This is a genomic window from Mesorhizobium sp. CCNWLY176 (assembly GCF_037153935.1).
Lineage (GTDB): Bacteria > Pseudomonadota > Alphaproteobacteria > Rhizobiales > Rhizobiaceae > Mesorhizobium_M > Mesorhizobium_M zhangyense.
In genome coordinates, this window is record NZ_JBBBDZ010000008.1 from 167,335 (window position 1) to 221,487 (window position 54,153).

Annotated in this window: 62 protein-coding genes (1 of these 62 only partly in view); 27 read left to right on the top strand and 35 right to left on the bottom strand. The window is 60.4% G+C overall.

Annotated features, from left to right (window positions below):
- Both WBQ96_RS15490 and WBQ96_RS15495 read right to left on the bottom strand, forming a co-directional pair.
- Positions 1-1,098: the start of a penicillin-binding protein 1A gene (locus tag WBQ96_RS15490; protein WP_336551432.1), read on the bottom strand. 1,359 nt of this gene lie to the left of the window's left edge; only the first 1,098 of its 2,457 coding nucleotides appear in the window; the start codon lies at positions 1,096-1,098; its stop codon lies beyond the left edge, outside the window.
- 220 nt (positions 1,099-1,318) lie between these two features.
- Complete coding sequence (locus WBQ96_RS15495; protein WP_165113607.1) at positions 1,319-2,551, bottom strand: N-acetylmuramoyl-L-alanine amidase; 1,233 nt, start codon at positions 2,549-2,551, stop codon at positions 1,319-1,321.
- A gap of 656 nt (positions 2,552-3,207) precedes the next feature.
- Between WBQ96_RS15495 and WBQ96_RS15500 the strand changes: the two genes are divergently transcribed.
- On the top strand, positions 3,208-6,102 hold the full coding sequence (locus WBQ96_RS15500; protein WP_336551435.1) for an Rne/Rng family ribonuclease: 2,895 nt from the start codon (positions 3,208-3,210) through the stop codon (positions 6,100-6,102).
- A gap of 83 nt (positions 6,103-6,185) precedes the next feature.
- Here the strand turns inward: WBQ96_RS15500 and WBQ96_RS15505 are convergent, their stop codons facing one another.
- Both WBQ96_RS15505 and WBQ96_RS15510 read right to left on the bottom strand, forming a co-directional pair.
- Positions 6,186-7,115, bottom strand: coding sequence for a glutaminase (locus WBQ96_RS15505; protein WP_336551437.1), 930 nt, complete (start codon positions 7,113-7,115; stop codon positions 6,186-6,188).
- A gap of 10 nt (positions 7,116-7,125) precedes the next feature.
- Positions 7,126-8,274, bottom strand: coding sequence for a pyridoxal phosphate-dependent aminotransferase (locus tag WBQ96_RS15510; RefSeq protein WP_336551439.1), 1,149 nt, complete (start codon positions 8,272-8,274; stop codon positions 7,126-7,128).
- A 134-nt stretch (positions 8,275-8,408) separates the two neighbouring features.
- On the opposite strand from WBQ96_RS15510, the gene WBQ96_RS15515 reads away from it, so the two are divergent.
- The 6 genes from WBQ96_RS15515 (at position 8,409) to aat (ending at position 13,907) form a co-directional block, all read left to right on the top strand.
- Entirely contained in the window at positions 8,409-9,803 is a 1,395-nt protein-coding gene (locus tag WBQ96_RS15515; RefSeq protein ID WP_165114411.1) for a M48 family metalloprotease, read from the top strand.
- A 146-nt stretch (positions 9,804-9,949) separates the two neighbouring features.
- Entirely contained in the window at positions 9,950-10,771 is an 822-nt protein-coding gene (locus WBQ96_RS15520; protein WP_336551441.1) for a DsbA family protein, read from the top strand.
- A 134-nt stretch (positions 10,772-10,905) separates the two neighbouring features.
- Entirely contained in the window at positions 10,906-11,340 is a 435-nt protein-coding gene (gene aroQ, locus WBQ96_RS15525) for a type II 3-dehydroquinate dehydratase (RefSeq protein ID WP_336551443.1), read from the top strand.
- A gap of 29 nt (positions 11,341-11,369) precedes the next feature.
- On the top strand, positions 11,370-11,831 hold the full coding sequence (gene accB / locus WBQ96_RS15530) for an acetyl-CoA carboxylase biotin carboxyl carrier protein (protein WP_336551445.1): 462 nt from the start codon (positions 11,370-11,372) through the stop codon (positions 11,829-11,831).
- A 7-nt stretch (positions 11,832-11,838) separates the two neighbouring features.
- On the top strand, positions 11,839-13,182 hold the full coding sequence (gene accC, locus WBQ96_RS15535; RefSeq protein ID WP_336551447.1) for an acetyl-CoA carboxylase biotin carboxylase subunit: 1,344 nt from the start codon (positions 11,839-11,841) through the stop codon (positions 13,180-13,182).
- Between the two features lie 107 nt (positions 13,183-13,289).
- On the top strand, positions 13,290-13,907 hold the full coding sequence (gene aat / locus WBQ96_RS15540; RefSeq protein ID WP_336551449.1) for a leucyl/phenylalanyl-tRNA--protein transferase: 618 nt from the start codon (positions 13,290-13,292) through the stop codon (positions 13,905-13,907).
- Between the two features lie 18 nt (positions 13,908-13,925).
- On the opposite strand, the gene WBQ96_RS15545 is transcribed toward aat, so the two are convergent.
- Together WBQ96_RS15545 and WBQ96_RS15550 are read right to left on the bottom strand one after the other, a co-directional pair.
- Positions 13,926-14,363, bottom strand: a complete 438-nt coding sequence (locus WBQ96_RS15545) for a DUF2155 domain-containing protein (protein ID WP_442920841.1) — start codon at positions 14,361-14,363, stop codon at positions 13,926-13,928.
- A gap of 250 nt (positions 14,364-14,613) precedes the next feature.
- Complete coding sequence (locus WBQ96_RS15550; protein WP_336551453.1) at positions 14,614-15,012, bottom strand: NADH:ubiquinone oxidoreductase subunit NDUFA12; 399 nt, start codon at positions 15,010-15,012, stop codon at positions 14,614-14,616.
- Between the two features lie 168 nt (positions 15,013-15,180).
- On the opposite strand from WBQ96_RS15550, the gene WBQ96_RS15555 reads away from it, so the two are divergent.
- Positions 15,181-15,663, top strand: a complete 483-nt coding sequence (locus WBQ96_RS15555) for a hypothetical protein (RefSeq protein ID WP_336551455.1) — start codon at positions 15,181-15,183, stop codon at positions 15,661-15,663.
- Here the strand turns inward: WBQ96_RS15555 and WBQ96_RS15560 are convergent.
- The 3 genes from WBQ96_RS15560 to gatB are packed head-to-tail and all read right to left on the bottom strand — an operon-like array spanning position 15,647 to position 18,115.
- Complete coding sequence (locus WBQ96_RS15560; RefSeq protein ID WP_336551457.1) at positions 15,647-16,114, bottom strand: GNAT family N-acetyltransferase; 468 nt, start codon at positions 16,112-16,114, stop codon at positions 15,647-15,649. The two genes, WBQ96_RS15555 and WBQ96_RS15560, sit on opposite strands and share 17 nt — an antisense overlap.
- 4 nt (positions 16,115-16,118) lie before the next feature.
- Complete coding sequence (locus WBQ96_RS15565) at positions 16,119-16,610, bottom strand: GNAT family N-acetyltransferase (protein ID WP_336551459.1); 492 nt, start codon at positions 16,608-16,610, stop codon at positions 16,119-16,121.
- Between the two features lie 2 nt (positions 16,611-16,612).
- Positions 16,613-18,115, bottom strand: a complete 1,503-nt coding sequence (gene gatB, locus WBQ96_RS15570; RefSeq protein WP_336551461.1) for an Asp-tRNA(Asn)/Glu-tRNA(Gln) amidotransferase subunit GatB — start codon at positions 18,113-18,115, stop codon at positions 16,613-16,615.
- A gap of 331 nt (positions 18,116-18,446) precedes the next feature.
- Here gatB and WBQ96_RS15575 point away from each other — a divergent pair, with 331 nt between their 5' ends.
- Positions 18,447-18,704 carry a YjhX family toxin gene (locus WBQ96_RS15575; RefSeq protein WP_165113578.1) on the top strand — a complete coding sequence of 86 codons (258 nt, stop codon included), beginning with the start codon at positions 18,447-18,449 and terminating at the stop codon, positions 18,702-18,704.
- A gap of 53 nt (positions 18,705-18,757) precedes the next feature.
- Here the strand turns inward: WBQ96_RS15575 and WBQ96_RS15580 are convergent, their stop codons facing one another.
- A complete protein-coding gene (locus WBQ96_RS15580) occupies positions 18,758-19,189 on the bottom strand; it encodes a CBS domain-containing protein (protein ID WP_165113576.1) in 432 nt (143 codons plus the stop codon).
- A gap of 136 nt (positions 19,190-19,325) precedes the next feature.
- Positions 19,326-20,060 (bottom strand): rhomboid family intramembrane serine protease, encoded by a 735-nt coding sequence (locus WBQ96_RS15585; RefSeq protein ID WP_336551465.1) that lies wholly within the window; start codon positions 20,058-20,060, stop codon positions 19,326-19,328.
- A 359-nt stretch (positions 20,061-20,419) separates the two neighbouring features.
- Here WBQ96_RS15585 and WBQ96_RS15590 point away from each other — a divergent pair, with 359 nt between their 5' ends.
- The 3 genes from WBQ96_RS15590 (at position 20,420) to WBQ96_RS15600 (ending at position 22,651) form a co-directional block, all read left to right on the top strand.
- Positions 20,420-21,058, top strand: a complete 639-nt coding sequence (locus WBQ96_RS15590; RefSeq protein WP_091913527.1) for a PAS domain-containing protein — start codon at positions 20,420-20,422, stop codon at positions 21,056-21,058.
- 114 nt (positions 21,059-21,172) lie between these two features.
- Positions 21,173-21,793: a PilZ domain-containing protein gene (locus WBQ96_RS15595; RefSeq protein ID WP_091913526.1), complete on the top strand. Its 621-nt coding sequence runs from the start codon at positions 21,173-21,175 to the stop codon at positions 21,791-21,793.
- Between the two features lie 339 nt (positions 21,794-22,132).
- Entirely contained in the window at positions 22,133-22,651 is a 519-nt protein-coding gene (locus WBQ96_RS15600; protein ID WP_336551586.1) for a transglutaminase-like cysteine peptidase, read from the top strand.
- Positions 22,652-22,836: 185 nt separating this feature from the next.
- On the opposite strand, the gene WBQ96_RS15605 is transcribed toward WBQ96_RS15600, so the two are convergent.
- A complete protein-coding gene (locus tag WBQ96_RS15605) occupies positions 22,837-23,364 on the bottom strand; it encodes a gamma carbonic anhydrase family protein (protein ID WP_165113566.1) in 528 nt (175 codons plus the stop codon).
- 157 nt (positions 23,365-23,521) lie between these two features.
- Between WBQ96_RS15605 and WBQ96_RS15610 the strand changes: the two genes are divergently transcribed.
- On the top strand, positions 23,522-24,256 hold the full coding sequence (locus WBQ96_RS15610; protein WP_336551469.1) for a hypothetical protein: 735 nt from the start codon (positions 23,522-23,524) through the stop codon (positions 24,254-24,256).
- 78 nt (positions 24,257-24,334) lie between these two features.
- Here the strand turns inward: WBQ96_RS15610 and WBQ96_RS15615 are convergent, their stop codons facing one another.
- Positions 24,335-24,538, bottom strand: a complete 204-nt coding sequence (locus tag WBQ96_RS15615; RefSeq protein ID WP_091913521.1) for a DUF3126 family protein — start codon at positions 24,536-24,538, stop codon at positions 24,335-24,337.
- Between the two features lie 174 nt (positions 24,539-24,712).
- Complete coding sequence (cysE, locus tag WBQ96_RS15620) at positions 24,713-25,561, bottom strand: serine O-acetyltransferase (RefSeq protein ID WP_165113562.1); 849 nt, start codon at positions 25,559-25,561, stop codon at positions 24,713-24,715.
- Between the two features lie 423 nt (positions 25,562-25,984).
- On the opposite strand from cysE, the gene WBQ96_RS15625 reads away from it, so the two are divergent.
- A complete protein-coding gene (locus tag WBQ96_RS15625; protein ID WP_165113560.1) occupies positions 25,985-26,359 on the top strand; it encodes an SPW repeat domain-containing protein in 375 nt (124 codons plus the stop codon).
- A gap of 99 nt (positions 26,360-26,458) precedes the next feature.
- Here the strand turns inward: WBQ96_RS15625 and WBQ96_RS15630 are convergent, their stop codons facing one another.
- Genes WBQ96_RS15630 through WBQ96_RS15640 form a run of 3 tightly spaced genes read right to left on the bottom strand, consistent with a single transcriptional unit; the run spans position 26,459 to position 28,404 of the window.
- Positions 26,459-27,229 (bottom strand): alpha/beta fold hydrolase, encoded by a 771-nt coding sequence (locus WBQ96_RS15630; RefSeq protein ID WP_165113558.1) that lies wholly within the window; start codon positions 27,227-27,229, stop codon positions 26,459-26,461.
- A gap of 26 nt (positions 27,230-27,255) precedes the next feature.
- A complete protein-coding gene (locus tag WBQ96_RS15635; RefSeq protein WP_165113556.1) occupies positions 27,256-27,774 on the bottom strand; it encodes a DUF192 domain-containing protein in 519 nt (172 codons plus the stop codon).
- A 36-nt stretch (positions 27,775-27,810) separates the two neighbouring features.
- On the bottom strand, positions 27,811-28,404 hold the full coding sequence (locus tag WBQ96_RS15640; RefSeq protein WP_119817716.1) for a cold-shock protein: 594 nt from the start codon (positions 28,402-28,404) through the stop codon (positions 27,811-27,813).
- 217 nt (positions 28,405-28,621) lie between these two features.
- Between WBQ96_RS15640 and WBQ96_RS15645 the strand changes: the two genes are divergently transcribed.
- Together WBQ96_RS15645 and WBQ96_RS15650 are read left to right on the top strand one after the other, a co-directional pair.
- Positions 28,622-29,062 carry a VOC family protein gene (locus WBQ96_RS15645; protein ID WP_165113554.1) on the top strand — a complete coding sequence of 147 codons (441 nt, stop codon included), beginning with the start codon at positions 28,622-28,624 and terminating at the stop codon, positions 29,060-29,062.
- A gap of 112 nt (positions 29,063-29,174) precedes the next feature.
- A complete protein-coding gene (locus WBQ96_RS15650; RefSeq protein ID WP_091913511.1) occupies positions 29,175-30,707 on the top strand; it encodes an acyl-CoA carboxylase subunit beta in 1,533 nt (510 codons plus the stop codon).
- Between the two features lie 39 nt (positions 30,708-30,746).
- Here WBQ96_RS15650 and WBQ96_RS15655 read toward each other — a convergent pair whose 3' ends face one another.
- Positions 30,747-30,926, bottom strand: coding sequence for a hypothetical protein (locus WBQ96_RS15655; protein WP_091913509.1), 180 nt, complete (start codon positions 30,924-30,926; stop codon positions 30,747-30,749).
- Positions 30,927-31,210: 284 nt separating this feature from the next.
- Here WBQ96_RS15655 and WBQ96_RS15660 point away from each other — a divergent pair, with 284 nt between their 5' ends.
- The 4 genes from WBQ96_RS15660 to WBQ96_RS15675 all read left to right on the top strand — a co-directional run bounded on the left by WBQ96_RS15660 (position 31,211) and on the right by WBQ96_RS15675 (position 34,667).
- Entirely contained in the window at positions 31,211-32,077 is an 867-nt protein-coding gene (locus tag WBQ96_RS15660) for a protein-L-isoaspartate O-methyltransferase family protein (RefSeq protein WP_336551479.1), read from the top strand.
- A 192-nt stretch (positions 32,078-32,269) separates the two neighbouring features.
- Positions 32,270-33,043, top strand: coding sequence for an amino acid ABC transporter substrate-binding protein (locus tag WBQ96_RS15665; RefSeq protein WP_336551481.1), 774 nt, complete (start codon positions 32,270-32,272; stop codon positions 33,041-33,043).
- 179 nt (positions 33,044-33,222) lie between these two features.
- The gene (locus WBQ96_RS15670) at positions 33,223-33,903 is read left to right on the top strand and encodes an amino acid ABC transporter permease (protein ID WP_336551482.1); all 681 of its coding nucleotides are present in this window, start codon (positions 33,223-33,225) and stop codon (positions 33,901-33,903) included.
- On the top strand, positions 33,900-34,667 hold the full coding sequence (locus WBQ96_RS15675; RefSeq protein WP_165113546.1) for an amino acid ABC transporter ATP-binding protein: 768 nt from the start codon (positions 33,900-33,902) through the stop codon (positions 34,665-34,667). The genes WBQ96_RS15670 and WBQ96_RS15675 overlap by 4 nt, the downstream gene beginning before the upstream one ends.
- A gap of 47 nt (positions 34,668-34,714) precedes the next feature.
- Here WBQ96_RS15675 and WBQ96_RS15680 read toward each other — a convergent pair whose 3' ends face one another.
- The 4 genes from WBQ96_RS15680 to WBQ96_RS15695 form a co-directional block, all read right to left on the bottom strand.
- Complete coding sequence (locus WBQ96_RS15680; protein ID WP_165113544.1) at positions 34,715-34,963, bottom strand: ParB N-terminal domain-containing protein; 249 nt, start codon at positions 34,961-34,963, stop codon at positions 34,715-34,717.
- A gap of 485 nt (positions 34,964-35,448) precedes the next feature.
- Positions 35,449-37,020 carry a GMC family oxidoreductase gene (locus WBQ96_RS15685; RefSeq protein WP_336551486.1) on the bottom strand — a complete coding sequence of 524 codons (1,572 nt, stop codon included), beginning with the start codon at positions 37,018-37,020 and terminating at the stop codon, positions 35,449-35,451.
- Positions 37,021-37,068: 48 nt separating this feature from the next.
- Complete coding sequence (locus tag WBQ96_RS15690) at positions 37,069-37,602, bottom strand: twin-arginine translocation signal domain-containing protein (protein ID WP_336551488.1); 534 nt, start codon at positions 37,600-37,602, stop codon at positions 37,069-37,071.
- Between the two features lie 84 nt (positions 37,603-37,686).
- Complete coding sequence (locus WBQ96_RS15695; RefSeq protein ID WP_336551490.1) at positions 37,687-38,082, bottom strand: VOC family protein; 396 nt, start codon at positions 38,080-38,082, stop codon at positions 37,687-37,689.
- A 216-nt stretch (positions 38,083-38,298) separates the two neighbouring features.
- Here WBQ96_RS15695 and WBQ96_RS15700 point away from each other — a divergent pair, with 216 nt between their 5' ends.
- Positions 38,299-38,604 carry a ribbon-helix-helix domain-containing protein gene (locus WBQ96_RS15700; RefSeq protein ID WP_091913494.1) on the top strand — a complete coding sequence of 102 codons (306 nt, stop codon included), beginning with the start codon at positions 38,299-38,301 and terminating at the stop codon, positions 38,602-38,604.
- Between the two features lie 10 nt (positions 38,605-38,614).
- On the opposite strand, the gene WBQ96_RS15705 is transcribed toward WBQ96_RS15700, so the two are convergent.
- On the bottom strand, positions 38,615-38,908 hold the full coding sequence (locus tag WBQ96_RS15705) for a Dabb family protein (protein ID WP_336551493.1): 294 nt from the start codon (positions 38,906-38,908) through the stop codon (positions 38,615-38,617).
- Positions 38,909-39,012: 104 nt separating this feature from the next.
- Positions 39,013-39,180, bottom strand: a complete 168-nt coding sequence (locus WBQ96_RS15710) for a hypothetical protein (protein ID WP_336551494.1) — start codon at positions 39,178-39,180, stop codon at positions 39,013-39,015.
- A 36-nt stretch (positions 39,181-39,216) separates the two neighbouring features.
- Here WBQ96_RS15710 and WBQ96_RS15715 point away from each other — a divergent pair, with 36 nt between their 5' ends.
- The 4 genes from WBQ96_RS15715 (at position 39,217) to WBQ96_RS15730 (ending at position 41,887) form a co-directional block, all read left to right on the top strand.
- Positions 39,217-39,450: a DUF1365 family protein gene (locus tag WBQ96_RS15715; RefSeq protein WP_337035903.1), complete on the top strand. Its 234-nt coding sequence runs from the start codon at positions 39,217-39,219 to the stop codon at positions 39,448-39,450.
- Positions 39,451-39,522: 72 nt separating this feature from the next.
- Positions 39,523-40,770 carry a cyclopropane-fatty-acyl-phospholipid synthase family protein gene (locus WBQ96_RS15720; protein WP_336551496.1) on the top strand — a complete coding sequence of 416 codons (1,248 nt, stop codon included), beginning with the start codon at positions 39,523-39,525 and terminating at the stop codon, positions 40,768-40,770.
- 367 nt (positions 40,771-41,137) lie between these two features.
- Positions 41,138-41,371, top strand: a complete 234-nt coding sequence (locus WBQ96_RS15725) for a hypothetical protein (protein ID WP_336551499.1) — start codon at positions 41,138-41,140, stop codon at positions 41,369-41,371.
- Between the two features lie 201 nt (positions 41,372-41,572).
- On the top strand, positions 41,573-41,887 hold the full coding sequence (locus WBQ96_RS15730) for a hypothetical protein (RefSeq protein ID WP_336551501.1): 315 nt from the start codon (positions 41,573-41,575) through the stop codon (positions 41,885-41,887).
- 140 nt (positions 41,888-42,027) lie between these two features.
- On the opposite strand, the gene WBQ96_RS15735 is transcribed toward WBQ96_RS15730, so the two are convergent.
- The 3 genes from WBQ96_RS15735 to WBQ96_RS15745 form a co-directional block, all read right to left on the bottom strand.
- Positions 42,028-44,007 (bottom strand): bifunctional 2',3'-cyclic-nucleotide 2'-phosphodiesterase/3'-nucleotidase, encoded by a 1,980-nt coding sequence (locus WBQ96_RS15735; protein ID WP_336551503.1) that lies wholly within the window; start codon positions 44,005-44,007, stop codon positions 42,028-42,030.
- 125 nt (positions 44,008-44,132) lie between these two features.
- Positions 44,133-45,416 carry an NAD(P)/FAD-dependent oxidoreductase gene (locus tag WBQ96_RS15740; RefSeq protein ID WP_336551505.1) on the bottom strand — a complete coding sequence of 428 codons (1,284 nt, stop codon included), beginning with the start codon at positions 45,414-45,416 and terminating at the stop codon, positions 44,133-44,135.
- Between the two features lie 234 nt (positions 45,417-45,650).
- Positions 45,651-46,124, bottom strand: coding sequence for an Lrp/AsnC family transcriptional regulator (locus tag WBQ96_RS15745; protein ID WP_091913484.1), 474 nt, complete (start codon positions 46,122-46,124; stop codon positions 45,651-45,653).
- A 154-nt stretch (positions 46,125-46,278) separates the two neighbouring features.
- Between WBQ96_RS15745 and ald the strand changes: the two genes are divergently transcribed.
- Positions 46,279-47,394, top strand: a complete 1,116-nt coding sequence (gene ald / locus WBQ96_RS15750; protein WP_336551509.1) for an alanine dehydrogenase — start codon at positions 46,279-46,281, stop codon at positions 47,392-47,394.
- Positions 47,395-47,518: 124 nt separating this feature from the next.
- Here the strand turns inward: ald and WBQ96_RS15755 are convergent, their stop codons facing one another.
- The 6 genes from WBQ96_RS15755 to sseA all read right to left on the bottom strand — a co-directional run bounded on the left by WBQ96_RS15755 (position 47,519) and on the right by sseA (position 51,435).
- On the bottom strand, positions 47,519-47,818 hold the full coding sequence (locus WBQ96_RS15755; protein WP_336551511.1) for a hypothetical protein: 300 nt from the start codon (positions 47,816-47,818) through the stop codon (positions 47,519-47,521).
- A gap of 342 nt (positions 47,819-48,160) precedes the next feature.
- Positions 48,161-48,487, bottom strand: a complete 327-nt coding sequence (locus WBQ96_RS15760) for a hypothetical protein (RefSeq protein WP_165113516.1) — start codon at positions 48,485-48,487, stop codon at positions 48,161-48,163.
- A 228-nt stretch (positions 48,488-48,715) separates the two neighbouring features.
- A complete protein-coding gene (locus WBQ96_RS15765; RefSeq protein ID WP_336551513.1) occupies positions 48,716-49,198 on the bottom strand; it encodes a DUF1203 domain-containing protein in 483 nt (160 codons plus the stop codon).
- 157 nt (positions 49,199-49,355) lie between these two features.
- Entirely contained in the window at positions 49,356-49,913 is a 558-nt protein-coding gene (locus tag WBQ96_RS15770) for an OmpA family protein (RefSeq protein ID WP_336551515.1), read from the bottom strand.
- A gap of 107 nt (positions 49,914-50,020) precedes the next feature.
- Positions 50,021-50,581, bottom strand: coding sequence for a GNAT family N-acetyltransferase (locus WBQ96_RS15775; RefSeq protein WP_336551517.1), 561 nt, complete (start codon positions 50,579-50,581; stop codon positions 50,021-50,023).
- 2 nt (positions 50,582-50,583) lie between these two features.
- Positions 50,584-51,435 carry a 3-mercaptopyruvate sulfurtransferase gene (gene sseA / locus WBQ96_RS15780; protein ID WP_336551519.1) on the bottom strand — a complete coding sequence of 284 codons (852 nt, stop codon included), beginning with the start codon at positions 51,433-51,435 and terminating at the stop codon, positions 50,584-50,586.
- 260 nt (positions 51,436-51,695) lie between these two features.
- Here sseA and WBQ96_RS15785 point away from each other — a divergent pair, with 260 nt between their 5' ends.
- Complete coding sequence (locus WBQ96_RS15785) at positions 51,696-52,016, top strand: antibiotic biosynthesis monooxygenase family protein (RefSeq protein WP_336551521.1); 321 nt, start codon at positions 51,696-51,698, stop codon at positions 52,014-52,016.
- Between the two features lie 33 nt (positions 52,017-52,049).
- Here WBQ96_RS15785 and WBQ96_RS15790 read toward each other — a convergent pair whose 3' ends face one another.
- Both WBQ96_RS15790 and WBQ96_RS15795 read right to left on the bottom strand, forming a co-directional pair.
- Positions 52,050-52,793 carry an alanyl-tRNA editing protein gene (locus WBQ96_RS15790; RefSeq protein WP_336551523.1) on the bottom strand — a complete coding sequence of 248 codons (744 nt, stop codon included), beginning with the start codon at positions 52,791-52,793 and terminating at the stop codon, positions 52,050-52,052.
- Positions 52,793-53,827: a cysteine synthase A gene (locus tag WBQ96_RS15795; protein ID WP_336551525.1), complete on the bottom strand. Its 1,035-nt coding sequence runs from the start codon at positions 53,825-53,827 to the stop codon at positions 52,793-52,795. Before WBQ96_RS15795 ends, WBQ96_RS15790 begins: the two co-directional genes overlap by 1 nt.
- Positions 53,828-54,153: the final 326 nt, after the last annotated feature.

A 54,153-nucleotide genomic window follows, 5' to 3' on the forward strand; every position in this document is an offset into this window, starting at 1 on the left:
GACGGTCAGGCCGGAAGCGGAACTATCGAGCACGACGGCCAGCTGCCATTCGGGCACGTCGTCGAGGCCCTTGACCTCGCTGAGAGCCTTGCCCCAGTCCCCGTCGATGGAGATGTTCTTGACGGGTCCACGGTAGCCGCGCAGCGTGTCGTATTTCAGAAGCCCGTGCTGCATCGCCTTGCGGGCAAGGCGCTGCAGCTTCGGATCAAGCGTGGTGCGAACCGAAAGGCCGCCCTCATAGAGAGCATTCTCGCCGTAGCGCGAAATGATTTCGCGGCGCACTTCCTCGGTGAAATACTCGCCGGCAAAAACGTAGTTGCCATTGCGGCGCGGCGTAACACCCAGCGGCTCGGCCTTGGCCTTGGTGCCTTCTTCGCGCGAGACGTAACCGTTGTCGACCATCTGGTCGATCACCCAGTTGCGGCGCTCGATCGCTCGGTCGGTGTAGCGGAACGGATGATAGTTGGACGGCCCCTTGGGCAGCGCGGCGAGATAGGCGGCTTCGGCCACCGTCAGTTCATTGACCGACTTGTTGAAATAGGTCAGTGCCGCACCGGCGACGCCATAGGCGCCGAGGCCGAAGAAGATCTCGTTGACGTAGAGCTCGAGAATACGATCCTTCGAGTATGCCTGCTCGATGCGGAAGGCCAAGATCATCTCGCGGATCTTGCGATCGTAGGTCTGGTTGGAGGTCAGCAGGAAGTTCTTCGCCACCTGCTGCGTGATCGTCGAAGCGCCAACCGGCCGGCGACCCGAGCCCATATTGCGCAGATTGGTGATGACCGCGCGGCCGAGGCCGGTCAGGTCGACGCCGGGATGGTTGTAGAAATTCTTGTCTTCGGCCGACAGGAACGCGGCCTTCACGCGGTCCGGCACAGCCTGGATCGGCAGATACAGCCGGCGCTCGCGCGCGAACTCGCCCATCAATGCACCGTCCGAAGCGTGGATGCGGGTGGTCACCGGCGGTTCGTATTTCGCCAGAACCTCGTAATCCGGCAAATCCTTGGTGATATGGCCAAGATAGACCGCCACGCCTGCCGCCATGAGGAGCGCAAACGCTGTGCCGATGCCGAAAAAATAGCCGATGAGACGAATCATGCCCGCTCCAGTCCGTGGGTCGGGAGTTCCTCTGCCAAAAGAGCGCCCCTCGCAAGACGCTCGAGAAACCCCGATCCTTTGCGGCCAAGCAATGTCGCGCCGATGTGGGCAAAATGCGGCAGCTTGGCCAAGCCCTTCGGATTACGCATCATTTAACCGCAAACTGTTGTGCTTACGCAACGCCAAAAAAACAGAACGACCGGCGCAATCACTTCGCGCGTCAGCCGCCCGCCGCCGTTTTCGCAGCTGCGAATGACGCAACCGCATTGGAGATGCTTTCCGCCGCTTTGCCACGCCAATCGGGATTACGCAACTGTTCCTCGTCCTTCGGGTTCGAAAGATAGCCCAGTTCCACCAGCACCGACGGCACATCAGGCGCCTTCAAAACCCGGAAACCGGCAAACCGGTGAGGATTGTTGATGAGGCCGACCGAGTTCGCCAGTTCGCCGACCAGTGACTTGGCGAACTTCATCGAGAAGCCATGCGTCTCGCGTTTGATGAGCTCGATCAGGATATCGGCGACTTCCTGATTCTCGTCCTTGATCTCGATGCCCGCAAGCTGGTCGGACAGGTTTTCGCGATCGGCAAGCGCCTGCGACTCGGCGTCGGAAGCCTTGTCCGACACCGTATAGACGGTCGCCCCGCGAATGCCCTTCAAGCGTATCGTGTCGGCGTGGATCGAGATGAAGATGTCTGCCTCGTGCTGGCGCGCGATCCGCACCCGCTCGTCCAGCCGCAGGAACTCGTCCTTGTCGCGGGTCATATAGATATCGTATTTGCCGCTTTCGGCGAGCTTGGCGCGCAGTTCCAGCGCAAAGGCCAGTGTGATCGACTTTTCCTGCGTGCCGCTCACACCCTCGGCGCCGCTGTCGATTCCGCCATGTCCGGGATCGATCACGACAGTAAATTTCTTGGCGGTCCGGGCAGCCGCCTGGCCGATACGGTCGGCCTTGGCCGTCGTCTCCGTCGAACCTGTCGTCTGCGACTGGATGGCAAGCGCTTCTTCGAACTGGCGATCGGAGGCTGCAGTGATATCAGCGACCAGCCTGTAGCCGGCCGAATCCTCGTTTTGCAGCACGTCGAGCTTTTCGACGGTGAATGGCCCTTTCGCCGTGAGGATCAGGCGAGATGTGCCCTCCTCCAGCTTTCCGAAGCGGACATTCTGTATCAGCCCACGCGCCTTCAACTCTTTTGAGTCGAGCTTGAACTTGGTTTCAGGCAGATCGATCACCAGGCGATGCGGCCCCCGCAGCAAAAACCACTTGGGCTCGGGCTCCTGGTCGAAATTCATGACGATGCGCATATGCACGGCGTCGCCGGCCATCTTGTAGTCATGCGCCTCGAGCGGCGCCGCAGAAACGGGAGAGGACAGGAATACAAACAGGCCCAAAACGAGAAAAAGGAACGAACTTCCGATGCGGACGACGTTCCGTCTCATCCCGGCAAGGCCCATTTCCGCCACCCTATGCACTCTTCCAAGATCACCGTTCAGACATCCGGCGCAGACGCGATAAGCCCGCGCGCTGATTAACGATTGGTATCGGCATAAGGTTAACCAAGCCTTTTTGATATTGTCTTTGTGCTGTCCCCGTAAGTTCTCAACGGCTTTTTGCCGGCATCTGAATCGGGGTTGCTTTGAACCCCGCCAAATCATAAAAGCGGTACTGGACCATCGCAATGCCTGGAACCGTTACTGCGCAGCTTCCATATTCGGTCAAGCGACGAAACAACGGCTCAAATCGCGGCGGCGATTAGAGGGCGTTAGGTGGTCGCGACGGATTTCTTCAGGGTGCTTCCGCTGACTTGGAACCCTTGAGGTGAGGAAAACGGCCGGAAAGACATTCCGTGCCGGCTCATAGGAGCAAAACAGCTGGTCCGGATTTTCCGGGCTTTGGTTCAAAAGGTTCCGCAAGGCTACGATGGCTTCAAGCGCAATCATGGCAAGTTCCGCATCTTACCGCGCCATTCCGGCTGCGGGCGGCTTGTCTATGGCGCTTCGGCAGCGGCCAGCGGACGTTAAAATGCCCGGCATGCGCTTTTCACCGCATGGTCTGCAGCGGATCTCGCTGCGGCTGACACGGTTGGCGGCTGCCGGCAGGAAACAAGATAATGCCCAACAAGATGCTTATAGACGCCTCCCACCCGGAGGAAACAAGGGTTGTCGTAGTACGCGGTAGCCGCATTGAAGAATTTGACTTTGAATCCCAGGACAAGAAGCAGCTCAAAGGAAACATCTATCTCGCCCGCGTAACGCGCGTCGAACCTTCCCTTCAGGCGGCCTTTGTCGAATACGGCGGAAACCGGCACGGTTTCCTCGCCTTCAGCGAAATTCACCCCGACTACTACCAGATCCCGGTTGCGGACCGTCAGGCGCTGTTGCGTGCCGAGGCGGAAGACGCCGAGGATGAGGACGACGAAGACGGCGAAGACCGCTCCGACCGCAATCGCGGCCGCAACAAGCGTCGGCGCGGCGGCAAGAACCGTCCTCGCAGCGGTGACGAACAGCGCGCCGGTTCCGAATCGGGTGACGAAGGTGCAGCCTCGGACGCCGAGAGCGATTCCGATGAGCATGCGGTCTTTGTCGAAGCCTTTGAAAGCGACGAGAGCGAAACCGCCGTTTCCGAGCAAGATGCTTCGCCGGAAATAGCCCACAGCGGCGATGAAGGCAGTGCAGAAGAGTCCGACGACGAAACCCCTTCGAATGACAAGGGACCGTCGATGGCAGCAGCCATTGATGGAGATGTCGTCTCCGAACCGGTCGACGAAGCAATTGCTTCCACGAATTCCGATGGCGATGAGGCTCCTTCCGAGAACGTCCGCGGACGCGTCGAGGAAGTCTCCGGTTCGCATGACGACGACCATGGCGTCGAATCGGTCGGTGCGGAGGACGCGCTTGAAGAAGTGCGCAATCGCCGCAAGCCGATGCGCAAGCACTACAAGATCCAGGAAGTCATCAAGCGCCGGCAGATCCTGCTGGTGCAGGTGGTCAAGGAAGAGCGCGGCAACAAGGGCGCGGCTCTGACGACCTATCTGTCGCTCGCCGGTCGCTATTCCGTGTTGATGCCCAACACGGCGCGCGGCGGCGGCATTTCGCGCAAGATCACCAATGCGCAGGACCGCAAGCGCCTCAAGGAAGTCGTCCAGGACCTCGAAGTGCCGCAGGGCATGGGCGTTATCCTGCGTACGGCCGGCGAGAGCCGCACCAAGGCCGAGATCAAGCGCGACTACGAATATCTGATGCGGATGTGGGAAACCGTCCGCAACACGACGCTCCAATCGACCGCGCCCGCCCTCGTCTACGAGGAAGGCAGCCTGATCAAGCGTTCGGTGCGCGATCTCTACAACAAGGATATCGACGAGGTTCTCGTCGCCGGCGAGGATGGCTACCGCGAGGCCAAGGACTTCATGCGCATGCTGATGCCCAGCCATGCCAAGGTCGTCCAGCCTTATCGCGACACCACGCCGATCTTTGCCCGCAACGGCATCGAAGCCCAGCTCGACCGCATGGTGCAGCCGCAGGTGACGCTGAAGTCCGGCGGCTACATCATCATCAACCAGACCGAGGCGCTGGTCGCCATCGACGTCAACTCCGGGCGCTCCACCAAGGAACATTCGATCGAGGACACGGCGCTTCAGACCAACCTTGAAGCCGCCGAGGAAGTCGCCCGCCAGCTTCGCCTGCGCGACCTGGCCGGCCTGATCGTCATCGACTTCATCGACATGGAGGAGAACCGCAACAACCGTGCGGTTGAAAAGCGCCTCAAGGACCATCTGAAGAACGACCGTGCCCGCATCCAGGTCGGACGCATCTCGCATTTCGGCCTGATGGAGATGTCGCGCCAGCGCATCCGCGCCAGCGTGCTCGAATCGACGATGAAGCCCTGCCCGCATTGCGGCGGAACCGGACATGTCCGCTCCGATTCGTCGGTGGCATTGCTGGTCGTGCGCGCGATCGAGGAATTCCTGCTCAAGGACTCGCGCCACCACATCACCGTGCGCACCCCGGTGGCGACTGCCTTCTATGTGCTGAACCACAAGCGCAGCACGCTGGTGGAACTCGAGCATAAGTTCGGCGTCACCATCACGCTCGAGCCCGACGACACCGTCGGCGCGCAGCATCATGTGATCACGCGCGGCGCGGTTGCCGAGAAGCCGCTCGTCTCGCCGAATGCGATCCCTGCCCCGACCTATATCGAGCCGGAAGAGATCGAAGACGAAATCGTCGAAGAGGAAGAAGTCGAGGAAATCGCAGTTACCGAGGCACAGCCTGCTCGCACCGAGCGGGCCGAGGACGGCGACCAGCGCGACCGCAAGCGCCGCAAGCGCCGGCGTCGGCGTGGCGGCAAGGATCGCGACCGCGAACATGCGGCCCCGGCAGAAGGAGCAACCGTGTCCGACACGTCGGTTCAGGCTGACGCTGGTGACGACGACGAAAGCGAAGACGCCGATGCGGCAGCAACCGCTGCCAGCGAAGCCGAAGAGGCCGATCGCAAGAAGCGCCGGCGCGGCAAGCGCGGCGGCAGGCGCAATCGCGAGAAGGATGGCGAGGGCGAACAGTCTGCCGAATCCGGCGAGGCTTCCGAAGACGAGGCAGGCGTCGAAGTCGCGGCCATTGAAGTGGTAAGCGAAACCGTCGCGGTCGAGGCTGCTCCAGCCGACGAAGCTCCGGCCGAGGAAAAGCCGAAAAAGGCTCGTCGCACCGCAAAGCCAAAGAAGGCAAAGGCGGAAGAGGCTGCTGTCGAAGCGGTCGCCGAAGTGGTCGAGGAAGCTCCGGCCCCTACCGGGAAGAAGCCTGCCAAGCCGCGCGCGCCGCGCCGCAAGAAGGAGGCCGAGCCTGCGCCGGCGGCCGAAGCTGCCGAGCCGGTCGCGGAAGCTCCGGCACCGGCACCGGCACCAAAACCCGCTCCTGCAAAAGCGGCGGAGCCTGTGGTGGAATCCTCGCAGCCGGAAACCGACGACAAGCCCAAGAAGGGCGGCTGGTGGCAGCGCAAGAGCTTCTTCTAAGCCATCGCCAGATAGCTGAATAAAAAATCCCGCGTGACCGGAAGGTGACGCGGGATTTTTCTTGGCCGGAAAGCGCCAGATGATCAGGGTGCGAAGATCGACCAGTTCATGATTTTCGCCAGCTTTTCCAATGCGATGGAACCAAGCTTTGAATTGCCGTTCTCATTGAGCCCAGGCGACCACACCGCCATCGAAGCGACCCCCGGCACGATCCCCAATATGCCGCCGCCGACACCGCTCTTGCCGGGAATGCCGACGCGGAACGCAAAGTCGCCAGAGCCGTCATAATGGCCGCAGGTCAGCATCAGCGCCAGGATGCGGCGCGCACGCTCGGCCGACACGACCGAGTGCCCCGTCGCCGGGTTCAGCCCGCCATGCGAGAGAAAGCGGCCGGCCAATGCCAGTTGCCGGGCGCTCATGGCGATGGCGCAATGATGGAAATAGACGCCGAGCGCCATTTCCGGCTCGTGGCTTAGATTGCCGAAAGAGCGCATGTAGTTGGCCAGCGCAAAATTGCGAAAGCCCGTCGCCCGCTCGGACGCTGCCACATCCCGGTCGATGATAATGGTGTCGTCATCGGTCAGGAATTGGATGAAACGCAGGATTTCGCCAATCGCCTCGCGCGGCTGATGATCTGCCAGCAGCACGTCGGTCACCACGATCGCGCCGGCATTGATGAACGGGTTGCGCGGAATGCCGAGTTCCCGCTCGAGCTGGACGATCGAGTTAAACGGATTTCCCGACGGCTCGCGCCCGACCCGCCGCCACAGCGCGTCGCCGACCTTGCCCAGCGCCAGCGTCAGCGTGAAAATCTTGGAGATGCTCTGGATCGAAAAGGCTTCGTCAGCGTCCCCAGCGGTCACCACGCGCCCGTCCGTCAGCGCCACGGCAATGCCGAATCGCTTCGGATCGATCTTGCCGAGTTGCGGGATATAGGTCGCCACCTCGCCCCGGTCGCCGCGCTCGGCCATTTCGGCTGCGAGCGCAGGCAGCACCTCTTCCAGATCCGCCATGTTTGCCCCTCTATTTCAGCCAGCGCTCGATGCGCGCCACCGCCTCGACCATATCGTCATGGCTGCCGGCATAGGACAAGCGCATGAAGCGGTGGCCTGCAAGCGGATCGAAGTCGCGTCCGGGAGTGGCAGCCACATGCGCCTCGGCCAGCATGCGCCGCGCAAAATCCATGCTGTCATTGGTCAGCCGCGAAACATCGCAGAAGGCATAGAAAGCGCCATCCATGGGTGCCGCCAGCGCAAAGCCGATTTCCGGCAGCCGACGCATCAGGAGATCGCGATTCCAGGCATAGCGCGCCTTCACGGCCTCCAGTTCAGCCGTCGCTTTGAGCGCCTCGGTAGCCGCGATCTGCGAAAGTTCGGGCGCGGAGATGTAGAGGCTCTGCTGGATGCGCTCGATCGGCCGCACCAGTTTCTCGGGCAACACCATCCAGCCGATCCGCCAACCGGTCATGCAGTAGTATTTGGAGAATGAGTTGATGACGGTCACGTCGTTGCTGTGAACAAGCGCAGTCGTATCCGGCCCGGAATAGGCAAGCCGGTGATAGATTTCGTCGGAAATCACTGAAATGCCGAGGTTTTCCGCCATTGTCACAAATGCGGCAAGTTCGTCCGGCGGCACGACGGCTCCGGTCGGATTGGCCGGGCTGGCAAACAGCACGCCCTTGAGCGGCTTTTCGCGATGCGCGCTCTCCAGATGAGCCGCATTCAGGTAGGCCGCCCCCTCGAGTTCGATTTCGACCACATCGAGGCCGAGCGCCTTCATGATGTTGCGATAGGCCGGATAGCCGGGAGCGGCAATCGCCACGCGGTCGCCGGGATCGAACATCGCCAGGAAAGCCAGATTGAAAGCCGCCGACGAGCCGGTCGTAACGGCGATGCGCGCCGGCGGTACGTCGATACCGTAGTGTTCGCCATAATGCGCCGCGATTGCCTTGCGCAACGTCGCGGTGCCAAGCGCATCTGTGTAACCAATGCGCCCGTCCTGCAGCGCCCGCGCCGCCGCTTCGCGCACCAGCGTCGGCGCCGGATCGGATGGCTGGCCGACAGCCATGGAGATGACCGGCACGCCAAGCGCCTTCAGCCGATTGGCCTCGGCCAAAACGTCCATGGCGTGAAACGGCTCGACATCGCCGCGTCGGGAAAGCGAAACAACCATTCTTTCATCCACTTACGTCGCCGCTTTGAAAGCTGCGCCGCACAAATGCCCTATTGCTATGGGGATCACAAGTTCATCCATTTTGTGTCCGAGCTTTTCATCGAGCTTTCGCTCGTTTACCAGTAGGCATCATGATGCAGGCAAATATTCTTTCGGCATTCGCTTCGAAAACGGCGCGCTCGTTCCTTGCGGCTTCATTGGCCGTAGCCGTTTCGACGACAACGACAGTCACCGCATTCGCGCAGGCCAATCTTCCGATCGTGCGCGACGCCGAAATCGAAGCGCTGGTGCGCGATTATGCGCGGCCGATCTTCCGGGCTGCCGGCATTTCGAAGTCCGGCATCGACATCATCCTCATCAACGACAAGCGCTTCAACGCCTTTGTTGCCGGCCGCCGCATGTTCATCAACACCGGCGCGCTGATGCAATCGGAGACGCCTAACGAGATCATCGGCGTCATCGCGCATGAAGCCGGGCACATCGCCGGCGGCCACCAGGAGCGGCTGCGCGAACAGCTTGCCCGCGCCCAGACTATGGCAATCGTCGCCGGCCTCCTCGGCGCAGGCGCGATCGTGGCGGGTGCGGCGACCAAGTCGGGTGAGTTGGCCCAGGCCGGTGGCGGTATCGCCATGGGCGGCGGCGAGATGGCACGGCGCGGCCTGCTCAGCTACCAGCGCACCGAGGAAAACACCGCCGACCGCTCAGCGGTCACCTATCTCGAAGCGACCAACCAGTCGACCAAGGGCATGCTGACGACTTTCGAGCGTTTCCAGAGTGCGCTCTCGCTGTCCGGCGCGCGCGTCGATCCTTATCAGATCAGCCATCCGATGCCGCAGGACCGCATCGCAAACCTTGAAGAACTGGCGCGCAAAAGCCCCTATTTCGACAAGAAGGACTCGCCCACGCTGCAACTGCGCCACGACATGATGCGTGCCAAGATCGCAGCCTTCACCGACGGCCAGGGCGCGACCTCGCGCATGTTCCGCAAGGACCCGAAAGGCCTCGCCGCCCAGTATGGCGATACGCTGAACACGTTTCTCTATGGCAATCTTGGATCGGCCTCGTCCAAAGTCGAGTCGCTGATCAAGCAGCAGCCGAAGAATCCTTATTTCCAGGAACTGCGCGGCGACATCCTGATGAAATCCAATCAGCCTGCCAAGGCTGCCGAAGCCTATGCAAAAGCCGTTCAGCTCGACCCGGTGAAGTCCGGCATCCTGCCGATCTCCTATGGCCAGGCACTGATCGCGGTCGGCACGCCGGATTCGTTGAAAAAGGCGATTGTCCAGATTCGCAACGGCCTCGATCGCGACCGCGAGAACGCTGTCGGCTATCGCTATCTGGCGCAGGCCTATGGCCAGTTGGGCGAAATCCCCGAGGCGGAGCTTGCAACGGCGGAAGGCAATTTCTACGGCGGCAAGTATCAGGACGCCAAGATTTTCGCCGCCCGCGCGCAGACGAAATTCAAGCCCGGAACGCCGGGTTGGGTGCGAGCGCAGGACATCATAAACTTCCGCACTCCGAAAAAGTGAATGACCGCCGGTTGGGCTTTCTGCACCGGCATGCAACAATTTTTACACAACGCGCGGCTACTTTGCCTCTTCAGCGTCAAACTCCTGCTATGGAGTGCGGAAAAGAGCGGGCATGCGCAGATTCTCTGGCAAGGACGAGTAACGAGATGAACAAGGCAATTCTGTTTGGCACCACCGGCACGGCAATCGCGCTGGCGATGCTGGCTTTCGGCTTCATGGCGGGACGGCCAGAGACAGCGACTGCCCAGACGCTCGCACAGGCAACAAGCTCGACTGCGCCAAATGCTGCGAATCTCGACCGCGCTGAAATCGAGACCATCGTCCGGGATTATCTCTTGAAGAACCCGGAAGTCCTGCTGGAGGCTCAGCAGGCGCTGGAAGACAAGCAGCAGGAGGCGCAGCGCGTCGCCAGCCTCAACATCATCAAGGACGCCAAGGCCGACATCTTCAATTCGGCCCATGACGGCGTCGTCGGCAACCCGGACGGCAAGGTTACGATCGTCGAGTTCTATGATTACAATTGCGGCTACTGCAAGCGCGCCCAGGCCGACATGCAGGCGCTGACGGAGACCGACCCGGACCTGCGCTTCGTGCTCAAGGAATTCCCGATCCTCGGCCCGGATTCACAAAAGGCACATGTCGTCTCGCAGGCATTCCTGAAGCTTGCGCCGGAAAAATTCGAAGAGTTCCACAACCAGCTCCTCGGTGGACAGGGTCGTGCGGGCGAGGAAAGTGCGGTCAAGATCGCGCTGGCGCTCGGCATCGACGAGGCAAAGCTGCGCGAAGAGATGAAGAACCCCGCCATCATGGAGAACTTCTCCAAGACCTACGATCTCGCCAACAAGCTCGCCATCACCGGCACCCCGTCATACGTGGTCGGCAACGAGGTGGTGTTCGGCGCGCTCGGCAAGGATGTGCTGGCCGAGAAGATCAAGGCGGCCAAGACCGCATCGTCGGCCGCCAATTAGGAAACCCCGCACGGACACGCCGGCCTGTGGACAGCGAAAGAACCCACTTGCGCTCTTTTCGCGGCGGCCTAAGCCCATTATAGAGGGTGCGGCGCGCCGGTCGGCGATCGGCGCGGAATAAGGGATATTGCATATTGAATACGGTTTTCGTTCTGAACGGCCCCAATCTCAACATGCTCGGCAAGCGCGAGCCGGGCATATATGGCGGCAAGACCCTTGCCGACATCGAGGTCGATTGCCGCAAGAGCGCCGAAACACTCGGCCTTGCCATCGAGTTTCGGCAATCGAACCATGAGGGCAACCTCGTCGACTGGATCCACGAAGCCGCAGACAAGGCCGTCGGCGTGATCCTCAACGCAGGCGCCTATACGCATACCTCCATTGCCATTCACGACGCGATTCGCGCGACTGCGCCGCTGCCTCTCGTGGAAGTGCATCTCTCCAATATTCACGCGCGCGAGCCGTTCCGGCACGTCTCCATGGTCGCTCCGGTGGCGGTCGGGATGATCTGCGGTTTCGGCCCGCTTGGCTACACAATGGCGCTGCAGGCGCTCGCCGCCCGCCTCTAGGCGGCCGGACCAGAAGAAAAGGCTCGAACATGTCGATAAAGAAGCCCGGTGTTGACCAACAGATGATCCGCGATCTCGCCGGCATCCTGAACGACACCAACCTGACCGAGATCGAAGTGGAACTCGGCGACCTGAAGGTGCGCGTCTCGCGCCAGGCACCGACCGTCCATGCCGTCGCTGCCCCTGCCCCGGTATTCACGCAGACGGCACCAGGCCCGCAACCAACGGCTTCCGCTCCGGCAGTACCGGACGTTTCGAAAAACGCCGTGCCCTCGCCAATGGTCGGCACCGCCTACCTGGCACCGTCGCCTGACGCGAAATCCTTCATCGAGGTTGGGCAGGCGGTCAAGGAGGGCCAGACCTTGCTGATCATCGAAGCCATGAAGACGATGAACCAGATCCCCTCGCCGCGCGCCGGTACCGTGACGGCGATCCTTATCGAGGACGCCCAGCCGGTCGAGTTCGGCATGCCTCTGGTCGTCATCGAATAGGCCCCGGATGTTCCAGAAAATCCTCATCGCCAATCGCGGCGAAATCGCCCTTCGGGTCCTGCGCGCTGCCAAGGAACTCGGCATCCAGACGGTCGTCGTCCATTCGACGGCTGACGCCGACGCCATGCATGTGCGCCTCGCCGACGAAAGCGTCTGCATCGGGCCGCCGCCCTCGCGCGACAGCTATCTGAACATCCACCAGATCGTCGCGGCCTGCGAGATCACCGGCGCCGATGCCGTCCATCCGGGCTACGGCTTCCTGTCCGAGAACGCCAAGTTTGCCGACATACTGGCTGCGCACAACATCACCTTCATCGGCCCCTCCGGTGATCATATCCGCATCATGGGCGACAAGATCGAGGCCAAGCGCACGGCCAAGCGTCTCGGCATTCCGGTCGTTCCGGGCTCCGACGGTGCGGTCTCCGACGAAGGCGAGGCCAAGCGCATCGCCGCAGACATCGGCTATCCGGTTATCATCAAGGCATCTGCCGGCGGCGGTGGCCGCGGCATGAAGGTTGCGCGCACCGAGGACGATCTTGTCGAAGCCTTACAGACGGCGCGCAGCGAAGCAGGTGCTGCCTTCGGCGACGACGCGGTCTACATCGAAAAATATCTCGAAAAGCCCCGCCATATCGAAATCCAGGTCTTCGGCGATGGAGCCGGCAACGCCATCCATCTTGGAGAGCGCGACTGCTCCCTGCAGCGCCGCCACCAGAAAGTCTGGGAGGAAGCCTTTTCGCCCGCGTTGAACGAAGAACAACGCATGAAGATCGGCGAAGTGTGCTCCAAGGCGATTGCCGATCTCGGCTATTCAGGCGCCGGAACGATCGAGTTCCTCTATGAGAATGGCGAGTTCTATTTCATCGAGATGAACACCCGTCTCCAGGTCGAGCACCCGGTGACGGAAGCCATCACAGGCATCGATCTCGTGCATGAGCAGATCCGCGTCGCTTCAGGCGGCGGGCTTTCCGTGCGCCAGGAAGACATCCGCTTCCAGGGTCATGCCATCGAATGCCGCATCAATGCCGAGGACCCGCGCACCTTCGTGCCCTCGCCCGGCACGATCACGCATTTCCACACGCCCGGCGGCCTCGGCATTCGCGTCGATTCCGGCGTCTATTCCGGCTATCGCATCCCGCCATACTACGACAGCCTGATCGGCAAGCTGATCGTGCACGGCCGCAACCGCGTCGAATGCATGATGCGCCTGCGCCGCGCGCTCGACGAATTCGTCGTCGATGGGATCAAGACGACACTGCCGCTGTTTCGCGAACTGGTCGGCAACCCCGACATCGCAAATGGCGACTACGATATCCATTGGCTGGAAAAGCACCTCGCCGAGACGGAATAGTGCTTGATCATCCCGGTCGAGTCGTACCGGGTATTGTGCGTAGCGTCCGAAAGACCAAGTTGACGGAAACGCGTTTCGGCGCGTTTCTTTTATACTTGTGAGGTTTTATGACCCGTCCATATGCCCCCGGCTATCGCATTCCGCCTGAGCTTTTGCTGAAGGCTTATGCATCGGGCGTCTTCCCGATGGCCGAAAGCGCCTCGGACCCCGAAGTCTTCTGGGTTCGGCCGGAGACACGCGGCGTCATCCCGCTCGATGCCTTCCACGTTCCCAAGAGCTTGCGCAAGGCGATTCGCCAGAACCGCTTCGACATTCGCTTCGACAGCGACTTTGCCAGCGTCATCGACGGTTGCGCCGAAGTTCGCGACGAACGCCAGACGACATGGATCAACGCCCCGATTCGCGAGGCCTATATCAACCTGTTCGAGCGCGGCCATTGCCATTCGGTCGAAGCGTGGCGCGACGACCGCCTTGTCGGCGGGCTCTACGGCGTCAGCCTTGGCCGCGTCTTCTTCGGTGAAAGCATGTTCTCGAAGGAGACGGACGCGTCGAAAGTCTGCCTCGTGCATCTCGTGGAAAGGTTGAACGCGCGAGGCTTCGCCTTGCTCGACACCCAATTCACCACTGAGCATCTGAAGCGCTTCGGCGCGGTAGACGTGCCGCGCGGCAGATATGAAAAGATGCTGGAAAGGGCGTTGCGCGGCGAAGCCGTCTTCTACCCGTGAGCGCTACTCAACCGAGGATCAGTTTGACTTCGCGGTGTCGGGTGCAGGCACGTCCGATTTCGCCTTGCAGCTCTTCAGCCAGACGTCATAGACGGGATGCTCGACCGCGTTCAGGCCCGGGCTTTCGGCAAACATCCAGCCGGTGAAGATACGGCGGATTTTCCGGTCGAGCGTAATTTCATCCACCTCGACAAACGAATCGGTCTTGGGCTCTTCTGCCTCGGGCCGCGAATAGCAGACGCGCGGCGTCACCTGCAGCGCGCCGAACTGCACGGTCTCGTTGATGTAGACGTCGAACGACGTGATGCGGCCGGTGATCTTGTCGATGCCGGAAAACTCCGCGACCGGGTTCTTCATGCGCTCGACCTTCGGCGCGGGCTCCGGCTTCACCTCTTCGTCAGTCTCCGGCGCTTGCTGCTCTTGCTGGGGCTGGGCCGGCACATCGTCCAGCGGCATCTCATCGCCATCGAGCGGAAACTGCTCCTGCGCATAGGTCCGCACCGGGCTGGCAGCGATCATCATCGCCGAAACCACAAGGGCGCCGGTCAAGACTTTGCGCTGCAGAATTCGGCTGAAGATCGTCATATGGAAAATACCGGAAGTTGCGCCTGGGATGATTTCTCACCCACCAAGGCATATCGCCGCTTTGTCATCAACAAGCAGTTAACCAAGGAATGTGGCGAGAACATACCGAACCGGCGCACACTTATGCGCCGGGCGTCCAGGCGTCGTAGTCGCCGGTAACTTGAGGGCGGTGACCGGTGCCAAGCACGGAGCCCTTCGGGCGATATGCTGCCGATGTTCCGGTGAGATTGCTCTGGTGCGGCTGCTGCCACTCGCGGGCGGTGTAGTCCTCCTGCGACGGCGCGGTGTCGACGCGATGATGCATCCAGCCATGCCAGCCGGGCGGAATCTTGGAGGCTTCGGACGTGCCGCTATAGATCACCCAGCGGCGCGTGCGGCCTTCCGAATCGGTGCCGCCTTCGTAATAGACGTTGCCCCAATCGTCCTGGCCGACTTTGGTGCCGTAGCGCCAGGTATGGAGACGTGTGCCGAGCGTCTGCCCACTCCACCAGGTAAAAAACTGCAGGAAGAAATTCTTCATCGGATTCCTCGCGGCAAGCGCGTCGATCAATACGATGCCTTATGGCTTTCGCAGGCGCGAATGGCAAGAGTTTAGCTGCGAAGCGGGCCGCTTTGCCCGCAATTGGCAAAGGCCTGCGCGCGGCATAGCATCGCTACACTCCGCAATCTCGCGCCCGGGCCGAAGCTCATGGAATTCAAGCCTATCCTGGAAATACTCAGCCTGTGCGTGACCATCATCGGCCTGCCACTGGCGATTTTCATCTTCGTCTACGAGCAACAAAAAGAGCGCGCCAATGAAGAAGAGGAAATCTACCAGCTTCTCTCCGACGGCTACACCGACTTCCTGAAACTCACACTCGAACACCCCGACCTGAAGCTTCAATCCCGCACCGCCACACCCAATCTCACCGAAGATCAGGTCGAGCGCATGCTGGCGATGTTTGCGATTCTCATAGCGCTCTTCGAACGGGCCTATCTGGTCGCCTATGACGACGATCTGACCCCGCGAAAGCTTCGCCGCTGGGCTTCGTGGGAAGACTTCATGCGCGAATGGTGCCGGCGCGAGGATTTTCGGCTGGCGCTGCCGCAATTGCTGCCCGGAGAGGACCCGGAGTTCGCGGTCTACATCTCACGCATAGCAGAAGAAGAAGCGGCTAAAGTTTCAGCTTGAAGCCGGCATGACTCTGTTCGAAGCCGAGCCGCTTGTAGAAGCGATGTGCATCGGTGCGTTGCAGGTTGGATGTCAGGTGAACGACGCGCGCACCTATCGCCTGGCCCTGCGCTATGGCATGCCGCATCATCCTCTCACCGATGCCACGGCCACGCATATCAGCCCGCGTCTGCACCGCCTCGACCCGCAACGTCGTCGAACCGCGCCCGGACATGACCACGATCAGCGTCGTCTGGAATGTCCCGACGACCTCGCCGGCCAATTCTGCAACGTAGAGCGTGTCGTTCGCGCTGGCGTCAATGCGCTCGAACGCGGCCTCGTAGAGCGGCAGGGCCTCGGGGTCGATCGTGTCGCCATAGCCGCCGATTGCATCGGCAGCAAAGAGCGCAGCGAGCGCCGGAATGTCAACGCGGCGCGCTGGCCGGATCGACAGATTATCGATGTCAGCCATGGCCTTATCCGAGTTGTTTCTCGCAGTTGAAGATTACGAGGCCCGATGCATGGGTGGTCTTGTCTTCCTGCTTGTCGGCAATGACAAACCCGTTGGCGCGATAGAAGGCCACTGCGCGGTGATTGTCCTCGACGACTTCGAGACGCAGTGTTTTTGCCTCTGGAAAACTGTCTTCGATTTCCGCCAGCAACATTCTCCCGATGCCCAGGCGCTGCGATGCCGGACGGACGTAGAGTTGGTGGATCGTAACGATCTTCCCATCATCGCCGGCTCTGGCATAGGCCATGCCGCCGAGCATCTTGCCGTCATCGGCGACAAGGAACTCCGATCGCGGCCGCTCCAGATTGGCTTTCAGCTTCGCCAGCGAATGCCACTCGTCGGTGATTTTAGTGACCTGTTCGGCCCCGTAAATCGCATCATAGGTCGCGTGCCACGTCTCCACCAGCAGCGCGCGGACGGCTGCCAGATCGCGCTCGCTGGCGGTGCGGACGAACATATTTACTCGACGATCCCGAGCTTGGCCTTGATCAGGTCGTTGACCGCCTGAGGGTTGGCCTTGCCGCCGGTCGCCTTCATCACCTGACCGACGAACCAACCGGCCATGCTCGGCTTGGCGCGCGCCTGCTCGGCCTTGTCCGGGTTGGCGGCAATCACCTCGTCCACCGCCTTTTCAATGGCGCCGGTGTCGGTCACCTGCTTCATGCCGCGGCTTTCGACCAGTGCACGTGGGTCGCCGCCCTCGTTCCAGACGATCTCGAACAGGTCCTTGGCAATCTTGCCGGAGATGGTGCCTTCCTTGATCAGGTCGACGATGGCACCGAGCTGGTCGGGCGAAACCGGTGCATTTTCAATGTCTTTGCCCGCCTTGTTCAAAGCGCCCAGCAGATCGTTGATGACCCAGTTTGCAGCGGCCTTGCCGTCGCGGCCGGCCGCCACCTTCTCGAAATAATCGGCGATCGCCTTTTCCGAGACCAGGATCGAGGCGTCATAAACAGAGAGGCCGAGGCTGGAGACCAGCCGATCCTTCTTTTCGTCCGGCAGCTCCGGCAAGTCCTTCGCCAGTTCGTCGACATAGGCCTGGTCGAATTCCAGCGGCAAAAGGTCGGGATCGGGGAAATAGCGATAGTCATGCGCTTCTTCCTTGGAGCGCATCGAGCGGGTTTCACCTTTGTTCGGGTCGAACAGCCGCGTCTCCTGGTCGATCTTGCCGCCATCTTCCAGAATGGCGATCTGGCGGCGCGCTTCATAGTCGATGGCCTGGCCGACGAAGCGGATCGAGTTGACGTTCTTGATCTCGCAGCGCGTGCCGAACTCGCCGCCCGGCTTGCGCACGGAGACGTTGACGTCGGCGCGCATCGAGCCCTCGTCCATGTTGCCGTCGCAGGTGCCGAGATAGCGCACGATGGTGCGCAGCTTGGTGACATAGGCCTTCGCTTCGTCAGCCGAGCGCATGTCGGGCTTGGAGACGATCTCCATCAGGGCAACGCCGGAACGGTTGAGATCGACATAGGACATGGTTGGATGCTGGTCATGGATCGACTTGCCCGCGTCCTGTTCCAGATGCAGGCGCTCGATGCCGATTTCGACGTCCTCGAACTCGCCCTTGCGATCGGGACCGACCGAAATCGTGATCTTGCCCTCGCCGACGATCGGCTGCTTGAACTGCGAAATCTGGTAGCCCTGCGGCAGGTCCGGATAAAAGTAGTTCTTACGGTCGAAGACGGACTTGTGATTGATCTGCGCCTTCAGCCCGAGCCCGGTGCGGATCGCCTGCTTGACGCATTCCTCGTTGATGACCGGCAGCATGCCGGGCATGGCCGCATCGACCAGGCTGACATTGGCGTTCGGCTCCGCGCCGAACGAGGTCGAGGCACCGGAGAACAGCTTCGCATTGGAGGTCACTTGCGCATGCACTTCCAGGCCGATGATGATTTCCCAGTCGCCGGTGGCGCCGGGGATCAGGCGTTTCGGGTCGGGCGTGCGCGTGTCGATGAGGGTCATGGCGTTCCGGCTGGGCTATTTGTTGCAAAATAGGAATTTTGTTGAGCAACTGAATTCAACTGTTCGCTAGATCAATCGTTGCTCTGTTGCAACCATTCCCGTTCAAAGTGTGACGTTTGGCCGGCCCCGGCTGGCGCGAAAACCACGGTCATATTATATCCATCCCGTCCCGATGGAGTTTGGATATGTCTAAGTCAGCTCAGTCCCGCTAAAGCCCTGACCTTCCGAGGAAGGCAGGGCATGAAAACCTGAAACCCCGTGCCGCAGGCCCCTGCGGCGGCGGACATTTCTATTTGGCCTTTTGGTCAGGTTTTCCGGGAATTCTCCAAAAATGGACATATCGCGCAATGAACAGCGCATTCTGCACCTGCTTGCGCAGGGCGGACGCATTGAAATCGTAAAAGACGACAGCAAGCGTATCGAAGAAATCTCTTGCCTCACCCGCGACGGGTGGGCCTATCCGGATTTCGATCTCGGTATTTTCCGCAAGCTGAAACGGAAGAAGGCGATCGCCTCTTCCAATGGCGGCCCCTATCGCATCACGCGCCACGGGCTGAAGCTGGTTCGCCCCGAACTGGACAACAGGTAGGACTGCTCTGGAACCCGCCGGCATATTCGTGTGCCGGCGGTTATCCCGAGATACTACGCCGTCGCTATATAGGCGCGTATTTCTTCTGCCTCGCGCTCGACATCTTCAATACGCCGCTTGACCACGTCGCCGATGGACACGATGCCATCAAGACGGCCGTTCTTTTCGACCGGCAGGTGGCGGAAGCGGCCGCGCGTCATGATTTCCATGACTTCGTTGACCGTATGATGCTCGTTGCAGATATTGACCTTGGGCGTCATCACCGCCCGCACGGTCTGCTCCAGCGCTCCCACCCCCTCCTTGGCGAGAACCCGGACGATATCGCGCTCCGAGAGAATGCCGACGATCCTCTGATCGCCATTCGTGACGACCAGCGCGCCGATGCGGTGGTCGGCCAGTATTCTTACCGCTTCAGCCAGTTTCTCGTTCGGCCCGAGCGTGAAAACGTCATGGCCCTTCGCTTCGAGAATTGCCTTAACCGTCATGGCGTCCTCCTTTGCCAGTACAAAACCGGAACCGGCCCATACTCCTCCACGTCGCGGCTCCAATGCCGTCATGGTGCGCTTGGATGGCCTGCATTTCAAGTGTGAAGCCGGTTTCGCGGACGCTCAGGGTTCGCAGCTAAAGCGGCATGCTTCGTTGAGGATGATCAAAAAACTGGATTCCGAAAAAGCCGACCAGAAAGCCGCCGACATGGGCCTCCCAGGCGATGCGGTTGGCCATGTCCGGTCCAAATCCGTAAATGCCGGTGACGAGATTGACGACCATCCAGACGACAAGGAACGTCATCACGGTGCGAGAGCGGAAAACCAGCGATACCGGCAGGAGCGCGCCGGCGAAGGCGGGCTTGCCCGCGGAGCGGTCTACGCGGAAGCCGAACCGGGCGGCAGCCCCCATCATGCCGGCGATCGCGCCGGAAGCGCCGACCAGAGGCGCATTGTCCATTGAATGCAGGCTGTAGTGCAGCGCGACCGCAGCGATGCTCGAAACCACCCAGAAAACAACGAAGCGAAGCGCGCCGAGCCGGTTCGCTAGCGGCGAGCCGAATGCCGCAAGCCACACCATGTTGATCAGCAGATGCGCGACGCTTCCATGCAGGAAGGAATAGGTAACCGGGCTGGTAAAGGCATAGAAGTCCAGATCGAACTCGCCCGAATAGCGGATTGGAATGAAGGCACCGCGCAGGATCAGTTCGAAATCCTGATCGGCCGTCAGCACATAAAGCCGAAGCAGATGGATGCCGACGCAGAGCGCGATAGCGCCAATGACGATGGCGGGAAGATTGAAAACCGGCTCGCGGCGCTCAGGTGCCGGTTCCGGCTCGGGGCTGCGTTCTTCCGGCAATGCGTCATTCATGCTGGGTTCCAACTGCTGGGTCATGGAGACGCCTTTAGCGAAGAGCGGCGCGAATCACAAAAGAAAAGCCGCCCAAAGTTCCCCTTGGACGGCTGGTCGAGCCCCACGCTCTCCCAAAATCTTTGACTGAAGTGCTGCCGATCGCCTCGCGGCGACCACTTCTGGAGTGGTTTCAAGGTGCCACAGGCCCGATTGGCACGCAACGTAAACCAATTGTTAACCTTAACGCCCCCGATCGGTTAACAAGCCGACACCCGGACTGGCACGCAACCTGCTCCGCCCCGCATGTAAGCCATCGAACAACGCCTTTCTGTTCGCCGATGGAACACAATAGAACAGATCGCGCGGAGCGGAGCAGCATGAAACAGAACGGATCGATCGACCTGTTCCATTATTGGAACCGATTGCGAGACGGGCGTCCGGCACCGAAGCGGACCGAAATAGAACCCAGCGATATAAAGTCCCTCCTCGCTGATACCTTCATCCTCGAGAAGGATACGCGAGGCGAAGCGGTGTTCCGGCTCGCCGGCACGCGCCTCTGCGCCACCTATGGGCGCGAGCTGAAAGGCTTTTCATTCCCGTCGCTTTGGCGCGAGAAGGACCAGCGCCTGATTGCGCGGCTGGCCTATGGCGTGTTCAAGGCAAAGTCCGTTGTGCTCGTAACCTTTGAAGGCCGGTCGAAAGGCGAACGCACCAACCCGTTCGAACTGCTGCTGCTGCCGCTTGATGGCGGCCTCGAACACCAGCGCTCGCTGGGCATCGTCACGCCTGCCGAAAAGCCGTATTGGCTCGGCACCGATCCGATCGTCGACTCGCTCATAGATTCGGTTCGGGTCATCGATCCCGACCGCGAGCCGATGTTCCTGAACAACCGCCCGGCGGTCACCGTCCCGTCCCTGGCGCCGAGCGACCGTACTTTCTCGGACCAGTCACTCGCCATGAACGGCGCAAGACGCATCCGTCACCTTGTCGTATTCAAGGGCGGACGCGACGAATAGCTTAATTTCCGGCCATTCCGAGGCCGATAACTTACATGTTGTTAACCTGTGTGGCTGTATTTTTGACCGAAATCGCGCGTGTCTGCGCGAAATTTGAACGGGACAGAGGCAGTCATGAGGTCAGCGGCGATCGACTACGCGCCGTCGGTTGCGGAAAAGCGCAACTTTCAGCGCGTCCGCGTGAAGATCTATGGCCGTTTCATGCTTGAGGATCGCACGGAGCATCCGTGCCAGGTCGTCGACATGTCGCCCGGCAATGTTGCGCTGCGTTGCGACACGCTCGGCCGCCCCGGCGAGAAGATCATCGCCTATCTCGATCATATCGGCCGCATAGAAGGCGTTCTGACGCGCACGATGCGCGACGGCTTCGCCATGACCATCATCGCTTCCGAGCGCAAGAAGGACAAGCTTGCGGCACAGCTCACCTGGCTCGCCAACAAGCACGAGCTCGATCTGCCGGAGGACCGCCGCCACGAGCGTGTCGCCCCACGCAATCCGATGAGCTCGCTGCAGCTTCTCGACGGCCGCCAGTATCAGTGCCGCATCATCGACCTGTCGCTTTCGGGCGCGGCGATCGAGATCGACGTGAAACCGGCGCTCGGCGTCCAGGTCATACTCGGCACCATGCGCGGCCAGATCGTCCGCCATTTCGAGGACGGCGTCGCCATCGAGTTCGCTGTCATACAGCGGCCCGAAACGCTGGACGCCGAATTCAACAGCGCCGGCCAGCCCTGATCTAAGCGGCCTCAAATTCGACCCCACCAAAAGACCGGCCATTGGCCGGTCTTTTTCGTTGTCGGTGCGATTGCCACCGCCACCATTGCGGATTCGGTAAAATTTTAATCGAATTTGATTTTCATTTTATACTTATTCTATTTGAATTTGATTTCAATTTACGAGCGTTTTTACTCAAGATGTACTTCGGAGTTTTGCGTCAAATAAATCCGCATCTGTCAATGTGCCCTCAAACGGGGATAGGCCACAATGACAAAAACAAAATGGGTTTCGGTTCTTTTCGCAGCAGTGGTTGGACTGGTCGGGTTTTCGATCGACGCGAAGGCGGCAGAGCCGTTCATGCATGTCGGAGGCCGCACGACGCAGCCGGTCGGACATTATGAGTTCTGCCAGCGCCTGCCGGTCGAATGCAATCAGAAGACATCCAAGCAAGCGCCGGTCGAACTGACGCGCAAGCTCTGGGCGGCGATCGTCGACATCAACAATGCGGTCAACGTTTCGGTCAAGCCGATGACCGACATGGAAATCTACGGGCAGGAAGAATACTGGGCCTATCCGGACAATGGTGCCGGCGATTGCGAGGACTACGCCCTGGAGAAGCGCCGCCGCCTGATGGCGCTCGGCGTGCCGGCCGGCAACCTGCTGATAACGGTTGCGCGTCAGCCCAATGGCGACGGCCATGCGGTGCTGACCGTGCGCACCAGCATGGGCGAGTTCATCCTCGACAATCTCGAATCCCGCGTGCTTGCGTGGACCGACACCGAATACACCTATCTGAAGCGCCAGTCCGACCGCAATTCCGGCGTCTGGGTGCAGATCAATGACGGCCGCGCCGATGCGGTGGCCAGCGTTCGCTAGAGCATGATCCCGAAAAGTTGCAGACTTTTCGGACAAGATTATGCTTCAAAATCAATATCCTAGAGTTAGCGAGAAAACCCGGTCGAGTCCCCACCCTCCCCGTCCCCAACGACCGGGTTCAAGGAGCCGGCCCAGTCCCCGGGCCGGCTCCGCCTTTTTCGGGTGGAGCATTTTTCGCGAAAGCTTTAGATTTTCGTCAAGCCTGCTTTGAAGCGTTTGCCATTGGCTACATAGTGCGCGGCAGACGCGCGCAGCCGCTCGACCGCCGCTTCATCCAGCGTCCTGATAGCCTTGGCGGGCGAGCCGACGATCAGCGAATTGTCGGGAAACTCCTTGCCTTCCGTCACCAGTGCGCCGGCGCCGACAAGGCTGTTCTTGCCTATGCGCGCGCCGTTGAGAACGATGGCGCCCATTCCGATCAGGCTGTTGTCGCCGATCGTGCAGCCATGCAGCATCGCCCGGTGGCCGATCGTGCAGCCATTCCCGATGGTCAGCGGAAAACCCACGTCGGTATGCATCACCGTATGTTCCTGGATATTAGTGTCCGCGCCGATGACGATAGGGTCATTGTCGCCGCGGATCACCGTGCCGAACCAGACGCCGGCATTTCGCCCGATCCGCACCCGTCCGATGATCGTCGCGTCGGGCGCGATCCAGTTGCTGTCCTGATCCTCGAATTCGGGCTGCGTTCCGTCCAGTACATAAAGCGGCATTCATTGTACTCCGTTGCCGGCGCACACTAAAAGCATGACCAACGACTGCGCAAGGCCGGGAATCTTTACCAGCCGTTTACCATGAAATTGCAAGAGTGAGTGCTGTGGATAGGGCTATGCGGCTTCGTTCGTCAACCGCATCTGAAGGACACTCGCAATGAGACAAAGTACGGCATCGCCGGCGGAGGACACGATCACGGCGATCGATTCCTCGCTGATGCTGAAGGTCTTTTATGCCTTTGCGGTCCTTGCCCTGCTGTCGGCAGCGCTCAGCTTCGGTGGAAAATGGTTTGGCCGCTCGATTGCGATGGCTGGCCACACCGACGACGCCACGCTTCATGAAATCGTCATCGGCAACAATGTCATCTCGGTGCCGGCAAATGCCATCCGCTTCGAACGCGCCCGGCGCGACGGCATTGCCTCGCGGCTCGACCTCTATCTGCGCTGGCCGGACATGGAGGGCTATTCGGAGGCGGCCCGCGACGATTTCAACAATGCGGACGGCACGAAGCGCATCCTGTTCCTCACATTCGAGGAACGCATGATGTCGCGCGACATGAGCGGCCGTTTCGCGCCGATCTACCGCTCGCTCATCGCACAGCCCGGGCAACCGGGTCCTCACGGCATTACGCTCTACGATTTCACTGAAAAGTCCGGCTATCTGAACGAGATTCTCGCAGTGGCCGCACGAGCCGGCCAGGAGCCGTTCGTTGCTCGTTGCCTGACCGGACCGAGTGCAGAAGAATCACTGGCGCCTTGCGAGCGCGATATCCAGCTGGGCGACAATCTCAGCCTCACATACCGCTTTCCGCGGGAATTGCTGGCTGACTGGCCTCGGCTGGAGGCAAGCGTGACCGCCAAGGCGGCCCGCATTCTCAAAACCGACCGTTGAATCCGGCCGATCTTGCTTGGTTGAAATTCAGGTCAGGCCAGCCTTCGCAGGCCGCCCTCGCCTGAATATCAGCGCATCCTAGTTCAGGTCGATGTCGAGAATCGCCATCGAGAAATTGTAGTCGCCATCGTCTTCGTCCTTGAAGACGATGCCGAGGAACTCGTCGCCGACATAGACTTCGGCAGAGTCGTCCTTGCGCGGACGGGCCTTCACCTGCAACTGCGGATTCTGGAACGTGCGCTTGAAAAAGGCGTCGAGTTTTCTGATTTCTTCCGGCTTCAAAACTTTTCTCCCGGTGGCGGGTGGATAGATGGAACGCGCTTCTGGCACGTCAAGGATGGCGGTGTAAAGGCAACGCCGACATAATGCCCAAGAGAGCTGCGCCTAACAACGCCAAGCGCGGCGACAGCCACGCTGGCCGCCTCGCCAGACAGGGTAGAGTTCGCGAACGCCCTCTTAGATATCGAAGCTGACGACGTGATCCATGACCTGCGATGGCAGGAACTGGTCCATCTGGCGCGACGGCTGGTCGCATCCCGTCTCGCCAACGACTCGGGCCGGTACGCCGGCAACCGTCTTGTTGTGCGGCACCGGGGAAAGCACGACCGACCCGGCCGCGATCTTGGAGCAATGGCCGACCTCGATATTGCCGAGGATCTTTGCGCCCGCACCGATCAGCACGCCGTAACGGATTTTCGGATGACGGTCGCCGCCGGCCTTGCCGGTGCCGCCTAGCGTCACACCATGCAGGATCGAAACGTCGTCCTCGATGAGCGCCGTCTCGCCGACGACGAGGCCGGTAGCGTGATCGATGAAGATGCCCTTGCCTATGCGCGAAGCCGGATGAATGTCGGTCTGGAACACCGAGGAAGACCGGCTCTGCAAATAGAGCGCGAAATCCTTGCGGCCCCGGTTCCAAAGCCAATGCGCCAGACGGTGGGTCTGGATCGCGTGAAAGCCCTTGAAATAGAGGATCGGCATCAGGAAGCGGTCGCAGGCTGGATCGCGGTCGTAATAGGCTTGGATGTCGACGCGCACCGTAGAGGCCCAATCGGTATTTTCGCGCAGCATTGCCTTGAAGGTCTGGCGGATCAGATCGGCGCCGACGTCCTGATGATCGAGACGCTCGGCGAGACGATGAATGACCGCATCCTCCAGACTGTCCTGATTGAGGATCGTAGAATAGAGGAAGGCCGAAAGCAGCGGATCGCGCGATACGGCGTCCATGGCCTCGTCGCGGACCGAACTCCATATCGGATCGATCGGTTGAAGCGTGTTCGCACGCGCTGCGCTGGTGATCGTCATCTGCGGTCTCCGTTGCCGCTTCGTCTGTACTGCGGCACGTATAGTCCAAACATTAGCATGTTTGAACTCAATTTTCCTTATCACATCGTCAAATGGATTGGCTTGGCCCCGTTTCAAGCCGCAATGGAAAACAATCCCTTCATACCGCACACCGAAGCAACATATCCCGTCGAGCCGTTGTACGGCCTGCGGCCATTCGACTATTCGCGGGGATTTGTAATGCGGCCCAGCCGTATCGTGCAAGGCAGTTACTCGGCGCTTTAGCAATCGATCCAGCGAAATCCTTGCTTTTACAGGTCTTTTTTGAGATAATAACAACAGTGCGTACGAACGCTCGGCTGAGGAGTTCGACAAGGAATAGCGCACGAAATCCTCACGGGTGTTTGAGCTACGCTCAAAAGTAGCCTTAAGAGGAGTCTCGTTATGGCAACACTTAACAGAATGAGTTCCTGGCAGTTTCTTGAGCACCGGCGATGGGAGGATATCCTGTCGATGCTGCTCGGCGCTGTGATACTGGGAACGGCAATGTTCGGCAACACCATGGGCAACACGACAATGGTCGCAGCCACCGCTTTGGTCGGCGCGGCAATAGTGGTGCTGGGAGGTCTCGAGCAGATGTACCTGCGCCGCTGGGAGGAATTCCTGGCGTTCTTCTGTGGTATCTGGGTAATGGCCTCGCCATTCACCTTCAACTACGGAGCACCTTTGCGCACATGGCACATCGTGCTTGGCGCCGCCGTGGCCGCACTCGCGATCCTGGAACTCTGGCAGGACCGCAACCGCAGGCTTGACCCCTGAACAACAGGTCGGGGAGCTTGAAGATTGCGCCGCCGGGTCATTCCGGCGGCGCAATCATGTGAGGTCACTGAGTTCGCGACCCGTTCGACCGATAGGCAATCAGAGCGGATTGTCTTTCAGGAATTCAAGCACGCGCGCCTTGAAGGTGCGGTCGCCGACGGCGAGCATATGGTCCCTGCCCTCGATGTCGAATGCCTCCGCATTAGGCATCATCGCCGCAAGCTTTTGCGCCGAACCGCCGATATCGTCCCTGGTGCCGACGGCAACGAGCGTCGGCTGCATGATGCGACCGAGCTCCGCCTCGCTCAGCAGCGTGCGCGAGGTCTCGATACAGGCCGCAAGCGCTTCGCGGTCGCTTTTGGTCTGATCGGCGAAGGTACGGAACGTCTTGGCGCGCTGATGGGTGATCTGGTCTGGATCGGGTGCCAGCAGCGCTTCCGCGATCGGGTCCCAATCGCCAACGCCATCGACCATACCATAGCCGAGCCCGCCGAAAACCAGCGTCGCCACCTTGTCGGGTTCCGCCAGCGCCAGGAACGCCGAAACGCGCGCGCCCATCGAATAGCCCATGACATGAGCCCGTTCGATGCCGAGATGGTCGAGCAGTGCCGCCGCATCGCCGGCCATCTTTTCCGGCGTATAGTCAGCAGTATCGTAGCTTTTCGTGGAAAGGCCGTGGCCGCGATGGTCGAAGGCGATCGCGCGATATCCGGCTTCCGTCAGTGTCTTCACCCAGCCGGGCGAAACCCAGTTGACGATGTGGCTAGAGGCAAAGCCATGGATCAGCAGGATCGGATCGCCCGCACCCTGCTGTGGCTCGCGGTCGAGAAAAGCGAGTTCGAAGCCCTCATGGTCGAAAAACTGCGTCACGGCCTGTCTGCTCCCGAAGAAACGTCCTACCCGGGATTGGCCGAGCCGGAAACCTTGCTGATGGCAGGATGGCGAACCGCGTCGCCATCCACGATGCCAGCCTTTTCAGCCGTTCCGGCCTTCAATTCAAGCACGAAACGCACGGGCTCATTCGGCGCGATGAGAGCCTCCGAGAATGGTTCGCCACGGCGGATCGCCTTGATCTTCCCGTCCGGGCCAATGAAGACCAGATCGAGCGGCATCGGCGTGTTCTTCATCCAGAAGCCAACTTCGCGGGTCTGGTCGAAAACGAAAAGCATGCCGTGATCGTCGGGCATCTCTTCGCGGAACATCAATCCAGCCGAACGCTCCTTGTCATCGTCGGCGATTTCGATCCTGAAGGGCTGATCACCCTTGGCGGTCGCCACGACCAGCGGTGCCGGCTCGACCGGCAGGATCATCGCCCTGCCGTCGGCTATCGACGACCCTTGCAAGGCGAAATAGGTGAAAATACTGATTATGGCGGCGAAAATCGCACCGGTGGCAAACCAAGTCTTTCGAGCCATCATGATCCCTGTTCGCGCCTGGACCGGGACCACACCTTAATGCGAAACCGGCAAAGTCCCGATATCAGGGTGAATTTCGGCAGCCATAAGGCCCTTGTCGCCGCGACCGAAGCGAACCAGCACGACCTGGCCCGGACGAAGCTCCGTCAGGCCGTAACGGCGCAAGGTTTCCATATGGACAAAAATGTCCTCCGTGCCCTCGCCGCGCGTCAGGAAGCCAAAGCCCTTGGTGCGGTTGAACCACTTCACCAATGCGCGTTCCAGCCCGCTTTCGGCGGTCACCGCGACATGGGTTCGCTGTTCCTGCATCTCGGCCGGGTGAATGGCCGTCGAATTGTCCATCGAAAGCACGCGGAAGGCCTGCAGCCCGCGTTCGCCCTGCCTGACGAGACAGACAACGCGCGCGCCCTCCAGCGCAGTCTGGAAACCGTCGCGGCGCAGGCACGTAACGTGAAGGAGAATATCGGAAGCGCCGTCATCGGGCAGGATGAAGCCGTAACCCTTGGCCACATCGAACCACTTGATGGCACCGGAGATCTCAGTCAGATCAGCTGCCTCGCCGATCTCGTCACGGTTCAAGGCATCATCCCCGATCAAGTCCCGCCTCATGAAAGAGGCTCTGTCCCCCATTCGACCGCACCTTTTCCTGACTAAAGACACAACTGATTCTTACAACCAGAATAACACTGCGTGTTCCGGTCTATGCAATACCCGCTTTGCCTTTTTTCACCATTTCAGCCGTTCCAATACTGCCAATCATCTTTCCGCGCACCTTGTATGGCCTCGAAGGTTGCCGAAAAGGGGTGGCGCGCCCTATGTTCCCGCGCCCAACCCGAGGAAAGAACACATGCGCTATCTCCACACAATGGTCCGCGTCGCCGACGTGGATGCCTCGCTCGATTTCTATTGCAACAAGCTCGGCCTTGTCGAAGTCCGCCGCCACGAAAACAAGGACGCGCGCTTCACGCTGATCTTCCTGGCCGCCCCGGAGGACGAGCATGACGGTATCACCGCCAAGGCACCGCTGATCGAACTCACCTACAACTGGGATCCGGAAGACTACAAGGGCGGCCGCAATTTCGGCCATCTCGCCTACGAGGTCGACGACATCTACGTCACCTGCCAGCGCCTCATGGACAAGGGCGTGACCATCAACCGCCCGCCACGCGACGGCAACATGGCCTTCATCAAGTCGCCGGACGGCATCTCGATCGAACTTCTTCAGAAAGGCCCCGCCAAGGAAAAAGCCGAGCCCTGGGTCTCTATGAGCAACACCGGTACCTGGTAGCGCGATCCCACGCACATCCGGTTAGCGCGGCTGCGGCAGACCCGATATTTGCGCTCGCCGACTGTCGTGCTAACACCGCTGGCAAAACACTTGCCCCGGGGAAACGTTCGTCATGAAAGATGTGCTGAAGGAACTTGAGCGCCGCCGCGAAATGGCCCGCGCCGGCGGCGGCCCCGCGCGCATTGCCGCCCAGCACAAGAAGGGCAAGCTCACCGCCCGCGAACGCATAGAGATATTCCTCGACGAAGGCTCGTTCGAGGAATTCGACATGTATGTCGAGCATCGTTCGACCGATTTCGGCATGGAAGGCACCAAGATCGCCGGTGACGGCGTCGTAACCGGCTGGGGAACGGTCAATGGCCGGCCGGTCTATCTCTTCGCCAAGGATTTCACGGTTTTCGGCGGCTCGCTGTCCGAGGCGCATGCCGAAAAGGTGCACAAGGTGCAGGACATGGCCCTGCGCAACCGCGCTCCGATCATCGGCCTCTACGATGCCGGCGGCGCGCGCATCCAGGAAGGCGTCGCCGCACTCGGCGGCTACGCAGAAATCTTCCAGCGCAACGTGCTGGCCTCGGGCGTGATCCCTCAGATCTCCGTCATCATGGGCCCATGTGCGGGCGGCGACGTCTATTCGCCGGCCATGACCGACTTCATCTTCATGGTGCGCGACACGTCCTACATGTTCGTGACCGGCCCGGATGTGGTGAAGACCGTCACCAACGAGACGGTAACGGCCGAAAGCCTCGGCGGCGCGTCGATCCACACGACGAAATCCTCGATCGCCGACGGCGCTTACGACAACGACGTCGAGACGCTGCTGCAGATGCGCCGCCTGGTCGATTTCCTGCCGGCCTCCAACACAGCCGAACTGCCGGAAATCGAGTGCTTCCAGTCCGTCACAGATCATGACTTGTCGCTCGACCGGCTGATCCCGGACAACGCCAACAAGCCGTACGACATCAAGGAACTGATCCTGAAGACTGCCGACGAAGGCGATTTCTTCGAGATCCAGCCGAGCTTTGCCAAGAACATCGTCACCGGCTTCGGCCGCATCGAAGGCCGCACGGTCGGCTTCGTCGCCAATCAGCCGATGGTGCTGGCCGGCGTGCTGGATTCGGATGCCAGCCGCAAGGCAGCGCGCTTCGTCCGCTTCTGCGACTGCTTCAACATCCCGATCGTCACCTTCGTCGATGTGCCCGGCTTCCTGCCCGGCACCGCGCAGGAATATGGCGGCCTGATCAAGCACGGCGCAAAGCTGCTGTTTGCCTATGCGGAAGCGACCGTGCCCAAAATCACTGTCATCACGCGAAAAGCCTATGGCGGCGCCTATGACGTCATGGCGTCGAAGCACCTTCGCGGCGACATGAACTACGCCTGGCCGACAGCGCAGATCGCCGTCATGGGCGCCAAGGGCGCGGTCGAGATCATCTATCGCAAGGATATCGGTGACGCCGAGAAAATCGCAGCCCACACAAAGGCTTACGAGGATCGCTTCCTGTCGCCTTTCGTCGCCGCCGAGCGCGGTTATATCGATGAGGTGATCATGCCGCATTCGACGCGCCGGCGTGTTGCGCGTGCGCTGCGCATGCTGCGCAACAAGGATTTGCAGAATCCCTGGAAGAAGCACGACAACATCCCGCTGTGAGCCCGCCTCACAGTAAACTATCGTGGTTTTGACCCGTCGTTACGCGCTGAGCTGCACGACGTCGTTGTACTCGTCGAGATCGACGTAGAACAATCTCGTGATCTCGGCGATCAGGTCTTCATTGCGATAGCCGCGAGACCGCAGGATGTTGACCGCCGTGAGGATATCCACACGTTCGGTCAGGCGCGGCTTCAGACTATCTTCGATAACGTGCTGCATCCGGCTTTCCCCTTGCCCGTTTCGCCCAAACACAAGGAACAGCAACAAACTTGAATGTAGACAGTGAGCGCGCTTGCTTGCGCCAGCCTTGCGGCCTCGCTTTGCACTCACTCGAACAACTGATGGACTCTGACGATGATTGGCCGACTCACTCAGGCCGATGAAAAGATTAACACAGCAAAATCAGTGTGCAGCAACCAACTTGTCGAGCTTTTATGACGGGTTCGGCGTTGACGTCCCACCAATCTGCCTGCGTAATATCATTCGCGAGGAGGCGGGCCGGCATGCGGAAAGGCGGGAATCTCGACGAAGCGCGGGCCTTCTACGCCAGCTTGATGTTTGCCGCGAGCAATTCCAGTGACCCCAGGCTGGAGCGGGTGTTCGAATTGGTGCCGCGCGAGGCCTTCATGCCGCCCGGACCGTGGAAGATCATGGTGAACCACCGCCGCTATGTCGAAACACCCAGCGCCGACCCCATCTACCTCTATCAGAATGCACTCGTCGCACTCGATGCGGACAAGGGCATCAACAATGGCGAACCCTATCTCCACGCAGCCTGGCTCGGCGCGGTCGCACCCCAGCCCGGCGAAACCGTTTGCCACATAGGCACCGGCACCGGCTACTACACCGCCATGATGTCGGTGCTGGTTCTGCCGGGTGGAAAGGTCGAAGGTCTCGAGCTCGAACCAGACCTTGCGCGCCAGGCACGCCAAAATCTGAAGCCCTTCGAAAATGCATCCGTCACCGTGGGAGACGCCACGGTCCTGCCGATCCCGCAATGTGACCTGATCTACGTCAACGCCGGCGTCGCCTGCCCGCCACCGTCATGGCTGCAGGCACTGCGTGCCGACGGGCGCATGATCTTTCCATGGCGGCCGGCAGACGAGGTCGGCGTTGCGCTTTTGGTCCGGCGCACGGCTACGGGCTTCTCGGTAAAACCGTTGATGCCGTCCTGGTTCATTCCTTGCGTCGGCGCTTCGAGCACGGAAGGCTGCACAAAGGTGCCAAGCAAGCGGGAAGCAGCCCGAACGCGCTCGCTATGGCTGACCGCCGACAAGGCACCTGACGAAACGGTCACGGCCATCTATCGAGATGTGTGGTTTTCGTCAGCCAAACCACCGGTCAAGCCGACGGATGCAAGGGCCATGTAATTTTCGCATGGGTCAATTGCGATTACATTTCACGCAATTAAATTTCAGATAATCTCACATATCAGGATCAGGATTTTACAAATCCCGTTCCTTGGAAAAACATTCGCGTTCCATTCGTGCTATCGTTCTGACAGTCTGGGGGTTCTTCGCAATTGATCGGCAGTGAGCCGATAAACTTCAGGATCAAACACCATGAAATGGTTGAACACGCTGCTCGTCGCCGGTGCCTTGCAGCTTCTGGCGCTCGCTCCCGGCCATGCCGGCTCCAACCTTGAACAGGTCAAGAGCGCCGGCGTCTTCAAGATCGGCACCGAAGGCACCTATGCGCCCTTCACCTACCACGACACCGCGGGCAAGCTCGTCGGCTTCGATGTCGAGATCGGCGAGGAGCTCGCCAAGCGTCTCGGCGTGAAGGCTGAATTCCTCGAAGGCCGCTGGGACGGCCTGATCGCCGGCCTCGACGCAAACCGCTATGACGCGGTGATCAATCAGGTCGGCATCACCGACGCGCGCAAGCAGAAATACGATTTCTCCGAGCCCTACATCGCGTCCAAGGCCGCACTCATCGTGCGCGGCGACAATGCCGACATCAAGACGTTTGCCGATCTGAAGGGCAAGAAGTCGGCGCAGTCGCTGACCAGCAATTTCGGCAAGCTCGCCGAGACATCGGGCGCCGAACTCGTCGGCACCGACGGTTTCGACCAGTCGATCCAGCTCGTGCTCAACGGCCGCGCCGACGCCACGATCAACGACAGCCTGTCCTTCCTCGACTTCAAGAAGCACAAGCCCGACGCCAACGTGAAAATCGCCGCCACCGAAGACAAGGCCGACTATTCGGGCGTCATCATCCGCAAGGGTGAGCCCGAACTGCTCGAGGCTATCAATGCGGCGCTGAAGGAAATCCAGTCGGACGGCACCTACCAGAAAATCTCCGACAAATATTTCGGACAGGACGTTTCGAAGTAGTCGCATCGGATGCAATGAGGCGGATCGGCCGGCAGGCCGGTCCGCCTTTCATTTTGCGCATGATCTTTTGCGAAAAACCTGCAACCTTTCCCGGCAGCTAGACCATGACCCCAAAAAGTGGGACCCGGTTTTTGGAAAAGGTCATGGTCGAAAACTAGGCCCAGACCGGAGGAAACACCTTGCCCCACTGGCTTCAATTAATGCTGGATTCGCTCGGGCCGCTTCTATGGGCGGCCGTGGTGTTTTCAGCCCCGCTCACGCTTTTATCCTTTGCGCTCGGCCTCACGCTCGGGCTGATCGTGGCCATCATCCGGCTCTTCGGCCCCGCGCCGCTTGTCGCGATCGTGCGCTTCTATGTCTGGATCATCCGCGGCACACCGCTTCTGGTGCAGCTTTTCCTGATCTTCTACGGCTTGCCCAGCGTCGGTATCGTGCTCGATGCCTTCCCCGCAGCCTTGATCGGCTTCACGCTGAATGTCGGGGCCTACACGTCCGAGATCATCCGTGCCGTCATCGGCTCCGTGCCGAAGGGCCAGTGGGAAGCGGCCTATTCGATCGGCATGACCTGGTCGCAGGCCATGCGCCGCACCATCCTGCCGCAGGCCGCTCGCGTCGCCGTACCGCCGCTGTCGAACACCTTCATTTCGCTGGTCAAGGACACGTCGCTTGCCGCAGCCATCACCGTGCCCGAACTGTTCCAGGCAGCCCAGCGCATCGTCGCCACCACATATGAGCCGCTGATCCTCTATGTCGAGGCAGCACTCATCTACCTGGCGCTGAGCTCCATCCTGTCACAACTTCAGTCCCGGCTCGAACAGCGCCTCGGGCGCTATGGCGGCTTTATCGAGGCACGGTCATGATCGGTCTGGAAAACATCGAAAAGCAGTTCGGCGACCTGATGGTCCTCAAGGGCGTCTCAGTCGCCATTAGGGAAGGCACCGTGACAGCGCTCGTCGGCCCGTCGGGCGGCGGCAAGAGCACGCTGCTGCGCTGCATCAACCTTCTGGAAATCCCGACTTCGGGCGCGGTGCGCATCGGTAACGACCGGCTGGAGTTCCACCCCGGCCAGAAGGTCACTACTGCCGCGATCCAGCGCCTGCGCCGCCAGACCGGCATGGTGTTCCAGAATTTCCAGCTTTTCCCCCACCGCACCGCAATCGAAAACGTCATGGAGGCTCTGACCACCGTCCTCAAATGGCCGGAGGCCAAGGCGCGAGAGCGCGCAGCGGCACTTCTGGAAAAGGTCGGCATGGCCCACAAGGCCGATGCCTGGCCGGCCACGCTTTCGGGCGGTCAGCAGCAGCGCGTCGCGATTGCCCGCGCGCTCGCGCCCTCGCCCAAGGTTCTGCTCTGCGATGAGCCTACATCGGCGCTCGACCCGGAACTCGCTCAGGAGGTAGTCGACGTTCTGAGTGACCTCGCCAGGGAAGGCACGACCATGGTCATGGCCACGCATGACCTTCGTCTTGCTTCATCCATCGCCAACGAAGTCGTGTTTCTGGATGCCGGCTTGGTAGTCGAAACCGGCCCAGCGCGGGAGGTCTTCGACAATCCGCAGCGCGAGCGCACCAAGCGCTTCATCACCACGCTGACTCAGGAGGTGGCGAAGGGCCGTCACGGCTAGGATTTAAGAGACCTTTCAGAATTCGCTTCGGTGACGCAAAAAGGCCCCTAGTGCCGCTTGGCCTGCACGATGTAGCCATCGATCGTCGTCTCGCCGAGCCATTTCACCGCTTCAAGCCGGTGCAGCCCTTCGACGAGGATGTAGCGCTTGCCGTCGAAACGCACCTGTATCGGCGTCTGCTGACCGTTTTCGACGATGCTCTCGGCAATCACCCGCACCGTATCCGGATGCAGCGTCTTGCGGCGCTCCGTCGGCACATAGATCTGGCTGATCGGGATTTTCTGTGGTCTGAGCATTTTCTGCCTGTTGGGGCAAAGCGCCCTGCCCGACATGAATAGAGGCTTTGCGCGCAATGTCCATGTGGGCGGGCAGCAAGTCCCAGATAGCTGGCTCGACCGGGCGCGATCGTGACGCCGCGCTCCGGTCGAGCGCCTTCCCCTCGAAGGCAACGAATTTGGGATGGAAATCCCGAAACTGGTATGCGAGCCCCCCGCGACTCGCACGCAAGAAACGATGCAATCGCCGTGCCAATTGACGCCCGATTCAGACGGGACGCGGTTATCCATTTAATTTCAAATAGATAGAATTCCCCACGGGGACATCGGCACGAACGCCCATGCACAGCTATGGGTTATATTAGTGCAATCAATATTGTGCGCTGCACAAATTCTGCGCAGAAGGCGCCTATGCATCCATTTTTGGCACAGCTTGCACACAAAAAATCCGGCGCAGAATGTCGAAAGACATTCCACGCCGGAGGCAGGGTCTCGGGGAGGTCGTCCTAGATGTTCTTTGCCGCCATTTCCTTGGCGATGTGATCGGCCTGCCGGATTGCCAGCGTCACGATGGTCAGCGTCGGGTTTTCCGCACCGCCGGTGGTGAACTGGCTGCCGTCCGACACGAACAGGTTCTTGATGTCGTGCGTCTGGCCGAACTTGTTGACTACGCCATCCGACGCTTTCTCGCTCATGCGGTTGGTGCCGAGATTGTGGGTCGACGGATAAGGCGGCGTCGGGAATGTGCGCGTCGCGCCAACGGCGTCATACATGGCCGTCCCCTGCTTGTAGGCATGGTTGCGCATGGCATCGTCATTGGGATGGTCGGTAAACCAGACATCGGGGATCGGCATGCCGTATTTGTCTTTCATCTCGCCATGCAGTTTCACGGCGTTCTGTTCCTGCGGCATGTCCTCGCCGACGATCCACATGCCGGCCATATGGTCGTAGTGGTCGAGCGCCGTGGTGAACCCTCGGCCCCACCCGCCTGGATTGAGGAAGGCGGCCATGAAGGGCAGCCCGAGCGCCAGCGTCTCCAGCTCATACCCGCCGACGAAGCCGCGCGAAGGATCGTGCTTTGCCTCGTCGCGGACGATACCGGCCATGGTCGTGCCGCGATACATATGCACCGGCTTGTCGAAGATGGCGTAGACCGAACCCGTGGTGTGGCGCATGTAGTTCTTGCCCACCTGCCCCGATGAATTGGCAAGCCCATCCGGGAATTTCGCAGATGCCGAATTGAGCAGCAGCCGCGGGCTTTCGATCGAATTGCCGGCGACGCAGACAATGCGCGCCTTCTGGCTTTGCAGCTTGCCGTCCTTGTCTGCATAGACGACGGCGGTCACCTTGCCGCTGTCGTCATGCTCGATCTTGACGACATGGCTGTTCGGGCGGACCTCCAGCTTGCCGGTCGCCTCGCCCTTGGGGATTTCCGTATAGAGCGTCGACCATTTCGCGCCCCATTTGCAGCCTTGGAAGCAGAATCCAGTCTGCTGGCAGGCCATGCGGCCGTCACGCTCTGCCGAATTGATCGCCATATTGCCGGTGTGGCATTCCTTGTAGCCAAGCGCGTCGGCGCCGGCCTTCAGGATCTTGAAATTGTTGTTTCCCGGCAGGCCTTCGATGCCGTTGGTGCGGGTCACGCCCATCTTGTCTTCGGCCTTGGCGTAGTACGGTTCCAGTTCGGCCAGCGTCAGCGGCCAGTCCAGCAGGTTCGCGCCCTCGATCTTGCCGTAATGGGTAAGCGCCTTGAATTCATGCTCTTGCAATCGCAGCGACGCGCCGGCCCAATGCGTGGTCGTCCCGCCGACCGCCTTGACGATCCAGGCCGGAAGGCCCGAAAAATCCTTGGCGACGCGCCAGCCACCTGAAGCGGTGCGCGGATCGCCCCAGGAGAGCTGAGCAAAACTGTCCCACTCGTCATTGATGAAATCCGTATAGTCGTAGCGGTTGCCGGCTTCGAGTATGACGACGTCGATGCCCTTCTGGGCGAGTTCGTTGCCGAGTGTACCGCCGCCAGCGCCCGAACCGATGATTACGACGACCTTGTCATCGTTCAGATCATATTTCGCGACCATGGTTTCCTCCCAAAGGTCAATAATTGCAATGGCTTGACGAAACGGGTTCTAGAGCCACTCGATGTCGTCGAAGCCGCGCGCGATGTAGCCTCCCTTGGAGTAGGACTCGCCCTCGTAGCCGAAGATCGGCCAGATCTCTTTCTGATTGTAGAGACCAACGACCAGCCCGCCCCGGACCGCCTGGAAGAAAGGCGTTTCCTCGATACCCTGGAGAAGCTTGACCCTCTCCTCCTCCCAGCCAAGCCCGGCATAGCCGCCGTCGCCCGCCTTCTGGTCGAGATCGGCGATGCCTTTTTCGATGAGTTCCTTGTGGGCCGCATCCTTGCCGGCCATCTCGTCATGGCTCTTGACGGCAATGGCGTAATATTTGTCCGGCACCTGGTCGTGCGGGTAGATGTCGCGCGCCATCTGGATCAGCGTCGCCATCGTCTCGGGCTTGAGGGCCGTCGTTTCGAGCCCCCAGGCATGCTGCGGGCTGATGACCGCGCTGCCGCTGATGACCAGTAGCGCAGCGCCCACGCCGCCGCGTTTCAGCAGCTCACGTCGCGACAGGCCGGGCCTGCCTTCATGGATCGTGACCATTTTGTTCCTCCCTTGCTTGCTTTGCGCCTGAAGGCGCCGTTGCTGGCTGGGCCGCGCTCCTCCCGAGTGCGGATCACCCCGTCCCTATTTGTAGCGGCCGTGCCGTTGCAGCACCTCGATCTGGTAGCCGTCCGGATCGGCGACGAAGAAGAACCGGGCGAGCAAAGCGCCCTCCCGGTTGAATTCGACGATTTTGCGAGGAGCGAGGCCGAGCGCCTCAAAACGGGCATGCTCGACGTCGAGATGATCGACGCAGAAGGCGATATGGCCGTAGCCGTCGCCCAGCGCGTAAGGTTCCTCGCGGCCTTTGTTGATGGTGAGCTCGACCTCGAAGTCGGCTTCGGGGTTGCGCAGATAGACGAGCGTGAATGTCTCGAAATCCAGCCTGTCGGCGATTTCGAGCCCGAATGCCTGCCTGTAGAACTCCACGGACCGGGTTTCTTCAAGAACCCGGATCATCATGTGTATCGCTTTTGCCAAACCTGTCCCCGCAATCCGTGACGCCTTCGATGTGAATCGGATTATGAGCGCGGCGCATCCAAGTTGGTGGCAGCCCGTTACCACGCAGGAAATTGATCGCAGGTCACAATCACGCTAGGCACCAAAGTTCGATTGCGGCGGCCTGCATTTCCGTCGAATATGGCGTCAGCGGGCGCAAGCGCCGCCAAAACCAAGAAAAACCGGGAGGAATGACAAATGTGCAGGGTTTTTGCCGGACAGGATCCGGAAGGCTATCGCCAGATCAACCGCTCGATTCGCATTGGCGGCCACTCGACCAGCATCCAGCTTGAAGCGACGTTCTGGGCGCTGCTGGACGAGATCGCCGACGGCCAGGGGCTGACGACGCCGAAATTCATATCGAAGCTTTACGACGAGGCGATCGAGATAAACGGCGAAATACCGAACTTCGCGTCCATGCTGCGCACCACTTGCGCGCTCTATCTAAGAGGGCACCGCCCCTCGGACCACGAACAGGCGATGCTGCGTAGCGAAGCAGCCTGAGCCGACGCCGTCAGGCGCGTTCGGCCACGACGTCGGCCGAGAAGCGCAATTCGCGCAGCGGCCGAACCTTTTGCGTCGTCGCATCATATGTCGGATGCGCCTTGTACGCTGCCAGCGCTGCCTCGTCGGCGAATTCGGCATAGACCACCACGTCGATCTCGTTTCCGAGCGGATCGACCTTGGTGTTGAATGTCACTTCAAAGTGATCGGAATACGGGATCGAAGCCAGCGCCCGCAGCCCGTCGCGGACAGCCGCGATATCTTCTTCACGCCTGGCGCTGAAAAACACGATATGCCGGATCACGCACGCCTCCTGAATTCTCGAGGCGTCTTTTGGGTCGCTATCGCGCCCGCGTCAATCTCTTGAACCAAGGGCTTTCAGCCGCAGCCTGCCGGCCATTTCGTTGATCAGCCGCCGAAGTAGCTCATCGCGTGGCGCAGCAGGCGCACGCCATGATCCAGATAGCGGCCCTGATTGGACGTGGCATCCCAGATCAGCAAGACGGTGACGATGACCACGGCAACGACATAGCGCATGCCGACACGATACCCCAATGCCTGCGATACTACCACCATCAGTTCCACCCGATCGTAAATGACCGGTTGAGACTTTTGGTCGGTCAGGCGGCGAAAAGCGTTCTCGATCAGGGGCGTGAAAAGCTTGGTACGGCCTCCCTTTCGCTCTGCCTCTTGAAGTTTCCCTTGATGACATGGAAGATCATGGCAGGAATCCACTGGGAGGCGCTGAAACTGTGGTTGAAGGGCGCCCGTTTCAAAAGGAGCCCACCGGCTCCTGAAACGGTTAGCTACCGTGATCATGGTGGAGCGTTCGAACCCGGTGAATGAGAGGGAAGCCACCAGCATGCGAGGGCATGCGTGGGCTTTGCCGACGAAATCGGGGATCTGAGGGGATCTGACATGACGCAGGATCACGCCGCATCCGACGACGCGATAAGGCTAGACGAACGCAATTTCGCCGACGTGGTGCGGGGCCTGCCGGCCAAGGCGCGCATGGTGCTGTCGGCCGCCATGAACCTCGCCCGCGGCTCGCTCAAGATCACCTTGCCGGACGGCCGCTCCGTCCTGGTCGGCGGCAAGGCACCCGGCCCGGACGCGCAGCTTGTGTTGAACAACTGGCGCCTGCCCGGCCGCGCTTTTACCGGCGGCACGATCGGCGTTGCCGAATCCTATATGGACGGCGATTGGGAAAGCCCGGACGTGACCTCGTTTCTCGAACTTTTCGTGGTCAATTCCGAAACAGGCGAACGCCTGGCAGGCGGCGCGAGTTGGCTGCTGAATGCGGTTCAGCGCGTCCGCCATTGGCTCAACGAGAACACGCATCGCGGCTCGAAGAAGAACATTTCGGCCCACTACGATCTCGGCAACGCCTTCTACAAGGAGTGGCTGGACCCGACCATGACCTACTCCTCGGCGCTGTTTTCGGCCGGCGCCAATGACCTTGAAAGCGCGCAGACCGCGAAATACCGGGCGCTGGCCAAGGATGTCGGCATCCGTGCCAAGGACCATGTGCTGGAGATCGGCTGTGGCTGGGGCGGCTTCGCCGAATTTGCCGCGCGCGAGATCGGCTGCCGCGTCACCGGCCTGACCATCAGCCGCGAACAGCATGATTTTGCCACCGCCCGCATCGCCAAGGCCGGCCTTTCCGACAAGGTCGAGATCAAGCTGCAGGATTACCGCGACGAAACCGGCAAATACGACCGCATCGCCTCGATCGAGATGTTCGAGGCCGTCGGCGAAAAATACTGGCCGGTGTTCTTCGGCAAGGTCAAGGACTGCCTGAAGGCCGGCGGCACTGCCGGCATGCAGATCATCACCATCAACGAAAGCGCCTATTCGATCTACCGCAGCCGGCCGGATTTCATCCAGCGCTACGTCTTTCCGGGCGGCATGCTGCCGACACCGGCGATCCTGAAGTCGCTCGGAGCCGATCAGGGCCTATCCTATCTGCGCGAGCGCGTCTTCCCGCAGGACTACGCCCGCACGCTTGCCGAATGGCGCCTGCGCTTCTGGGGCTCCTGGGAAAAGATCGTGCCGCTCGGCTTCGACGACCGCTTCAAGAAGCTCTGGGAGTTCTATCTCCACTATTGCGAGGCTGGCTTCCGCGCAGAGTATATCGACGTGCGGCAGGTCATCTACAAGGCTTGAGCCACCGCATCAGGACCGAAATTCGGCTGCTCTTGGCGTCTGAGAAGAATTTCCGGCCAGCCTCCGACCTCATTTTTTAACACCGCAGTCGCCTCATCTCTAGCGACTCCGCGCACTGCAGCGATTCTTCAAAGCGGAATCACGCTTGCGTGAATGGCACCTTCACGTGATCGCATCCTGTTGATCGTCAGCCGACTTACTTTCGCGAATACCCTCACCCATATGAGCCGTGTTGATCGTCCGACACGAGGGATTTCCAAAATCACCGGCAGCTTGGCGACTCCACCGGAATACCGGTTGGCGCGTCTTCCTCCCATGCCGGCGGAAACCCCTTGTCGCGGTCACGACGAACTTTTGGAGAATAGAGATGAAGAAGACAATTATTGCACTCACCGCGGTTCTGATGACCTCCGGTATCGCCTTTGCCCAGAACACGACTTCGGTGATCAAGACGGCTCATGACGCCGCGCCGGTTTCGGTGGTCGTCAAGCAGCCGACCAACATCGACTACTCCTCGCAGGCCGCGATCTCCTCGACGGTCGGCGCGACCAACGAACAGCAGCGCGCCGCGATCATTCAGGAACGCGCCGACAATCGCTGATCGAGTATCCGGGGCGCACTCACGCCCCGGCACACAATCTTGTGACGATGCTCCCCGGCGATGTCTCAGTTACGTCATTTGAAGTTGAGCATTCGGGTACATAAATCACACTCTGTAACCGAAGATATTGAATCTCCTACAGATTTATACCTTCAAAAATTCTGCCGAAGAAAATTTCGGCCAAGAAAAATGGAGACTAAAATGAACAAGATCATCCTCTCGCTCGCCGCCGTTCTTTTGACCACCGGCGCATCCCTCGCAAATGACCGTTACGGCGACGCCGCTCCTTCCTCGGTCGTCGTCAACGCTCCCAGGAGCATCGATTACTCCGGCACTGCCGCCATTGGCGCCACAAGCGCCGGCGTCAAGAATGACCGCTACGGCGATGCCGCTCCGAATTCGGTTGTTGTCAGCCAGCCCAAGAGCCTCGACTACTCGGGCACGGCCGGCATCGGCGCCACCAGCAATGGCCTCAAGAACGATCGTTACGGCGACGGCGCCAAGTCCATGTACTGACCGATCGGTCCCGCAACGGGACTGACCTGAATGCAAAGGGCGGCAGACCTGGTCTGCCGCCCTTTTTCTTTGATACGCTGGAGCAATTCCAGGAAAAGTGTGTAGCGGTTTTCCGTTCGGAATTGCGTGAGAACAAATACTCAGAGCGTGATGCGGTACTTCCCGAAACCTTCCGCGCCCTCGCCGGCTGCCTCGATCTTGACGCCCTTCACATCGGCAATCAGATCCTTTGCCTTCGGACCCGTTTCGAACAGAACCGACGTTCCTTCCAGCGGCGCAAAGCTCCAGTTGTCGTCGGCGGACGGGTTGATCGTCTTCTGATCGATGATGTAGCGCACGATCACGTCACGGTTGGTGTCTGGCGCTTCGTAGATGATCTTGGACGCGTTGATCTCCGGGAAATTGCCGCCGCCGCCAGCGCGGTAATTGTTTGTCGCCACAACGAATTTTGCTGCCGGATCAATGGCTTTCCCATCGAACATCAGGTCGATGATGCGGTTTGAGCCTGCGTTGATGACGGCGCCCTTCGGATCGTATTTCGGCGGCTGCGACAGGTCGATCTTGTAGGTCACGCCATCGATCACATCGAAATTGTAGGACGGAAAGTCCGTGTTGATCAGCGGCTGGTCGGCCTTGCCCTTCTCGACCTGGTTGAAGATGCCCGCCGACATCTCCAGCCAGTCCTTCACCTGCGCGCCGGTGATCTCCACCGCCCGCACCGTGTTCGGGTAGAGGTAGAGATCGGCGACGTTCTTGATCGCGATGTCGCCCGTCGGCACGTCCGTATAGTACTCTGGACCGCCGCGGCCGCCTGACTTGAAGGGTGCTGCCGCCGAAAGCACGGGCAGGTCCTTGTATTGCGTGTCCTTCAGCAGGTCCTTGATGTACCAGGTCTGCGCCTGGCTTACGATCTGCACCGACGGATCGTCAGCGACGAGCGCGAAATAGGAATAGAGCGGTGCCGAAGTCTTGCCGACCGGCCGGCGCACATAGGCGAGCGTGGCCTCGTGATCCTCCTTGAGCGCATCGACGATGCGCTTGTCGTCCTCGACCGTCGCCTTGTTCTTGTTCTCCACCCGCTCGTAGATCGGCCGCGCCTCCGATGTCGCCGAGACGACTTTCCATTTGCCGCCGTCCGCTTCCAGCATCAGGTCGATCAGGCCCATATGCGAGCCCCAGAAGCCGCCCATGACGGCCGGTTTGCCTTGCAGCGTGCCTTTCGCAGCATCGACGCCCTCCAGCCCCTGAAAGTCCTTCGGGCCGGGAAAGACGAGATGCTGATGCCCGGTGAAGACCGCATCGATGCCGTCCACGCCGGCGAGGAAGAACGAAGCGTTCTCCATCAGGTCGCCCTGCTTGTTGTCGATGCCGGAATGCGAGAGCGCAATGACGATGTCGGCGCCCTCCTCCTTCATCTGCGGCACCCAGGCTTTTGCAGCCTCCACGATGTCACGCGTCAGCACGTTACCGGTCAGGTTCTTGGCGTCCCAGATCATGATCTGCGGCGGCACGAATCCGATGATGCCGATCTTGATCGGATGTTCCGCGCCCGCGCCGTCCTTCACCTTCTTGTCGAGGATCACGTAAGGCTTGAGATAGAGCTTGTCGTCGCGCGGATTGGAGGCAAGCACGGTACCCTTGACCAGATTGGCGCAGACGAACGGGAAATTGGCTCCGGCCAGCACCTTGTCCATGAAGGACAGGCCGTAGTTGAATTCGTGGTTGCCGAGCGTCGAGCATTCATAGCCGAGCAGGTTCATGCCCTTCATGACGGGATGAACGTCACCTTCCTTCAGGCCCTTCTCATAGGCGACATAATCGCCCATCGGGTTGCCCTGCAGGAGATCGCCATTGTCGATCAGCATGGAATTGGTCGCTTCCTTGCGCACGGCATCGATCAGCGAAGCGGTGCGGGAAAGGCCCATCGTGTCGTTCGGCTTGTCGGCATAATAGTCGTAGGGCAGCACGTTCACATGGATGTCGGTCGTTTCCATGATTCTGAGATGCGCCTGATTGGCCTGCGCGCGCGCCGAAAACGGATGCAGCATGACGAAGGCCCCGGTTGCCGCTGCACCTGCTAAAAAGGACCGCCGCGACAAGGGATGAAGCAACTCAGACATGGTTTTCTCCTGGAGATTGATCTCGAAAAAAATCGACGTCGAAACGATGAGTTTCGCGCCGAATTTTTACCAAGTCCAGCAGGAACAGATGACGCGCCGATGACAATTTGTCGGCTAATCAGCGATCATTTCGGTTTTGCGGGCGCCTGCGCAGAGCCCTGCGTGATCAGACGGGCGCTGCGCTGGCCTGTCGTATAGATCCACAGCCAGCTCAGCGCGACGGAGAGCCTGTTGCGTAGGCCGATCAGGAAATAGATGTGCGCCAGGCCCCACAGCCACCAGGCGATGCGTCCATTGAGCTTGATCCAGCCGAAATCGATCACCGCAGCGCGCTTGCCGATCGTGGCCAGGTTGCCATCGTTCTTGTACTTGAAAGGCCGCGCCGAACTGTCGCCCTTCAACCGGGCCTTGATCGTCGCGGCAATATGCCAGCCTTGCTGCTTGGCGGCAGGCGCCACACCGGGAACGGGCTTGCCTTCCGGCGTCGTGACATGTGCCGTATCGCCGATCACGAAGATTTCCGGGTGCCCGGCGACCGTCAGGTCCGGCTCCACCATCACCCGTCCGGCGCGATCGGCAGAGGCACCCAGCCATTCCGCCGCCGGTGACGCGGCCACGCCTGCCGCCCAGATGATCGTCTTTGCCGGCAGGTGCTGCCCGCCATAGACCACGCCCTGCGCGTTGCATTCGGAAACCGCCCTGCCGAGCTCGACCTCGACGCCAAGCTTTTCGAGCGCGCTCTTGGCATAGGCAGATTGCGCCGGCACGAAGGCGGAAAGCACGCGTTCGCCCGCCTCGATCAGCACCACGCGCGCTTCGCGCGTATCGATGTTGCGGAACTCCTTCGGCAGCGTGTCATGCGCCAGTTCAGCGATGGTGCCGGCCAGTTCCACGCCGGTCGGACCGCCGCCGATGATGACGAAGGTCAAACGCGCGCGGCGACGTTCGGGATCGGTTTCCCGCTCGGCCTTCTCGAAGGCCATCAATATGCGCCGGCGGATGGTCGTGGCATCCTCCAGCGTCTTCAGGCCGGGCGCATAAGGCTCCCATTCGTCATGGCCGAAATAAGCGTGCCGCGCACCGGTCGCCAGCACCAGCGTGTCATAGGGAATAGCTTCGCCGTCCTCCATCAGCACCCGCTTGCCGGCGGGATCGACGCCGGTAACGGTGCCTAGCAGCGTGGTCACATCCTCGCGGTTGCGCAGCAATTGGCGTATCGGCCAGGCGATTTCGGACGTCGCCAGCGACGTCGTGGCGACTTGATACAGAAGCGGCTGGAAAAGGTGATGGTTGCGCCGATCGATGATCGTGATGCGCACGGGTGCGCCGGTCAGGTTGCGGGTAGCCTCCAGGCCGCCGAACCCGGCACCGACGACGACGACGTGATGTGGGCTGGAAGCAGGATCCATCGGGCTCGCTTGGGCGAAGAAAACGATTCGTCCCGATTATGGTGCAGTGCCGCAAACAAGCAAGCAGTGCTTAGGACCAAGACACATTCGGGTGTGTCGAGATTCAGATCAGGGCGTGCCGAGAACGGCGGTTTTCGAGAACCGGAACGGAGCGTACATTTGGGTACGTGAGTACCGGAAGCGCAGAAAACTGCTGTTCGCAGGCCGCCATCATCTGAATATCGGCACACCCGATCACGCCAGCTCCGGCTTCATGCCGAGCGCCGTGCGGTCGATGATCTCGCGCAGCGCGAAGGACGAGTTGATCTTGGTCACGTGCGGCATGGCCGACAGCCATTCCTTGTGGATGCGCTCGTAGTCGGCCAGGTCCTTAGCAGCGATGCGCAGGATGTAGTCATATTCGCCCGACATCAGATGGCATGACAGGATGTTGGGGCAGCGCTTCACCGCCGCCTCGAAATCCGAAAGCGTCTTCTCGAACTGGCCCGACAGCGAGATGTGCACGATGGCCGTCATCTGATGGCCGAGCGCCGCGTTGGAAAGCCGGGCGTGATAGCCGCGGATGACGCCGCTCTTTTCCAGATTGTCTAGCCGGCGCGAACAGGCCGACTGCGACAGGCCAACCTTCTCGGCTAGAGCCGCATTTGGGATGCGCCCATCCTTCTGCAAAGCGTCCAGAATGGCGATATCGATCCTGTCGAGCGACATTATTCGTATTTCCTTCGAATATACCGAGATTTCGCGCAACGAATAGCGATTTCAGGCGGCAACAGCAACCCAATTTGCAAACAAGCACAGCCGATTCTGTGATTTCATGAGCGATACAAAAAATTCCATCGACGGGAAACAGTGGAGGAACACAATGCGCGTCGGATGCCCCAAGGAAATCAAGAATCATGAGTATCGCGTCGGCCTGACACCGGGTGCGGTTCGCGAATATGCAGCCCACGGCCACGAGGTCTTGGTCGAGACGGGCGCCGGCGCCGGCATTGGCGCCGATGACAACGCTTACCGTGCCGCCGGCGCAACGATCGCCAAGACGGCCGCCGACGTATTTGCCAAGTCGGACATGATCGTCAAGGTCAAGGAACCACAGCCAAACGAATGGGTACAGTTGCGCGATGGCCAGATCCTCTACACCTATTTGCATCTCGCTCCCGATCCGGAACAGACCAAGGGCTTGCTCGCGTCGGACGTCACTGCTGTTGCCTATGAGACCGTGACGGACGATCGCGGCGGCCTGCCGCTGCTGGCGCCGATGTCGGAAGTCGCCGGCCGCCTCGCCATCCAGGCCGGCGCGACCGCGCTGCAGAAGGCCAATGGCGGCCGCGGCGTGCTGCTGGGCGGCGTGCCGGGCGTTCTGCCGGGCAAGGTCACGGTCATCGGCGGCGGCGTCGTCGGACTTCATGCGGCCCGGATGGCGGTCGGCCTCGGTGCCGACGTTACCATTCTCGACCGTTCGATCCCGCGCCTGCGCCAGCTCGACGACCTGTTCAGCGGCCGCATTCACACCCGCTATTCGACGGTTGAAGCGCTGGAAGAAGAATGCTTCTCGGCGGATGTCATCGTCGGCGCGGTTCTGATCCCCGGTGCTGCCGCGCCCAAGCTCGTCAGCCGCGAAATGCTGTCCGGCATCAAGAAGGGTGCCGTGCTTGTCGATGTAGCGATCGACCAGGGCGGCTGCTTCGAGACCTCGCATGCCACCACCCATGCCGACCCGACCTATGAGGTCGACGGCGTGATCCATTACTGCGTCGCCAACATGCCCGGCGCCGTGCCTGTCACCTCGGCTCACGCCTTGAACAACGCGACGCTGCATTACGGTTTGCAGCTTGCCGACAAGGGCCTGAAGGCGCTCATCGACGAGCCGCATCTGCGCAACGGTCTCAATGTCCACAAGGGCAAGATCACCAATCGCGCCGTCGCCGACGCGCTCGGCTACGAAATGGTCGAGCCGAAAGCGGTTCTGGCCGCCTGATTTCAAATCCGGGTTCCACAAACGCAAAAACCGCCGGTTCGTCCGGCGGTTTTTTTATTGAGTGAACTAAAAAAGTGGCGGCGGGCATCGCCCGTCGCCCAAGGTTCAAATTGTAATTTGCCGCTTATCTCATCGACGGCTGTGCATCGCCGTAACGATCGTTGAAGTGCGCGCCGTATTCCGGCGCTTCGATCGCAGCCGTTGTCGTGCGATCGAGCGGGCCGGACGCCAGGACCTTCGAGTCAGGCGCCGCATCGCTGTCACGCGTATTCTGGCTTACCGAATAGCCGGGAGCCCTCTGGGTAATCGTGCGATCCACAACGACATGGTTCTGATTGACGATAACCGACGGCGGGGCTGAATCAGCAAGAGCCGCACCCGAACCCAAAACAACAGCGGCAAACGCAAAAAGTAACTTCTTCATCTCACTTCTCCTCATCGCAAGACATTGGTTCCGCCGCTTGCCAGCGGTACCCACGCGCAAAAGCGCTGGACGAAGGCACAACGCCTTCCCATCCCATCGTGCTTTCGTACTCGGGTCAGGATTTCAGTTTCTATGCGCCGGAATTCCGGGAGTGTTTTCCGGCACGACTGACGTAGGTACGCGACCGCGCAACGGCAAATCACGACGCTGCGACCGAAAGTTGTGTCCCTTCACAGATCCGTGTTGGCCTGCTCGATCCGTCACCGCCGCATGGCGATCTGATCAGCTAATGGGGCGACGGACACCGTCCGTCGCCCAAGGTTCATTATTGTATGTTGCCGCTTATCTCATCGACGGCTGTGCATCGCCGTAGCGATCATTCACATGCGGGCCATATTCCGGCGCCTCGATCGCGGCCGTTGTCGTGTGATCGAGCGGGCCGGCCGCCAGCACCCTCGACTCAGGGGCCGCATCACCATCGCGCTCGTTCTGCCTCACCTCATAACCGGGATCCATCGCCGTGTAGTTGCGATCCATGACCTCGTGTTTCCGTTGCATGATGACGGTTTTCGGCGCCGAGTCTGAGCCGACAGCGACTGGATATTCATCGGCCAGTGCTGAACCCGAAACAAAAAGAACTGCGGCAAACGCAAAGAGCAACTTTTTCATCTCACTTCTCCTCATCGCAAGACATCGGTTCCGCCGCTTGCCAGCGGAGTCCACGCGACAAAGCCTTGGACGAAGACGTTGCGTCTCCTCCATCCCATCGTGCTTACGAAGCTTGGGCTGTTGTCTTCAATTATGCCGGAGATCCGGGAGGTTTCCGGCGCAATTGACATGGGTACGTAACAGTCTTGCGGCAAGTCACGACGTTGCGACTGAAAGTTGCGCAGCCCCTCACGCCTCCGTGTGGGGGCGCTCGATGCGGCATTGATAGCAATTGTTGCGGGCCGAGCGCATGTGGACATAAGCGATTTCGGGCCGCTGCAGCAGTTCATGGGCACGCCCGCAGATCATATGCGTCGGCACCACCGCACCGCTGCCATAGACGATGCGATCGTCTTCGCCATAGCCGCGCAGAATGTAGTCCGGTGTCGCCCTGAACATCGGCGGGATCACATCTGTTTCCGGCGAACGCTCGCATTCCTCGGCATGCAGGAAGATCGGACCGGTCTCGGCATAGGGTTGAAGGGCCGGAAATGGCCGATAGGCAAGGGTCAGATACTCCTTGCCGGCATCGATATTCCGCAGGCAATGGCGGCACGGCATACCGTCGCCATCCGAAACACGACGCTCGGGCGCAAACCCGTAATCGTCGTCCGCCCCGGCCTGAAGGTCGCGAACGCGGTCGGTGGGAAGGGCAACATAACGCAGCAGCATGGCATCGACTCCTTGAGGTGATCATGCCCGCACTATGCCGTGCCCTTCCTCTTGCCAGCCACCCGATTCCTGATTGCGAGGACCGTGCCTGAAACGCCAAACCGCCGATCACGAATCCATGATCGGCGGTCCAGAGTTGCCAGTGCAACGGTATCGGTCAGCGCAGAAAATCGTCTATGCGCCTGAGCGTCACGCGGCGGTTCTGCCAGTTTTCGTTCTGGGTCTGCACGAGCAGGAATTCCTCGCCATAGCCGACCGTTTCCAGCGCCCGGGCCGGAATGCCGAACTCGCGCACCAGTGTCCGCTTCATCGAAGCTGCACGGCGCTCGGACAGTATCTGGTTCGATTCATAGGAACCGACCGCATCGGTATGGCCTTCGATCAGCACCTTGGTGCCCGGCCGCCGGCGCAACATGCGCTCCAGCGCCGTCGCGATGTTCTCGACCTTGCCATATTGCGAATCGGGGACCTCGGCTGAACCGAAAGCGAAGTTGATCGACTGAATGTCGATGGACGGCGCCATGCGGCGAAGTTCGGGGCGGTTCTTGAACTCGCGCACTGTCACGCGCTGGTCGCGGCGCAGCTTCCTGGACGGTGCAGCATCGAGCCTGCGCTCGATCTGATTGGCCGAAGGCATCGCGCTCTGCGCGGTCGCGAAAGTCGGGAAGGCAATGAGCACGACCATGGCGGCGGCGAAGTGGCGGCGGTTCAGCATATGTGTCTCCTTCAGCGTCGGCTAGAAAAGCCGTTTCGATAGCGCGAACATGCCGTAGCCAAGCTGAAGCATTCCTGAACGAGCAGTTCAGGTTGAGTTACGGAAAATCAGGGCCGCATGACGCTGGCGGAACGCTCAGTGAAACTCATGGTGCGCACCATTTCCTGCTTCTGGCCGACCGGAGAGAAGCCGAGCTTCTGATAGAGCGGAAGTGCCGCCGGGTGGTCCATCGTGCAGGTCTGCACCGTCACTCGTTCAGGCTTGTGCGACCACGCCGCCTCGATCGCAGCCCCCAGGAACCAGCGCCCGAGGCCCTGCCCCATTGCGTGCTCCATCATGCCGAAATAGGCAAGCTCCGCCTCTCCCGGCAGATGCGGCTTGATGTCGAAGAAACCGGCTGGCGAACCGTCGAGATAGAGGATGCGGACGTCGCGGTCTTCGCGATGAAGGCCGGCGGAAAGTTCCTCGTCATCCAGCCGCAAGGCGTTGACCCACTGCCATTTCCGCCCGACCCGGTCCATCAGATAGCGATAGAAATGCAGCGGCACGGCACGCGCCTTGAGCAGCGCGATCTGCTTGTTCATCGGCAATGACGGGTAATAGACCGGCGGTGCGCCCATTTCGAGGAAGGTGACGGTTACCGGTATCGACTGGGTCTCGTCCGCCATGGTCAATCCTTGCCGGTTGCGACCGGCGTATCGCTCAGCCCGCCCCACTCGGTCCATGAGCCGTCGTAAAGCTTGTTGTCGGTATGGCCGAGGCTTTCCAGCGCCAGCGTGATGACGGCCGCCGTGACGCCGGAGCCGCAGGAGGTGACGATAGGCTGCGAAAGATCGAGACCCGCCCCTTCGAGCTTTTCTCTCAGCCGGTCGAGCGGCAGGAATTGCCCGTTCTCCGAAAGCGAACTGGCCGGCACACTTCTGGCGCCCGGCATATGGCCCGAGCGCATGCCGGCCCTCGGCTCCGGATCCACGCCCGTAAATCGTCCCGCCGGGCGGGCGTCTGCTATCTGGCGTTCGTGGCTTTCCACGATACGCCGCATATCCGCCAGTGAAGCCACCCGCGCGGCGTCGAAATCAGCATGAAAAACGCTGCCTGCCGTCTTCGTCGGCTCCGAAGTCACTGGAAGCCCGGCCGCTTTCCAGCCATCGAAACCACCATCGAGAATATAGACCTGAAAGACACCCATGACCCGGAACATCCACCAGACACGCGGAGCGGAGAAAAAGCCCGGACCGTCATAGATCACGATCGTGTCGTCGGCGGAGATGCCCATCGAGCCGACATGCTGGGCAAAGACATTCGGCCGCGGCAGCATGTGCGGCAGATCCGAATCCGGGTCGATCACCATGTCGACATCGAAGAACACGGCGCCGGGAACATGCGCGGCATCATATTCGGCGCGCGCATCGCGCTTCTGCGCCGGCAGGTACCATGAAGCGTCAACGATCGATATGCCCGGCGTCTTGAGCTTCGCCTGAAGCCAATCGGCATCGACCACGAATGGACTCTTTTCCGGCATCTTTTCGTCTCCGAGTGGCAATCATTCGCCCGCATGTTGAATAGGCGCGGCGCGAAAAATCCGCAACCGCGCCAAGCCATAATGGCAAGGCTTACGCAATCTTTGCAGGCAAGAGTGCCGACAGGTCGATTGTTCGCAACGTCGCATTCCGCGCACAATTTTGCCTTTTTTCGGCGCTCCATCTTGCGCCGGCCAATAAAAATTACCACTTCGCATTTGCTTCCCGGGGGCGGTGCAGCACGATGACGAGGGACTTTAATATGATCAGGCGGATTTGGCGCAGCTACACGACCCCGGACAAAGCGGATGCCTATGAGCATTTTTTCGACACGCTGATGTTACCGGCCATCGAGGGCATGAGACTGCCCGGTTACCAGAATATGGAGCTTCTGCGCCGCGTGGCGGACGAGGAAGTGGAATTCGTCTGGGTGATGACTTTCGACTCGGCAAAGAGCCTTTCACCGTTGAAGGCGGAAGCCAATGATCCGGTGTCTGTGCCCCGCGCGGCACAGCAACTGCTCACGCGTTGGGATGAAAAAGCGAGTTTTTACGAGACCCGCCAGAGCCGGCCGCAAGTCTGAGCGCCACCGGCTAAACGCAATCCGCATCGGGCTTCACTGCGCCGGCAGCGGACCGAAACGAATGCGGAAGCGGCGGTTTTCCCGCCCCTTCTTCTCGATCTTGCCGATATGGATTTCGCCGACCTCGCCCGTACTCTTCACGTGAGTACCGCCGCAGGGTTGGCTGTCGATCGAACCATTGTCGCCGATACAGACAAGCCTGATCTTGCCGGTGCCCGTCGGCGGCCGGACGTTCTTGGATTTCACCAGTCCCGGATTGGCGGCAAGGTCGGCGTCGGTGATCAGCCGCGTGAAGACGGGATGGTCGGCGGCGACCAGTTCCATCATCCGTGCGGTCACGTCTTCCTTGGTGTAGCCGACATCAGGCAGATCGAAATCGACGCGCGAATCCTCCTCGTTCACCGAAGCCCCGGTGATCGGGAAAGGACAGACAACTGTGAGCAGGTGGCAGGCCGTATGCATGCGCATCAGGAGATGCCGGCGCGGCCAGTCAATGGAAAGCGCAAGCTGCTCGCCGACCTCAGGAACCGGCTGCCCGGCAGCCGGAACATGAATGATTTCGTCCTTGGTCTCTCCGGTAATCGTCGCGGCAACGGCGATGCGGCTGCCGTCGGCTCGCGTCAGGAAACCTATGTCGCCGGGCTGCCCGCCGGAGGTCGCATAAAAGATCGTGCGATCGAGAATGATGCCACCGCGCTCGTTGATCGCAACGACGGCGGCACTGGCTTCCGCGAGATAGGCATCGTCGCGAAAGACCGCTTCGGTCGACCAGGCCATTACGCCACGGCCTCGAAGGGCACAGGAATCTCCACCGGACGGTCCATCCATTCGGGGATCGGCAGGTCCTTCGAGCGCAGGAACTCCGGATTGAACATCTTGGACTGATAACGCGTGCCGTAGTCGCACAGGATGGTCACGATCGTATGGCCAGGCCCGAGATCGCGCGCCAGGCGAATGGCGCCGGCGATGTTGATGCCGGTCGAGCCGCCGAGGCACAGCCCCTCCTCCTGTATCAGGTCGAACACGATCGGCAGCGCCTCCTCGTCAGGGATCTGATAGGAGAAGTCCGGCGTAAAGCCTTCCAGATTGGCGGTAATGCGCCCCTGCCCGATGCCTTCGGTGATCGAGCTGCCCTCGGCCTTCAGCTCGCCGCTGGTGTAGTAGCTGAAGAGCGCCGCACCGAGCGGATCGGCAAGCGCGATCTTCACCGCGTTGCTGTTCTCCTTCAGCCCCATCGCCACGCCAGCAAGCGTGCCGCCGGTGCCAACGGCCGACACGAAACCATCGACCTTGCCGCCGGTCTGCGCCCAGATTTCCTGCGCGGTCGTGCGGATATGGCCGTCGCGATTGGCGACGTTGTCGAACTGGTTGGCCCAGATCGCGCCATTCGGATCGGACTTCGCCATCTGCTCGGCCAGCCGTCCCGAAACCTTCACGTAGTTGTTCGGGTTCTTGTAGGGCACCGCCGGCACTTCGATCAGCTCGGCGCCGAGAAGGCGCAGCGCGTCCTTCTTTTCCTGGCTCTGGGTGTCGGGAATGACGATGACCGTGCGATAGCCGAGCGCCTTGGCAACCACCGTAAGCCCGATGCCGGTGTTGCCGGCAGTACCTTCGACGATAACGCCGCCCGGGCGCAGCAACCCCTTCTTCTCCGCATCGCGGATGATGAACAGGCCTGCGCGATCCTTGACCGACTGGCCCGGATTCATGAACTCGGCCTTGCCGAGGATTTCGCAGCCGGTTTCTTCCGAGGCGCGCCTCAGCCGGATCAAAGGGGTGTTGCCAATTGCGTCGATCACCGAACGGTGCATGGAAAATTCCTCATGTGTCGGCGCAGACACTAAAAACCGCGCGCCATGCTTTCAAGGGATGAATTTGCCTGGCCCAGACGCATTTTGAACATTGCACCCCGGCGAGGTACGAAAAACCGTCCGGCTTATTTGCGATCGGGCATCTTGAATGATTGTGCCGGCCGGCCGCACGGACCGTTGCCGGCACAGCGTGACTGCGGCCATTTCATCACTGGTTTCATAATATTGTTTTAGCATCTTCTTTAGAACCAGAACTATCCAATCTCCCCTTTCCAATAAAGATCAGGCCCGCTAGGTAGGCTTTTCTGATTGCGAATAACGGATCA

Bases quoted from the DNA above. Each gene is read 5' to 3' on its own strand.
- WBQ96_RS15655 (WP_091913509.1), bottom strand. From the start codon at position 30,926: ATGCAGCACGTTATCGAAGATAGTCTGAAGCCGCGCCTGACCGAACGT.
- WBQ96_RS15565 (WP_336551459.1), bottom strand. From the start codon at position 16,610: ATGTTCGTCCGCACCGCCAGCGAGCGCGATCTGGCAGCCGTCCGCGCG.
- WBQ96_RS15595 (WP_091913526.1), top strand. From the start codon at position 21,173: ATGAGGTCAGCGGCGATCGACTACGCGCCGTCGGTTGCGGAAAAGCGC.
- WBQ96_RS15510 (WP_336551439.1), bottom strand. From the start codon at position 8,274: ATGGTTGTTTCGCTTTCCCGACGCGGCGATGTCGAGCCGTTTCACGCC.
- WBQ96_RS15515 (WP_165114411.1), top strand. From the start codon at position 8,409: ATGCAGGCAAATATTCTTTCGGCATTCGCTTCGAAAACGGCGCGCTCG.
- WBQ96_RS15735 (WP_336551503.1), bottom strand. From the start codon at position 44,007: ATGTCTGAGTTGCTTCATCCCTTGTCGCGGCGGTCCTTTTTAGCAGGT.
- WBQ96_RS15730 (WP_336551501.1), top strand. From the start codon at position 41,573: ATGAACAAGATCATCCTCTCGCTCGCCGCCGTTCTTTTGACCACCGGC.
- WBQ96_RS15770 (WP_336551515.1), bottom strand. From the start codon at position 49,913: ATGCTGAACCGCCGCCACTTCGCCGCCGCCATGGTCGTGCTCATTGCC.
- WBQ96_RS15690 (WP_336551488.1), bottom strand. From the start codon at position 37,602: ATGGTCACGATCCATGAAGGCAGGCCCGGCCTGTCGCGACGTGAGCTG.
- WBQ96_RS15710 (WP_336551494.1), bottom strand. From the start codon at position 39,180: ATGGTGGTAGTATCGCAGGCATTGGGGTATCGTGTCGGCATGCGCTAT.
- WBQ96_RS15520 (WP_336551441.1), top strand. From the start codon at position 9,950: ATGAACAAGGCAATTCTGTTTGGCACCACCGGCACGGCAATCGCGCTG.
- WBQ96_RS15610 (WP_336551469.1), top strand. From the start codon at position 23,522: ATGAGACAAAGTACGGCATCGCCGGCGGAGGACACGATCACGGCGATC.
- WBQ96_RS15760 (WP_165113516.1), bottom strand. From the start codon at position 48,487: ATGAAAAAGTTGCTCTTTGCGTTTGCCGCAGTTCTTTTTGTTTCGGGT.
- WBQ96_RS15555 (WP_336551455.1), top strand. From the start codon at position 15,181: ATGGAATTCAAGCCTATCCTGGAAATACTCAGCCTGTGCGTGACCATC.
- WBQ96_RS15680 (WP_165113544.1), bottom strand. From the start codon at position 34,963: ATGCTCAGACCACAGAAAATCCCGATCAGCCAGATCTATGTGCCGACG.
- WBQ96_RS15590 (WP_091913527.1), top strand. From the start codon at position 20,420: ATGAAACAGAACGGATCGATCGACCTGTTCCATTATTGGAACCGATTG.
- WBQ96_RS15650 (WP_091913511.1), top strand. From the start codon at position 29,175: ATGAAAGATGTGCTGAAGGAACTTGAGCGCCGCCGCGAAATGGCCCGC.
- WBQ96_RS15605 (WP_165113566.1), bottom strand. From the start codon at position 23,364: ATGCCGCTTTATGTACTGGACGGAACGCAGCCCGAATTCGAGGATCAG.
- WBQ96_RS15505 (WP_336551437.1), bottom strand. From the start codon at position 7,115: ATGGCGGATCTGGAAGAGGTGCTGCCTGCGCTCGCAGCCGAAATGGCC.
- accB (WP_336551445.1), top strand. From the start codon at position 11,370: ATGTCGATAAAGAAGCCCGGTGTTGACCAACAGATGATCCGCGATCTC.
- WBQ96_RS15545 (WP_442920841.1), bottom strand. From the start codon at position 14,363: ATGCCGCTGGACGATGTGCCGGCCCAGCCCCAGCAAGAGCAGCAAGCG.
- WBQ96_RS15550 (WP_336551453.1), bottom strand. From the start codon at position 15,012: ATGAAGAATTTCTTCCTGCAGTTTTTTACCTGGTGGAGTGGGCAGACG.
- WBQ96_RS15685 (WP_336551486.1), bottom strand. From the start codon at position 37,020: ATGGTCGCGAAATATGATCTGAACGATGACAAGGTCGTCGTAATCATC.
- WBQ96_RS15790 (WP_336551523.1), bottom strand. From the start codon at position 52,793: ATGGCCTGGTCGACCGAAGCGGTCTTTCGCGACGATGCCTATCTCGCG.
- WBQ96_RS15625 (WP_165113560.1), top strand. From the start codon at position 25,985: ATGGCAACACTTAACAGAATGAGTTCCTGGCAGTTTCTTGAGCACCGG.
- WBQ96_RS15765 (WP_336551513.1), bottom strand. From the start codon at position 49,198: ATGCTGCTGCGTTATGTTGCCCTTCCCACCGACCGCGTTCGCGACCTT.
- WBQ96_RS15495 (WP_165113607.1), bottom strand. From the start codon at position 2,551: ATGGGCCTTGCCGGGATGAGACGGAACGTCGTCCGCATCGGAAGTTCG.
- WBQ96_RS15635 (WP_165113556.1), bottom strand. From the start codon at position 27,774: ATGGCTCGAAAGACTTGGTTTGCCACCGGTGCGATTTTCGCCGCCATA.
- sseA (WP_336551519.1), bottom strand. From the start codon at position 51,435: ATGCCGGAAAAGAGTCCATTCGTGGTCGATGCCGATTGGCTTCAGGCG.
- WBQ96_RS15755 (WP_336551511.1), bottom strand. From the start codon at position 47,818: ATGAAGAAGTTACTTTTTGCGTTTGCCGCTGTTGTTTTGGGTTCGGGT.
- WBQ96_RS15725 (WP_336551499.1), top strand. From the start codon at position 41,138: ATGAAGAAGACAATTATTGCACTCACCGCGGTTCTGATGACCTCCGGT.
- WBQ96_RS15560 (WP_336551457.1), bottom strand. From the start codon at position 16,114: ATGGCTGACATCGATAATCTGTCGATCCGGCCAGCGCGCCGCGTTGAC.
- accC (WP_336551447.1), top strand. From the start codon at position 11,839: ATGTTCCAGAAAATCCTCATCGCCAATCGCGGCGAAATCGCCCTTCGG.
- WBQ96_RS15740 (WP_336551505.1), bottom strand. From the start codon at position 45,416: ATGGATCCTGCTTCCAGCCCACATCACGTCGTCGTCGTCGGTGCCGGG.
- aat (WP_336551449.1), top strand. From the start codon at position 13,290: ATGACCCGTCCATATGCCCCCGGCTATCGCATTCCGCCTGAGCTTTTG.
- WBQ96_RS15720 (WP_336551496.1), top strand. From the start codon at position 39,523: ATGACGCAGGATCACGCCGCATCCGACGACGCGATAAGGCTAGACGAA.
- WBQ96_RS15640 (WP_119817716.1), bottom strand. From the start codon at position 28,404: ATGGGGGACAGAGCCTCTTTCATGAGGCGGGACTTGATCGGGGATGAT.
- WBQ96_RS15585 (WP_336551465.1), bottom strand. From the start codon at position 20,060: ATGAATGACGCATTGCCGGAAGAACGCAGCCCCGAGCCGGAACCGGCA.
- ald (WP_336551509.1), top strand. From the start codon at position 46,279: ATGCGCGTCGGATGCCCCAAGGAAATCAAGAATCATGAGTATCGCGTC.
- WBQ96_RS15575 (WP_165113578.1), top strand. From the start codon at position 18,447: ATGGACATATCGCGCAATGAACAGCGCATTCTGCACCTGCTTGCGCAG.
- WBQ96_RS15745 (WP_091913484.1), bottom strand. From the start codon at position 46,124: ATGTCGCTCGACAGGATCGATATCGCCATTCTGGACGCTTTGCAGAAG.
- WBQ96_RS15775 (WP_336551517.1), bottom strand. From the start codon at position 50,581: ATGGCGGACGAGACCCAGTCGATACCGGTAACCGTCACCTTCCTCGAA.
- WBQ96_RS15600 (WP_336551586.1), top strand. From the start codon at position 22,133: ATGCATGTCGGAGGCCGCACGACGCAGCCGGTCGGACATTATGAGTTC.
- WBQ96_RS15675 (WP_165113546.1), top strand. From the start codon at position 33,900: ATGATCGGTCTGGAAAACATCGAAAAGCAGTTCGGCGACCTGATGGTC.
- WBQ96_RS15580 (WP_165113576.1), bottom strand. From the start codon at position 19,189: ATGACGGTTAAGGCAATTCTCGAAGCGAAGGGCCATGACGTTTTCACG.
- WBQ96_RS15660 (WP_336551479.1), top strand. From the start codon at position 31,211: ATGCGGAAAGGCGGGAATCTCGACGAAGCGCGGGCCTTCTACGCCAGC.
- WBQ96_RS15795 (WP_336551525.1), bottom strand. From the start codon at position 53,827: ATGCACCGTTCGGTGATCGACGCAATTGGCAACACCCCTTTGATCCGG.
- cysE (WP_165113562.1), bottom strand. From the start codon at position 25,561: ATGACGATCACCAGCGCAGCGCGTGCGAACACGCTTCAACCGATCGAT.
- WBQ96_RS15500 (WP_336551435.1), top strand. From the start codon at position 3,208: ATGCCCAACAAGATGCTTATAGACGCCTCCCACCCGGAGGAAACAAGG.
- WBQ96_RS15785 (WP_336551521.1), top strand. From the start codon at position 51,696: ATGATCAGGCGGATTTGGCGCAGCTACACGACCCCGGACAAAGCGGAT.
- WBQ96_RS15700 (WP_091913494.1), top strand. From the start codon at position 38,299: ATGTGCAGGGTTTTTGCCGGACAGGATCCGGAAGGCTATCGCCAGATC.
- gatB (WP_336551461.1), bottom strand. From the start codon at position 18,115: ATGACCCTCATCGACACGCGCACGCCCGACCCGAAACGCCTGATCCCC.
- WBQ96_RS15665 (WP_336551481.1), top strand. From the start codon at position 32,270: ATGAAATGGTTGAACACGCTGCTCGTCGCCGGTGCCTTGCAGCTTCTG.
- WBQ96_RS15645 (WP_165113554.1), top strand. From the start codon at position 28,622: ATGCGCTATCTCCACACAATGGTCCGCGTCGCCGACGTGGATGCCTCG.